The following is a 45,567-nucleotide window of genomic DNA, read 5'->3' as shown; positions in this document are numbered from 1 at the left end:
CTCGACGCCATCCCCCTATGCTCCTGGCACCACCACCGCGCCCACGACCCCCGATGGCACCTCACCCAGCACCCCCTCCGCGGCTGGGAGCTGCGCGCCCGTCGACGTACCCGCCGCTGACCCCTCCCGGGGGTCAGGCGGGTGCGGGCGCGCCGAGAAGGGCGGCGGCGTTGTGCCAGCAGACGGCGCGCAGCCAGTCGTCGCCCAGTCCGAGCCCGGCCAGGCCCTCGAGCTGGTGGCCGTAGGGGTAGGGGATCGTCGGGAAGTCGGTGCCGAGCAGGATCCGGTCGCCCTGGTCGGCCAGGCGCACCAGCAGCTCGTCGGGGTAGGTGGTCGGCCAGAAGTCCGTGAAGATCATCGTGGTGTCGAGGTGCACCCGGTCGTACCGCTCGGCCAGGGCCAGGAAGTCCAGGTAGTCCGGCGCCCCCATGTGCGCCACGACCAGGCAGAGCCGGGGGTGCGCGGCCAGGACCCGGGCCATCGGCGCCGGCCCGGTGAAGTCGTTGCCCACCGGCGCGTGGCCGGCGTGCACGACGACCGGGGTGCCGGCCTCGGCGAGCAGCCCCCAGACCGGGTCGAGCAGCGGGTCGTCGAGGTCGAACTCCCCCACCTGCACGTGCACCTTGAAGATCTCGACACCGGCCTCGATGCCGGCCGAGACGTAGGCCCCGGCCTCGGGCTCGGGGTAGAAGGTCGCCGACCACAACGACTCGGGCACCTGCTGCTTGAACTGCGCGGCCCAGTCGTTCAGGTAGTCGGCGATGCCGGGCCGGTGGGCGTAGGGCAGCGTCGAGAAGCGGCGTACGCCGAGCTCGCGCAGCTGCTCGACGCGCTCCTCGACCGTGCCGCGGTAGCGGATCGGCCAGGGCCGGCCGATCTTGGGGCCGGCCTCGTCGAACTGGGCCCACACCCGGCGCTGGATGTTGTCGGGCAGGAAGTGGGTGTGCACGTCGAGCAGGCCGGGCAGGCCCAGCCGGCGCCAGAAGCCGGTGACGTCCTCGACCTCCTGGGCCCAGCTCACCTCGGACCCGGTCCCGGCAGCCGCTCCAGCCCCGGGCTCAGTCACGCATGCCCTTGAGACGACGGCCCACTGCCTGCTCGACCTCGCGCTTGGCGGTGCGCTCGGCGATCGAGTGGCGCTTGTCCCAGTGCTTCTTGCCCTTGGCCAGGCCGATCTCGACCTTGGCCCGGCCGTTGACGAAGTAGAGCGACAGCGGGATGACCGTCAGGCCCTTCTCGCTGACGCGACGCTCGATCTTGTCGATCTCGACCCGGTTGAGCAGCAGCTTGCGCTTGCGGCGGGCGGCGTGGTTGGTCCAGGTGCCCTGCGAGTACTCCGGGATGTGCACCCCGTGCAGCCAGGCCTCGTTGCGGTCGATGTCGACGAACCCGTCGACCAGGCTCGCGCGGCCCATCCGCAGCGACTTCACCTCGGTGCCCTGCAGCACCAGGCCGGCCTCGAAGGTGTCCTCGATCGCGTAGTCGTGGCGCGCCTTCTTGTTCTGCGCCACCATCTTCTGTCCCTGCTCCCTGGCCATCCGTCCATTCTCCCAGGTCAGGTCAACGCCAATGTCGGGCGGGACCGGTCAGAGCCAGTTCATCGGGTCGACGGGGTTGCCGCCCACGAGCACGCTGTAGTGCAGGTGGCACCCGGTCGACCAGCCCGTGTCGCCGACGTACCCGATCGTCTGGCCGCGGCTGACCCGCGCGCCGACGCCGTAGCGGTAGCTGCGCGCGTGGTTGTAGACGACCGTCAGCGACCGGCCGTTGACCTGCCCGAGGTTGAGGAAGAGCCGGTTGCCGTAGACCGCGGAGTAGTACTTAGCGATCACCGTGCCGGTGCCGGAGGCGACCATCGGCTGGCCGCACGCGACACCGAAGTCGGTGCCGTCGTGCATGCTGCGGTAGCCGTAGATGGGGTGCGTGCGGTAGCCGAAGGGCGAGGTCACCACTCCCCCGACCGGTGGCAGCAGGTAGCCGGTCGGCTTCGCCGAGACCGACGTGCCACGCGCGCGCCGGGCGGCGGCGGCGATGCGGTCCTTGATCCTCGACTCCTGGCGGCGCAGCGCGGCCAGCGCGGCCTGGTCGGCCTGCTTGGCGGCGGTCGCCTTCTTGCGTGCCGAGAGGCGCTTGGAGACCAGGCCCCGCACCTCGTCGCGCACCTGGAGCGCCTGCGCGGTCAGCGACTTCACCTTCGACAGGTGCGCCGCGGCGGCGGCGCGCTCGTCGGCGACCCGGTCCTTGGCGGTCTCGACCTCGTCCTCGCGGACCTGCAGCAGGACCTCGGCGGCGTCGAGGTCGTCGTACATCGACGTCTCGCGCCCCACGATGGCGCTGCTGGCCGCCTGCTGGCGGGTCAGGTCGCTGGTGGAGCTGGAGTTGAGCAGGCTGCCCAGGACCAGCATGTCAGGGCTGCCCTGCATGTAGGTGTCGGCGATGCGGTCCTTGACCACGTCGCGCTGCTCGTCGAGGGCCTCCTGGCCGGCCACGAGGTCGTCACGGGCGGTCTCGAGACGCAGCTGGGCCGCCGCGAGGCGCTCCTCCATACGGGCGTCCTCGAGCTTGGCCTCGTCGAGCTTGCTGCGCACGGTGCCGAGCTCGGCCTTCGCCGAGTCGAGCTCGGCGCGGGCCTGGGCCGCGGCCGCGAACGCCTTCTGGGTCGCCTTGCTGGACTGCTCGAGGTCGTCTGCGGCGCCCTCGATCTGCTTCTGGACCTTCTTCTGCTGGTCCTTGAGGTCGTCATCGGCATGAGCGAGCGGGATGGCCAGAGCACCCAGGACCAGCGCACCGGCCGTGGCGGCCGATGCGAGGCGGTGGCGCGAGGCGCTGGGGAAGGAGCGCACCGTATTGCCTTCGACGTCGGGGAAGAGTCGTGTGGAACGGTACGGCGCGCGGCTCAGACTTTGACGTATTTGCGGGTCAGCGCGAGTGTCGGCAGCAGCGTCAGCACCGGCCCCAGGACCGCCACGACGCCCAGCGCGACCACGTAGTCGTCCCAGCCGACCCACGGGATGAACTCCAGGTAGTCGCTGAACCGCTGCTGCACCCCGAAGTACTGGAAGCCGGCCAGCGCACCGCCCGCGAGCACCACGCTGACGACGGCGGTGACCAGCGCCTCGAGCAGGAACGGCAGCGCGATGTAGAGCGTGGAGGCGCCCACCAGCCGCATGATGCCGATCTCCTTGCGGCGCGCGAAGGCGGCCAGGCGGATCGTGTTGGCCACCAGCAGCAGCGCCGACACGACCAGCAGCAGGGCGATGCCGAGGGCGGCGCGCTGCATCGCCTCCATCGTGTTGATGATCTTGCCCGCGGTCTCGCGCTGGTCGACCAGCTTGGCCACGCCGTCGAGGCCGACGATCGCCGAGGTGATCCCCTCGAACTCGGAGGGGTCCTCGAGGGTGATCCACACCGACTCGGGCAGGTCCTCGGCGCCCAGGATGGCGTTGGGCCCCTCGAAGCGGTCGGCCTCCTCGGGGCCGTAGAGCTCCTTGACCTTCTCGAAGGCGGTCTCCTTGGACTCGACCCGGTAGGAGGCGACCTCGGGGTTGTCCTCGATCGTGGCCAGGACCCGCTGCTTCTCCTCCTTGGTCACCTCGCCCTGGCAGCTCTGGTTGGGGTCGTCGTCGCGGCACAGGTAGGCCGTGATCTCGAGCTCGCTGCCGAGCTGGTCGCTGGTCTTCTCGGCCTGACGGTTGAGCAGCGCACCGGCGCCCACGAGCGTGAGCGAGACGAAGAGGGTCAGGATCACCGCCAGGTGCATCGAGAGGTTGCGACGCAGCCCCTGGCCGAGGTTGGAGAGGACGTAGCGCATGGAGGAGGGGACTCTCTGCCTGTAGAGGAACTGCCTGTGGAGGGAGTGCGGGGTGAGCGGTGGGCGCCGCTCAGTGCTGGAAGCCGTAGGCGCCCTGCGCCTGGTCGCGGACCACCTTGCCGTGGTCGAGCTCGATGACGCGCTTGCGCATCTGGTCGACGATGCCGTGGTCGTGGGTGGCCATCACCACCGTGGTGCCGGTGCGGTTGATGCGGTCGAGCAGCTTCATGATGCCCACCGACGTGGTGGGGTCGAGGTTGCCGGTGGGCTCGTCGGCGATCAGGATCATCGGCCGGTTGACGAAGGCCCGGGCCACCGCGACGCGCTGCTGCTCACCGCCGGAGAGCTCGTCGGGCAGCCGGTCGGCCTTGGTGTCGAGGCCCACCAGCTCGAGGGTCTCGGGCACCAGGGCGCGGACCTCCTTGGGCGAGTGCCCGGTGACCTGCATCGCGAACGCGACGTTCTCGGCCACCGTCTTCGACTGCAGCAGCCGGAAGTCCTGGAAGACCGTGCCGATCTGGCGCCGCAGCCGCGGCACCTTCCAGCCCGCGAGCCGGTTGATCTCCTTGCCGGCGACGTAGACGCGGCCCGACGTGGGCCGGGCCTCGCGCAGGATCAGGCGCAGGGCCGTGGACTTGCCGGAGCCGGAGCTGCCGACCAGGAAGACGAACTCGCCCTTCTCGACGTCGACCGACACGTCGTCGAGGGCGGGGCCTCCGGTGCCGGGGTAGGTCTTGGTGACCTTCTCGAAGCGAATCACCCGGACGAGATTACGCCAGGGGGCCAGGAGTGCCCGCCTCCTGGCCGCAGGCCCCGTCCGTAGGGTGTGCGCGTGTCGTCCCCGTCCTCTCGTGCAGCCGCGCTCGCGGCGCCCGTGTGGGCGCTGGCGCTGGTGCTGGTGCTGGTGCTGGGCGCCTGCAGCTCGCAGCCGTCCTCCCCCGCGCCCGACGCCGCACCGACCGCCCCGGCGCCCGCCGCCGAGCCGGCCTCGCTCGACGAGCTCGACCCCGCGACGATGACGGTTCCGCACACCGACCTGTGCGCAGGACTGACGGCCGCGGCCGTCGAGGCCGCGCTGCAGGGCGAGCCGCGCCGCGTCGAGACCTGGGCCGACGGCCAGCAGGCGCGGCTCTCGACCCAGGTGCGCGACGTCGCCCACGAGGACGGTTGCCGCTTCGACGGCCCGGGCCGCACCAGCGCGGCGGCGTGGGTCTTCACCCCGCCGGTCTCGCCCGAGCGCGCCGACGAGCTGGCCCGGGCCGCCGGCGCGGGCAGCAGGTGTCGCGACGTACCCGACGCGGCGGCGTACGGCGACCCGTCGGCGGCGCGCACCTGCCGCTCCGGGCCGCTGCGCGAGACCAGGTACGCCGGCCTGGTCGGTGACGCGTGGCTGACCTGCAGCCTCAGCGCGCCCCGGTCGGTCGACCGCGCCGACCTCGAGGCGCGTGCCGACGCGTGGTGCGCCGCGGTGCTGCTCGGGGCCGCGCCGGACCGGACCTCGGCGAACGGTTGAGGATCAGGCGTCGGTCTTCTCGGCGCCCATCCGCCAGCGGATGCCGGCCTCGAGGAAGCCGTCGAGGTCGCCGTCGAAGACCGCCTGGGGGTTGCCGACCTCGTAGGAGGTCCGCAGGTCCTTGACCACCTGGTAGGGGTTCAGCACGTAGTTGCGCATCTGGTCACCCCACGAGGCCTGCACGTCACCGCGCATCTCGTCGAGGTGGGCCTTCTCCTCGGCCTTCTTGCGCGCGAGCAGCTTGGCCTTGAGCACCACCATCGCGCTGGCCTTGTTCTGCAGCTGCGACTTCTCGTTCTGGCACGAGACGACCACCCCGGTGGGGATGTGGGTCAGGCGCACCGCGGAGTCGGTGGTGTTGACCGACTGGCCGCCGGGGCCGCCCGAGCGGTAGACGTCGGTGCGGATCTCCTCATCGGGGACGTCGATCTCGTCGGTCTGCTCCAGCACCGGCACCACCTCGACGGCGGCGAAGGAGGTCTGGCGGCGGCCCTGGTTGTCGAAGGGGCTGATCCGCACCAGGCGGTGGGTGCCGGCCTCGACCGAGAGCGTGCCGTAGGCGTAGGGCGCGTGGATGGCGAAGGTGGCCGACTTCAGGCCCGCCTCCTCGGCGTAGGAGGTGTCGAAGACCTCCACGGGGTACTTGTGCTGCTCGGCCCAGCGCGTGTACATCCGCATCAGCGTCTCGGCGAAGTCGGCGGCGTCGACGCCACCGGCGCCGGCGCGGATCGTCACCAGCGCCTCGCGGGCGTCGTACTCGCCGGAGAGCAGGGTGCGCACCTCGAGCTGCTCGACGGCCTTCTTGACCCGGACGAGCTCGCGCTCGGCCTCGGCCATCGAGTCGGCGTCACCCTCCTCGACCCCGAGCTCGACGAGGACCTCGAGGTCCTCGATGCGGCCCGACAGCTCGGCGAAGCGGTCGACCTGGCCCTGCAGCAGGGAGAGGCGACCGGTCACGCGGGTGGCGTTCGCCTGGTCGTCCCACAGGTCGGCAGCACCGACCTGCTCGCCGAGCTCGGCGATCTCGCGACGCATCGCGTCGATGTCGAGCACCTGCTCGACGGTGCGCATGGTCGCCTGGAGCTGCTTGATCTCGAGGTCGTAGTCGATGCCTGCCACAAGGAGCAAGACTACGCACCTCGCGGGGCGGTTCCTACTTGCGGCCGAAGACCTGGGCCGCGTACCACCGGCCGTCGTCGTCGCGCGCGGCGCCGACGCCGAGGAGTCGGTACTGCCCGGTCAAGATGTTGGCGCGGTGGCCCGACGAGCCCATCCACCCCTTCACCACGGCCTTGCCGCTCGGGTAGCCGTAGGCGACGTTCTCGGCGACGCGGCTCAGGTCGCACTTCTTCAGCACCGGACCCAGGTCCTGGTGGTACATCCGCTCCTGCCTGGCCATCCGGCGGGCCTGGCGGTCGGCGAAGCGCTGCACGCACTTCTGCTTGCGCAGCGCCACCAGGTCGCGCTTGGTGCGCTGGGCGTTGGTCTTCTTGTGCGCCGCCCTCTCGTACGCCGCCGCGCCGGCGGCGTGCGCGGGGGTGGGCGCCACGACCGTGGCGGCGCTGAGGAGCAGGGTGAGCAGGAGGGTCAGGGGGACGAGCGGGGCGAACGGGGTCGCGAGGGGGGATCGCATACCCGGCAGGGTACGGGCGACTACCCCGTCGTGACCCGTTCGCGACGATCGAGCAGGCCCATCACCGGGCCCACCAGCACGCCGTGCACCAGCACCGAGGCCACGACGGTGAACCCGACCGTCGACCACAGCCACGGCTGCCCGAAGGCCTCGACCTCGCCGGCGGCGTAGGCCAGGTAGAACAGCGACCCGACGCCGCGGACCCCGAAGAACGCGGCCGTCCCGCGCTCGGTGCGGGTCAGGCCGCCCCGCTCCCCCGGCGGGACCGGACGCACGCTGAGGGCCAGGAACCCGGCGACCGGCCGCACGACCAGGATCAGCCCGAGGCCGATGGCCACCCCGCGCCAGTCGAGGTTCTCCAGCAGGCCGCGGGTCAGGGCGATGCCCAGGACCAGCAGCACGAAGAGGGTCAGCAGCCGCTCGAGCCGCTCGACCACCTCGTGCATGGCCCGGTGGTAGTCGTGGCGGCGCTCGGAGGCCCGGAAGGTCATCGCGCAGGCGAAGACGGCCAGGAACCCGTAGCCGCCCAGCGCCTCGGCGGCGCCGTACGACGCCGCCAGCGCCGCCACGGCCAGCAGCGGCTCGCCCCGCTCGGCGATGCGCAGCGCCGGGCTGACCGCGCGGAAGGCGACGCGGGCCAGCACGTGGCCGACCGCGACGCCGACGAGCACGCCGATGACGGTCTTGCCCAGCAGGTACCAGCCGACCCACTCCAGGGCGCCCGCACCGAGGGCCCCGCCGCCGGCGACCAGCACCGCGAGGTAGACGAACGGGAAGGCCAGGCCGTCGTTGAGGCCGGCCTCGGCGGTCAGGGCGAAGCGGACCTCGTCGTCCTCGTCGATCGGGGCGCAGTCGTCGACGTCCTCGCCGATGACGGTGGTGGTCGCCGGCCCGGCGACCTGCACGTCGGAGGCGAGCACCGGATCGGTGGGGGCCAGCACCGCGCCCAGCAGGATCGCGACCGCGGGCGCCAGGCCGGCCCACCAGCCCAGCAGGGCGACCCCGGCGATCGAGAGCGGCATGGCGATGCCCAGCAGGCGCCAGGTCGGCGACCAGGCCCGGCGCGAGGACTTCTGGCGCGGGTCGAGCGGCCGGTCGAGCGCCAGGCCCACGCCCATCAGCGCGATCAGGACCGTCAGCTCGGTGATGTGCTCGATGGCGGCCCGGTTGTCCTGCGGGCTCAGCGGCAGGTCGTCGGGCAGCGGGGTCAGGCCCAGGAGCATGCCCAGGCCCACCAGCACCATCGGGGAGGTCAGCGGCAGCCGGCCCAGGATGCTGGGCAGCACGATCGCCAGCAGCAGGCTGGCTCCGGCCACGAGGTAGACGAGGTCGGCGGTCACAGCCTCGAAACTACCGGGACCGGCCGGGTGGGGAGCCCGGCCGGTCCGAGGTGTGGCGGGTGGCTCAGAAGCCGCCGAAGAGGGTGCCGAGGGTGATCACGACGACCAGCGCGGCCAGCGGGATCGCGACGGCCACCACGAAGATGTCCTTGTAGGACTGGCGGTGGGTCAGCCCGCAGATCGCCAGGACCGTGACGACGGCGCCGTTGTGGGGCAGGGCGTCGAAGCCGCCGGCGGCCAGCACGGTGACGCGGTGCATCAGCTCGAGGCTGATGCCCTGGGCGTCGGCCAGGCCGCGGAACTGCTCGCCGAGGGTCTGCAGCGCGATGCTCATGCCGCCCGAGGCGGAGCCGGTGATGCCGGCGAGCACGTTGACGGCCACGGCCAGCGAGATGACCGGGTTGCCGGAGATGCCCAGCACCGAGTCGCGCACGGTGCGGAAGGCGGGCAGCGAGGCGATGACGGCGCCGTACCCGACCTCGCTGGCGGTGTTGAAGATCGGCAGGAAGGAGCCCATGGTGCCGGTGTTGACCGACTCCTTGACGTCACCGAACCGCTTGAGGTTGGTCAGCACGACCACGAGGGTGGCCACGACCAGGGCGACCACGATCGCCCAGATCCCGCCGACGGTGTCGATGTCGGTGTTGCCGTAGGCGTCGTCGGCCAGGTAGTCGGTCTGCATGGCCGGGAAGACCCAGGTGACCAGCACGTAGTTGAGCGCGATGACCACGAAGATCGGCAGGAAGGCGATCAGCACGCTGGGGCGCGGCAGCGTCGACTGGTCGGTCGCGACCGGCTGTCCGGTCGTGGCCGTGGCGGTGGCGGTGCCGGCACCCTCGGGCGCGGCGCCGGTCGCGGTGCTGCCCCGCTCGTCGCGGTCGGTGCCCTTGCCGCTCACGCGGGCCAGGAGGCCCGGGCCCTTCGGCGTGTCCGCGGGCAGGTAGGTCTCGCCCGCGGCGGTGAGCTTCTTCGAGCGGTACATCAGCCAGGCGGTGCCGCCGCCGAACATGATGACGGCGGCGATGACGCCCAGGCCGGGGGCGGCGAAGGCGTTGGTGCCGAAGAACGGTGCCGGGATCGCGTTCTGGATCTGCGGGGTGCCGGGCAGGGCGGTCATGGTGAAGGTGAAGGAGCCCAGCGCGATGGTGGCCGGGATCAGCCGCTTGGGCACGCCCGCCTCGCGGAAGAGCGCCGCGGCGATCGGGAAGACCGCGAAGGCGACCACGAAGAGCGAGACACCGCCGTACGTGAGGATGCCGCAGGCCAGGACGATCGCCAGGATCGCCTTGGTGTCGCCGAGCTTCTCGACGATGAAGTAGGCGATCGCCCGCGCCGCTCCGCTGTCGTCCATCATCTTGCCGAAGAGGGCGCCGAGCAGGAACAGCGGGAAGTAGGTGATGAGGTAGTTGCCCAGCGCCGGCATGAACACCTGGGTGTAGGTGGCCAGCATGGGCAGTCCGCCTGCGAAGGCGGTCGCGAGGAGCGCCATCAGCGGGGCCAGGATGATCACGTTGACGCCGCGGTAGGCGAAGAAGATCAGCAGGACCAGGGACAGGATGATTCCGACGAGCCCGATCATGGGCGGGGTTCCTTCCGTTCAGGGCGACCGCGCCCACGGGTGCGTGTGACAGCGGTCTCGTGCATTCGGGTGACGCTACGCACACAGCGACCCGACGGGTATGTGCGCGCGACACACAGAACGGCGGCACCGTTGTGAACCGTCTAGACAGGTGGGTTTAACCGCTGGGCGCCCTCACCGCTCGACGTCGGAGACGGCCGAGCCCTCGGCCGAGATCATCGGCGCCTCGGGGGCGCCGGGGACGCCCAGTGGGAGGTCGAGCGGGGCGCTGACCCGCACCTGCACCAAGGAGCGGGCCTCGTCGACGACCACGACGAAGCGCAGCCCGGGGTACTCCTGGTGGGCGCCGACGCTGCGCAGGTAGTCCTCGACCCCGGCGCGGGCGACCCCGGCGTCGAGGGCGAGCTGGTCCTGCGGCACGCCCTCGGTGTACGTCGACGCGCCGGTCGCGCCCGCGTCGGCGCCGTACAGCGCGGCCCCGTCGGCCAGGGTGCTCAGCCCGGAGCGCTGCAGGTAGGCGGCGCTGACGTCGACCACCACCGCCACCCCCAGGGAAAGCACGAAGGCGAACCCGATGATCAGCACGCTGACCTGACCGGCGTCGTCGCGGCGCCGTGGCTGCCCGCGGCTCACCGGGTGATCTCCTGGTACTGACCGATCGGGACGGTGTGGCTGGAGGCGAGCGCGAAGCTCGGCGCTCCCCCGCCGAGCACGTCGGGCATCAGCGGCAGCTCGACGCGCGAGTCGACGCGCACCGTGATGACCGCGGTGCCGGAGTGGCAGTCGGCGAACCCGCCGCAGTCGACGGCGACATCGACCGGGGCGTCCTCGAGACCCTGGTCGGCCAACGCCTGGCGGGCCGCGGCCCGGGCCCGCTCGCGACCGCTGGCGTCGTCGGGTGCGAGCGCATACGCCCGGGCGGCCGAGCGGGCCGCGGACTCGACCCCGAAGGCGCCGCGCTGGACGTCGAAGACGCTGACCACGATCCACAGCAGCGGCACCAGCAGCAGGATGCCGAGCCAGACCAGCTCGACCAGCGCACTGCCCGCCTCGTCGCGGCGGCGCCCGCCGTTGGGGCTCACTGCTCCTCCTCCACGGCGTGCCCGGCGACCTCGATCCCGACACCCGGTCCGCCCAGACCCAGGGCGGGCACGGTGGCACGCACCGTGACCACGACGGTGGGCGCGCCGTCGACGAGGACCGTGCGGGCCGAGACGTCCTGGGCGAAGCGCCCCGAGACCGCGCCGTCGATCTGGCTGCGGGTGCGGGCCACCCCGTCGGCCTCGCCGCGCCCCGCGGTGGCGGCGTACCGGGCGCCCTCGGAGGCCGCCGAGGCCAACGTGTTGCGCACCAGCAGCACCAGCGAGACCTGCAGGATGCCCAGCACCAGCGGCACGAGCACCACCAGCACCAGGACGAAGTCGACGATCGCCGCACCGCCGCAGCCGCGCCGACGCAGCAGCGGCACTACTTCACCTTGTTGAGCGCGTTGCGCAGCATCTGCCCGAGCTCGTCCTGGGCGATCGAGCCGATGGCCACCACGATGCCGGCCGACATCACCGTGACTGCCACCAGAAGACTCGTCAGGCCTCCCAGACCCCGATCACGTCGACCACCGCGCGCGGCCGACCCGTGGTCACCCGCACCTGCGCGATGAGTCGCCGCAGCGCCTCCCGTCGGTGCTCGACCGGCCGGGTGTCCCAGGTCGCCAGCAGGTCCGTCGCGGCGCGCTTCGGATCGAGTGCCAGCGCACGGGTGTGGCGCTGCGCATCAGCCAGCGCGGCCGCCAGCTGCTCCAGCTGCTCCTCCAGCTCAGCGCGAGCCCGGCGGTAGACGACCGGCGGCAGCGGCGCCTTCGCGTCCTGCAGCGCCAGGCGCCCCAGGCTGTCCTCCACGCGTGCCGCCTCCCGGGCCAGGCGTTGCTCGTCCGAGCGCGCAGCCGTGCGTCGGGCTCGTAGCGCCGCGCGGTCTCGACGAACGACGTCGAGCTCGCCTGCACACTCGACCAGCCACTCGTGCACTGCGCGCTCGAGGACCGGCGCCATCACGTACCCGCCCGAGCACTTCACCGGGCCCTGCTCCTTCGCGGCCTTGCACCGGTACTTCGGCACCCGCCCGGCGCCGAACTGACCGGCGACCATCGCACCGTCGCAGCGCGCGCACCGCACCAGCCCGGAGAGTAGGTAGCGCGACCGCTCGCGCCGCGCAGGCAGCGCGCGCCGAGTCTCGCGTGCGTCGAGGTATGCCTGCCACAGCTTGGCGTCGATCAGCGGCTCGTGCGCGCCGGGCTGCAGCTGGCCGTCGACCATGAACTGCCCGGAGGCGAACCCGGTGTCAAGGACCCGGCGCAGGGTCCGGTCCGACCAGGAGCCCCCGGAGAGGGTGGACCATCCGTGGCCGTTGAGCCACCGCACCAGCGAGTACACCGACTCGCCGGCCACGTAGCGGCGGTACAGGTCGGCCAGCACCGGCCCGGTCTCCGGGTCCGGCACGTGCAGCTTCCGCTCGGTGTCGTAGCGGTAGCCCCACTTCGGCTTCCCGTTCGGGGGCCGCCCGGCGGCGACACGTCGGGCGTGCACCTCTTTCCACACCTCCCCGATCCGCTCGGCCTCGAACGCCTGCAGCTCCGCGAGCATCCCCCGGGTGAACCGGCCGGTGCTGGTGGTGGTGTCGATCTGCTCGGTGGCGGACTCGAGCCGGCCGCCGGCTTCCTCGACGCGGTCGATCGCGACCGCCCACCGCAGACGCTGGCGGGCGACGCGACTGTACTTCCACACGAGGATGACGTCGTACTCCCCCGCTTCGACCGAGGCGACGGCCTGGTCGAGACGCGGCCACCACGCTGATCGGGCCCTCGATCCGGACTCGTCAAGTCCCTCGAGCCACCCGTCGATCTGGTAGCCGCGAGCGGCGGCGTAGTCCGAGATCGCCGAGCGTTGCACCTCGGGCGAGACCATCCCATCGCGCTCCTTCGAGACGCGCACGAGCCCGAGCGCGCGCGGCGTGCTCTCGGGGACTATGCGCAGACGCGACACCATCGGCTACTCAGGCACCTCGACGCCGGCGTCCTCGCAGGCGGCGCGCAGTGCGTCCTCATCGACGAGCGCGAACCCTTCCAATTCCTCGACGCCATCAGCCAACGGCTCCGCGGCCGCACGAATCTCCTCACTTCGAGACTTCGCTGCTGCTTCGCCGGCAGCCAGGAGCGAGCCCATTCTGACCTCCATGTCGCCGTCGTACTCGATCGACTGCACCAACTGGTCACAGGCTTCCCGCCCCCGGGGGTCGTCGCTCAGGTCGATGCCGCTTCCGCCATTCAGCAGAATGGCGGCGACCGTCACCAGGGCCACGATGGCGGCGCCCAGGGCGCCGATCACCAACTTGATTTTCACGCGATCTCCTCGGCCCACAGGCCCTCTTGTAGTAGACGCAGCTCGCGCCGCTCCCGTGCGGTCGCAGTGTCGAGCCGGTACTGGATCCAGTCCTCGGGCAGCTTGAGCATCTCGGCGACCATGTGCCGCTCGAGCTCCTGGCCCAGCGCCCAGCGCAGCGACTGCATCGGTAGCGCTCGACGTACCGCTTCTTGCTCGACGATGGTCTCGACGGCGGCGTCGGTGTGGAAGGCGGCGTCACCGCGCTCGGCGTGCACCAGCTCGTGCCACAGGTAGCGGCGTTCCTTCTCCAGCGGCATCCCGTTGCGGAGCACGATGCTGCGCTCCCCGTGGTAGTACCGGCCAGGCTCGGAGATCGCCGCGCGCATCATCGCGAGGTCGTCCCCCCAGCTGGCCAGCACCACCCATGGATTAGGCACCAGGCTCGCGGATGTCCGCCAGCCTCTCGATCGCCTCGCGCAGTGCGCGCATGTCCTCGCGCATCGCCCGTATGCCCTCGAGCACTTCGTCATCCGTTGCTCCACCCTCGACCGTCTCACCCGGCGCCTTCACGTAGCCGGCATCCTGCGCTGTCCCACCGACACCCTTGGAGGGCTGGGAGTTGGGGCTGGTCTCGATGAGGCCATCGGGGACGACTCCGGTGTGGGCGATCTGGCGGATGGTGCCGGCCGGCCAGCCAAGCGCCTTCTCGAGCTTGCCCTGGTTCCCGACCTTGGGCCAGGTCGAGCCGCCCAGGAAGGTGCCGATCGTGCCGGCGTCCATCCCTGTTGCGGTCACCAACCAGGCGTTGTTCTTCTCGTGGTGCGCCAGCCACGACGCCACTGCGTCGGAGGCTCGTCGCTGATCTTGGGTCTGGGGCATCGGCGCCTCGCTGTGTCATGGCCGCACTGTTTCCGGAAAACCTAGGGAACATCAACAGGGGTTAATCCGTACACCAAGGCAGATCGTCGGGAATACAAGGGCGTAACTACGAAGATGTGAGACGGTCTGACCTGCACAGACAGGATCTTCCGTATGAACTTCGGGTTTCCTCTTGCGATGTTCCCTGAAGTTCCTTATGGTCTTCCCATGACCCCACCGAAGAATCTCACCGCCGACGAGTCGGCCGAGCGAGTGCGGGTCGGCGCGACGCTACGTGAGCTCCGCGAGCGAGACGGTTGGAAGCTCGGCGACTTCGCCGGGGAGCTGAACATCTCCTACGCGTACCTCTCCAACATCGAGGCCGGCCGCAAGCCGCTCCCCAACCACCTGCTGCACAAGGTCTGCAAGCTGCTCGGCTGCCGGCCCATCGCCATCAAGCACCCCACGGTCGCGCTCAAGGACGCGGGCTGATGCCCACGCGACGCGAGTGCATCGAGGCGGCCGGCGAGGTGCTGGCGGCCTCCGACGAGGCCATCGAGCAGATGACGCCTCGCGAGCAGGCCGAGGCGGCGTGGACGCCGACCTGCCGCCGCAGCGTCGACGAGCTCGAGGACCTGATCCGCGTCCAGCGCGGTCTCGCGCCGCTGCACAGCGTCGCTTCCTGATCCAGACCCAAGACATGCCGGAGCCCCCGGCCACGCCTGCACAGCACCGACCAGGGGCCCACAACGAGAGGAATCGTCCCATGACGAACCCCAGCAACACCATCCAGGCCCAGGGCCCGACCGCCCTGCTCGCCCTGGTGCAGCACATCCACGAGCACGGGCTCGGCACCCCGATGTCGATCGCCGCCCCGACGGTGGCGTCCCCGTACTTCATGGTCTCCGTGGCCAACCACTCCCTCGACGCCTGGACCTCGGCCGGGTTCGTCGTCGACCGGACCGAGACGATCCGCCTGTCGGCGATGATCGGCGGCCGCCACTGGGAGCGGGTCGAGATCACCGGCCGTCTCGAGGCGCTGGGCATCCGGGTGCGGGTCACCGCGGCTCGCCCCTCCGCGCAGCTGCACCTCGTCCCGGGGGCGTCGTCATGAGCGCCCGTCCTGTCGTCGGGGGGATTTACCAGCACCCCGGCCCGTTCCGGTTCCCGGTGCTGGTGCGCGTGATCACCGCCAACGACACCGCTGTGATCGTGCGGCCCACGTTCGGGCGCAGCCGGCTCCCGTTCGAGGTCACCCGTGCTCACTTCGACCGGTGCTTCCGCAAGGTCGACGACGGCGACAAGGCGCAGGTGGCCGGTCAGCAGCCGGTCTCGGAGTTCACCGCGGCGCCCACGACCGGGACGGCGGCGACGTGGGACGACTCCCGGTTGCACGCCGAGCTTGACCGCCTCGAGGGACGTGGTCCGCGATGAGCGCCGAGGCCCCCCGCCAGGACGCCGAGAAGGCGCGGCTGCTGACCGTGCCGGACGAGCAGGCGATGCAGCACCTGCTCGACGCGCTCAACGTGTCCGGGCTGCACCCGGAACTGGCGTGTTCGGCAGGTTCCGGTGCACCGTTCCTCGCGGGCCTGACGGACCCGGACGCCGACCACGTGCACTACACCGTCACCGACCATGACCGGGGCGTTGTCCACTGCTGCGAGTGCTCCCACCCTGGCGTCCGCGCCAACGAGTGGGACCCGAACTCGTGGCGTCCGACCTACCCCGTGACTGCTCTCGTGACCGAGTGGCCGGACATGGAGCGCGTGGCTGACGAGGACTTCATCGACCCCTGGTGGGCTCCGGCCCTTCCACCCGGATGTGACAAGCGCGGACCCGGCGGCGAGTGCGTCCGGGACCACGAGCCATGCCCGGACTTTCCGGCCGAGATGGACCGATGAGCACCATGACCACGGTCCGCGCCGAAACCGCCATCCTCGCCCTCACCGCCGAACAAGGCCGCCTCCTCGACCGCCTCGCCGCCATCTGCCCCGACCACACCCGATGCGCCGCCTGCGGCGACACCATGTGCGAGCCCTGCGACCTCGGCGGCGGTGAGTCCCAGTGCCCCCACGGCGATCCCATCTGCCGCGACTGCGACCCCACCGACCGATGCGGCGACTGCTACGTCGAGTACCGCGAGTCGCTGCCCGACCGTGCACGGCCCGGGGTGTGGTTCTGATGGGCGCGCCGCGCAGCGCGGTTCCTGACCTGGTCGGAGCCCTGGCCGAAGCCCTCGGGGTCTCCCGGCACGAACTCCGGCCCGCAACTCCCGAATCGCGCGCTCTGAGTGACGGCCGTGACCTCGACCCGGGGTCGGAGCACTCGGCCAGTGACCAGCGTCGCGCGGACGCCTGGACCACCGAGGTCCTGGGAGGTGGGCGCTCATGAGGAAGGACTCCCCCAACAGCAGCCGCTACCTCGACCGGGTCACCAACACCTACCGCACCCCCTGCGAGCGCTGCGGCGTCGTCCAGAGCGCCCAGTTCTGTCGTGACTGCCGGGCGGTCGACCCCGACTTCACCGCGGGGGGCCGCGCGGCTCGCGCGCACCAGAAATTCATGGCCGCCCGGCAGCGCGTGATCGACCAGATCGACTTCCACGCCTGGATCTACGCCCAGTACGACGGCGGCTCGCGTCACCGCACCGCCCAGCAGCGCCTGCGCCTGGCCGCAGCCCGCGACACAAGCCCCGCCGGCGCCGCACCCTGCGCCCCCACTGCCCAGTACCGAGAGGACATCGCGTCATGACCCACCAGATCCTGTCCCAGGCCCCCGAGCCCCAGCCGGTGCTCGTGCAGCCCGACCCGGAGAGCCGCCTGGCCCAGCTGCACGCCGCGTACCCCGAGGCCAAGGCCGCCGCCGACGAGGCGAACGCCCGGCTCAAGGACATCACCGACGGCATCAAGACCGAGCTGTTCAACGCCGCGCCCGAGGGCGAGCGCAAGATCGAGCTGCACAGCGACGGCGGCCGACCTCTGCGCCTGGTGCACAGCGAGTCGTGGCGCGTCGATACCGCGCGGCTCAAGAAGGAGAGCCCGGAGACCTACGTCCGGTACGCCAAGAAGTCCGAGTCGTGGTCGCTCAAGGCCGTCGGGAGCACGCAGTGAGCGCCGACGTGCTCGAGCGTCCCGCCGAGGCCGCACTCGTCACCGACATCCAGGAGCCCGACGAGCCCTCGGTCGTGCACTGGGTCTGCCACTGCACGGACCAGCGCGTCTCCGCGTGCGGGCGCGACGTCAGCGGACGGCCCTTCGAGCCCGCCGGCACCGACACCCCGGACTGCCCGGCATGCGCCGAGGCTTGGCCCGCGGAGTGGACCTGCCCGAGTGGCTGCGCCTGCGAGGAGTGCTGGCGAGGTGCGGAGCTGTGAAGGGCCCCGAGCACTACACCGTGGACGCCGAGCACCAGCGGCTTGCAACCTTCGTGCACGAACGCCGCTCGACCTTGGGGATGACGCAGACCGGCCTCGCCGCACAGATGAAGGCGCGCGGCCACGAAAGCTGGCGCCAATCGACCGTCTTCAAGATCGAGAACGGGCAGCGTCGTTTGCTGCTGGTTGAAGGAGACGCGCTAGCTCGCGCGCTGGGTTTAAACCTTGCCGAGCTGCTGACTCAGCAGGGTCCGAAGTGGGGTGTGAAGAACGCCTACGTGTGTGCGACGTGCACGTTCGCCTCGCGCGACCTGACGGAGATTGCGGCCCACGCTGGTTCCCACAGCGGTGCGGCATGACTAGGCAGCTCGTGCCGACCGTTGGCGAGGTCGTCTCCGTGTACCGCGCGAGTCGAGACGTCGCGCCGCACCGCGCGCTCGCGGCCACCGCCCGCGCGCTGGGCGTCTCACGCGCGACGGTGGTGCGCAGACTGGCAGTCGCGCGTGAGACCGGGCTTCTCAGCCTCACGCAGCACGCTCCGGCTCGGGCGCGCTGGTCACGCGGCGGCGGCTCCTGGCTGGCCTGCCGTGAGTGCCGAGCACCGTGGCCTTGCGCTGCGGAAGCGACGCGCGGAGGTGCCGCGTGAGCGTCTCGCCCGAGGAGTTCATGTCGGCCGCGCCGAAGGCAGCGACCGGGTCTAGCGCGTGGGCCGCGAGGTACGCCTCCGACATCCGCCGCGCCTGGCTCGAGCACGCCGCCCAGGCGCCGCGCACCCTGCAGCAGCACCTCGGACCCTCCGAGCTCGGTGTCGAGTGCGACCGCCAGGTGGCCGGGAAGATGGCCGCGCTGCCGGAGACCAACCACGTCGTCGACCCCTGGCCCTCGATCCGCGGCCGCGCGCTGCACAGCGAGGCCGAGGACGTCTTCGACGCCGACAACGCCAGGACCGGCGTGCTGCGCTGGCTGACCGAGCACCGCGTCACCCCGCACCCCGAGCACCCCGGCACCGCCGACCTGTACGACGCCGTCGAGCAGGCCGTGGTCGACCACAAGTTCCTCGGCACGTCCTCGATGGCCAAGGTCCGCAAGACGCCCCCGCGCAAGTACCGCGGCCAGCTGCTGCTCTACGGCCTCGGCTACTACCTCGAGGGGCTGCCGGTGAAGCGGGTGGCGATCGCCGCCTACCCGGCCACCGCCGGCAGCCTCGACGGGCTCTACGTGTGGGACCAGCGCTTCACCGGCCCCGACGGCGAGATCGCACCCGAGGTCGTCGAGCTGCTCACCGAGATCTTCACCGACACCGAGCGCCGCAAGCGCCAGGCCGAGGAGATCACCTCCGGCCGCGCGCGGCTCAACGACATCCCGGCCAGCCCCGACAACGACGAGTGCTACTTCTGCCCCTTCTACCGCCCCCAGGCGGCCAAGGACGGCGGCACCGGCTGCCCGGGCCCCGGGAAGGTCGCGGCCGTCTCATGAGCATCGCGACCCACCCCGACCACGCCATCACCGTCACCGGCGGCGGCCCCTTCGGCCGCGCCTGGTTCGACTGCAGCTGCGGCGAGAGCGCCGTGCGGGCCACCAAGCGCGCCGCGAACATCGCCGCCTTGGTGCACCACCACGAGACCGCGGGCTGCAACTGCCCGCCCGACGTCGTCGCGAGCGACGTCCACCCGATCCCCGGCCCGGGACACCCCGCGCCGGTCGTCGTGCACACCTCCGGGTGAGCGCGACCCATCTGAGAAGCACCCATCACCAGCAGCACCTATCTAGGTCAGGAGAAGACCGTGAACTACCCCAACCAGCAGTACCCGGCCCAGCCGCAGCAGCAGTACCCGCCGCAGTTCCCCCAGGCGCCCGCCCCGCAGTACCCGCAGGCACCCGGGGGCTACCCGCAGCAGCCGTACGCGCAGCCGCAGTACCCGGCCCAGCAGTACCCGCCCCAGGCTCAGCAGCAGCCGGCCGCCCCGCCCCTGGCGACGGGCACCCTGGACGACTACTACTCCCAGCCCTCGGCAGCCTCCGGGCCGTCGCTCAGCTGGGCGAACGCCGCCCCGGGCACCACCGTCGTCGGGATCGTGGCGCGCGACGTCACCAACTCCGACATCCAGCAGCAGACGAACCCCCAGGGCATCCCGCAGACCTTCCGCGACGGCCGGCCGAAGTACGTCATGAAGGTTCCGCTCAAGGTCCCCGCCAGCCAGTCCCACCCCGAGGGTGAGGCCACCTGGTACGTCAAGGGCCAGGCCCGCGACGAGCTGGTGCGGGCGATGGCCGAGGCCGGAGCCACCGAGAAGGCCCCCAAGGCCGGGGCCCAGGTCGCGGTCACGCTGGTCGGGAAGCGCCCCAGCGGCGCTGGCTACAACCCGTCCAACGTGTTCCAGGTCGTCTACACGCCGTCGGGCGGTGGTGCGGGGGCCCAGGCTCCCGCGCCGCAGCAGCCGGCCCAGCAGTACCAGCAGCAGGCCCCCGACCAGGGCCAGCAGTACCAGCAGCCGGTGCAGCAGGCCGCTCCGCAGGGTCAGGCTCCGGCCTACCAGCCCTCGGTCGACCAGACGATCCAGCAGCAGGGGGCCACCGGTCAGCCGGCCCCCGCGTGGGCGCAGGACCAGCAGCAGCCCCAGGGTCAGGCTCCGGCCCAGGCCCAGGCGCAGCCGCAGTTCCAGCAGCCCTCGCAGGGCCAGCCCGGCCAGCAGCTGCAGGCGCCGCCTGACTTCAACAGCGAGCAGGCGGCGCTGCTGGCGCGGATCTCCGGTCAGAACGCTCAGCCCGGCGGGGCTCCCGCCGCCTGAGCATGACCACGATCCTCGCGGAGATCACCCCCGGCCACCAGCAGATCGCGCTGGTGGCCGGGGGCTCCGACCCCGAAGTGACGGCTGTCGCGGCCAAGAAACTGCAGACGCTCACTCCCCTCTTCTCGAAGTCCGACCCTCCCGGCGGGCTCGTCGTGCCCGCCACCTGGCCCGCCGTCGTGCAGCTCGCCGAGACCTTCGGCGCCGCCTGGCACCCGGGCCCCGTCCTGCAGGAGTGGATCCGCGAGCAGGTCACCGCGCGCACCGCCGCGCCCCCGACCCTCTACACCCCGCCCGACGGCCTGACCCCGTTCCCCTGGCAGAGCACCGGCGCCGCCATGATTGCGGCCACCGGCGCCGCGCTGATCACCGACGAGCCCGGCACCGGCAAGACCATCACCGCCATCCTCGGGCTGGTCGAGCGCGCCAGCATCACCGCCCAGGACGGCCCGGCGCTGGTGATCTGCCCCGCCTCGGTCATCGACTCCTGGGTCGATGCCTGGCGTACCTGGGCGCCGCACGTGCGCACCGTCGCCTGGCGCGGGACCCCGAAGGTCCGCCACGCCCTGGCCGGCACCGCGGACGTGTACGTCACCAGCTACGAGACCGCGCGCACCGACTCCCCCAGCGGGAAGAAGGGCGTGCTCACGCAGCTCGGCGCGCAGTACGTCGTCGTCGACGAGTGCCACCTGATCAAGAACCCGACGTCAGCGCGGTCCCAGGCCGTGCGCCGGCTGACAAAGAAGGCCACCGGCGCGGTGGTCGCGCTGTCCGGCACGCCGATCACCCACCACCCGGGCGACCTGTGGGCCAGCCTCGACGCGATCAGCCACGACGCCTGGCCCAGCCGCGAGCGGTGGGTGAAGCGCTACTGCACCACCCTCGAGACCGACTACCGCCAGGAGATCCTCGGCCTGGCGCCGCACGCCGAGGAGGAGTTCCGGCTCACGCTGCTCGGCCAGCAGCGCCGCGTGGCCAAGGCCGACGTGCTCACCCAGCTGCCGCCGAAGGTCTACAGCGTCCGCACCGTTGACCTGACGCCCACGTGGCGCAAGGCCTACGACGAGTTCGAGGGCCAGATGCTCGCCACACTGCCCGAGGGCGCGGGCGAGCTGTCAGTCATGGACGTCCTGGCCAAGGTCAACCACCTGTTCGCACTCGCCAGCGCGCCGGCCGACGTCGAGATCACCTTCGGCCCCGACGTCAGCGAGGTGACCGGGCAGCCGAAAGAGCACGTGCACCTCGAGCTCAAGGCCCCATCGTGGAAGGTCGACGCGCTGCTCGAGATCCTCGAGGAGCACCGCACCGACGAAGGCCGCAGCCCGATCGTGGCGTTCGCGCCTTCGCGCCAATTGATGATGCTGGCAGGCAAGGCGGCTACCGCAGCCGGCTACACGGTCGGGTACGTCGTCGGCGAGCAGACGCCGAAGGCCCGCACCGAGGCCGTGCGCGCGTTTCAGGCCGGCGAGCTCGACCTGATCTGCGTCACCACCGGCGCCGGCGGCGTCGGCATCACGCTCACCGCCGCGCGCACCTGCGTCTTCCTGCAGCGGCCCTGGTCGCTGGTCGAGGCCATGCAGGCCGAGGACCGCTGCCACCGCATCGGCTCCGAGCGCCACGACTCCATCGAGGTCATCGACATCGTCGCGCGCAACACCATCGACACCCGCGTGCGCGCCGTGCTCCGCGAGCGCGCCGGGCAGCTCTCCGACCTCGTCCAAGACCCCCGCGTCGCCGCCGAGCTCCTCGGCGGATCCACGAACACCGACAACCTCGAGAGGCAGGCCTCATGAAGATCCCCAGCTGGAACGGCCCAGGCACGAAGCGACCAGGCGAGTTCAAGGCCCGGTGCCGCAAGGAGCGCTGGGTGCCGCTCAACTGGCTCCTCGAGCAGCCCCACGAGCAGCAGCCCGACACCACGACCACACAGTGGGACCGGGACCTCAAGGTCGAGGTCGCGCTCGTGCAGTGCGACTTCGATGCCACCGACGCGGCGAGCTATCTGGCCCACATGGCCGAGGTGCACAACAAGAAGCCCCGCGGTCCGCGGCAGCTGAAGCGCGGCACGGGCCACTGGCGCGCGCCGCAGCTGAAGGACGAGGGGCAGCCGCTCAAGCCGAGCACCAAGGCGATCGCCGCGCGCATCGAGACCTGCGAGGGCTGCGGCCTGGTCGCCGAGGTCGACGAGACCGCCGCGAGCGTCCTGTGGTGGGACCAGCACCTGCAGATGTGCGTCGAGCGCGAGCGGGCCGCGTCATGAGCGGCGCCGAGCAGCTGATCGACCTGCGCGTCATCGGCATCGACCCCGGACCGACGCCCGGCATCGTCGTCCTCGAGTACGCCGGCGGCCAGGCCGTCGGGCGCGACGTCGTGCAGTGCACCTCGGGCATCGCGCCGTACCTGCTCGGCTCGATCCTCGACGACGCCGTCGTGCGCACCCTCGTCCAGGTCGAGAAGTTCGTGGTCTCCGCACGGTCGGCCCGCAGTTCCAGCGCCGGCGCTGGTGCCGTGACCCGCGACCTGGTCGGGCGCCTGGCCGGCGAGGTCACCGACTACGGCCGACGACACCCCGAAGTCGTAGTCGAGTACGCCCAGCGCCCCGCCGTGGGTGTGAAGGCCTGGGCCACCGATGACCGGCTCACCGCAGCCGGGCTCGTCGACGTGTGCAAGGGGATGCGCCACGCCAAGGACGCCGCCCGCCACGCGCTGTACGCCGCCACGGCGGACGGCGGCATCCGGGACCCCCTGAGCCCTCACGCAACGAGTCAATCGCCCACGAAGGACGTGACCCGATGAGCGCCACTGTCTGCGTAGACCTATGCGCCAGTTGTAGTTCGGCGGTTAAGACCTTCGCCAACCTACAAGTCGTGGGCGACGAGAAGCACCTCACCGACCGCTGGACGCCGCCTGGCGGCTGCACCTGCCTCTCCACTGCCGTGGACCCGTCTTGCCCGCTCTGCTTCGCCGACGAGCTGATCTGCAAGCCCTGCGGAAGCCGCGCTTTCGGTCCCCAAGGCGGTGCGTCGTGAGCCGCCGCAGCAGGCGTCTGGACCGCGAGTGGGACCTCGGGGTCCTGGGCCTGGACAAGCGCCAGGCCCGGCGCTTCCGCCGTCGCCTCGCTCGTCGAGGCGGTGCCTCGTGAGCGCCAGCAGCGTCCGCGCCTGGCCCTGTCCCGCGCGTGGCTGCGGCGCCGAGGCAGGCCAGCCCTGCCGTACCGCGAAGACGCGACGGATCACCGACACCCATGCCGACCGACTAGAGAACCCGGCTCACGCGCCCGTGCAGCAGGTCGAGTGCCTCTGGTGTGGCGCCAAGCCTGGCGAGGACTGCCGCGGAGACGGCTCCGGCTGGCACCTGAGCCGCTTCGACAGCCTCGAGCGCCTGACCACCCCCACCAACACCAGCCCCAGCGACGGGGCACGAGAGGACCGATCATGACCGGCCCCGCCATCGACATCGACCACATCGAGAACCAGCGCGCGTGGAGCATCCGCACCTTCGGACCACGCCACAAGCGCGGCCCCCTCGGACCCCTCGCCCACATCCGCAAGGAGCTGGACGAGGTAGCCGCCGAGCCGCACGACCTGGAGGAGTGGGTAGACGTGATGATCCTGGCCCTCGACGGCGCCTGGCGTGCCGGTCACGAGCCCGAGCAGATCATCGCCGCCATCAAGGCCAAGCAGGCGAAGAGCGAGGCCCGCATCTGGCCGGACTGGCGGGGCGTTCCCGCCGATCAGGCCATCGAGCACGTGCGGGTCGACCAGTGACCGCCGCCGAGACCCCGCGCACCGACGAGCGGGCGACGCTGAGCGAGGTGGTCGAGGCTGCCCACGCCGAGATCCACCGCATCTGCCAGGGCGGCGACGAGCGGTGGCGCATGAGCATCCCGGCCAACCCGACCCGAGACAGCGACCTGATCCTGACCGCCGCGCTCGACGGACTCACCGACCGCCTCGCTGCTGCCGTGGCGCGGGCTGAGGCCGCAGAGGCGAAGGTTGCCGCCGTCAAGGCGCTGTGCGGTGACCACGCGATCTTCGCTGACTTCGGCGAGCCGCCCGAGGAGGACGTGGTTCCGGGAGTGCGGGAGTCCGACTTGCTCGCCGCGCTGGGCTCCGCGACCACCGAGGAGGCGCCGGGCGTGGGCGCAGCGTGGGGCGTCGTGCTCGACGACGCCGGCTCCACCGACCAGTACGACACCCGCGACGAGGCCGAGCGCGCCATGCAGCTGCACGGCGGCCTCTACGTCACACGGATCACCGCCGTGCGGGTCACGCCCACCACCGAGGAGGACCGATGAGCGACCACCGATCCGCCGAGAAAGAGCAGGTTAGGCGGCCCGAGCCACTGCGCGATGAGTGGCGCGACGGGGAGGCGGTGTGGACTATCGAGGCCCACGATGACCAGCCCATCGCGGAGGGTCAGAAGTACGCCGCTGACCTGCGCGTCCTGGTGCTGCTGGACGGCGAGCGAGTCCGCGAGTTCACCTACCCCGCGTACCGCATCTGGACGTTGCTCGCGCACTGGACCGAGGGGATCGAAGTCCTCGCCGCCGAACTCGGCTTACCGGCCGGTAACACCACACCCGCCGAGGGTGGTGAGCCGTCGTGAGCTTCCCCCAACGAGCGGTCCCCGACGAGCAGGCGCGAGCCTTCGACCGCGCGGTCTGCAAGCGCCTCGGCATCGACTCCGCCATCGTCGCCGAGCACACCTTCTCCGCAGGGTTCGAGGTGACGAGCGGCGAGAGGCTGGGCAAGCTCATCGTCTCGCTCGACGCTTACCTGCCCGCCGACGAGATCGTGGCGGTGTTCAACGCAGCCACCGTCGCACCCGAGGACGGTGAGCCGCGTGGATGACCTGATGACCGCGATCGGGGTCCTGATCCTGGCCGCCGGCATCTGGGCTGCGCTGCTGCACGGCGTGCGTCAGCTCGGCCGAGCGTGGAGGGGCGAACGATGATCGCTCCAGACGGCGTCGTCGAGACCCTGATGGGCGCCTGCCGTGACCACACCCTTGGCCCCGACGCCATGCGCTGGGCGCCTCCTCCGCTGAGCCCTGCCGAGCAGTACGCCGTCGAGCTCGACGCGGCTCTCGCACCCACAGCCGCGGTCTACGCCGTCGTGGCCCCAATCTTCTCCGAGGCGTTCAACGCCGCCCTGAACCGAATGGAGTCCTCGCCGTGACCTACAAGTTCGCAGCCCGCTACCCCGGCCGGTGCCCGTCGTGTCGGGAGTCGATCGACATCGGCGACGACCTGGCCATGGACGACGAGCAGGCCGTGCACTTCGACTGCGCCAGCTCTCGTCCGGCCGCGGCAACGCCTCGCGAGGTCTGCCCCCGGTGCTTCATCGAGCGCTCGGTGAACGGTACGTGCGGGTGCGACCTATGAGTGGTGTCCGCAACGTCTCGCGTCTCGAGGCTCTAGAGACCGTCCAGCGACGCACGCAGCACGAGGTCTCTGCGGCCGTACGAAGGGGAGACCGCGCCGAGCTGCGCCGCCTGCTGCCGCTGGGGCAGGCCTTGGCCCGCGAGATCGCCGCCCTGCGGCCGCCGGAGCCTGTGAAGCTGCAGCGCGCCGACCTCGTCGGCGAGCGCCTGGCCGAGCTCGGCGTCACCTCGCACGAGGTGAAGGTGTGGGCCTGCGAGCGCGGTCTGATCGAAGCCGTGAAGCGCGGCCGGATCTCGCGCGAGCTGGTGGAGACCTACGCCGCCGCCCGCCCCGTGGTGGAGCCCGCGTCATGAACCGCAAGGTCAAGCGCGGCAGCTACCGCCGGTCGTGTCCTCGGTGCGGGTGGCAGGGCACCTACGACACCGCGGCGAAGGGCGACTACGCCAAGCGCCGGCACTCCTGCGCTCGACACCAGGCGAAGGCCGCGGGAGCCGAGCGTTACGCCTCACGTATGGCCGCCGTTGACCGAACGCCGAAGCCCTGCCTGCACAAGCAAGCCGACCACCAGCACGGCACCTACGCCTGCTACACCCTCGACGCCTGCAGGTGCGCGCCATGCGTCAGCGCACAGCGCGCCTACGAGGTCGACCGGGTCCGGCAGAAGGCCTACGGCCGGTGGAACGGCCTCATTGACGCCGAGCCAGCACGCCAGCACGTGCAACGCCTGATGGCCGCCGGGATGGGCCTCAAGCGCATCGTCGTCGTCTCAGGGGTCTCCCAGGGCGTGATGTGGAAACTGCTCTACGGCGTACCGCGCACCGACGGCACACGGCGCCCACCACAGCAGCGGATCAAGCCCACGACCGCCGAACGGCTGCTGGGCCTCGAGCTCGACCTGGCCGACGGCGCGCTGGTCGCCAACACCGACACCGCACGCCGGCTGCAGGCGCTGGTCACCAAGGGCTGGTCCATGAGCAAGCTCGGGGCCCTACTCGACGTCTCCCCGGGCAACTTCAACCCGGTGGTCCTCGGCCGACGCTCGCAGGTGACGGCCGGCACCGCCCGACGCGTACACGCCCTCTACCTCGAGCTCGCCGAGCAGGCACCGCCTGAGGAGACCCACCACGACAAGGTCGCGGCCTCCCGCTCTCGGAACTACGCCGCCGCGCGCGGATGGTCCGGTCCCCTGCGCATCGGCGGGCGTCTGCACGTCGGGCCGGCGCTGCCGTTGCCCGAACTGGAGGATGCCGAGGTACTCGCGCTCGACGAGACGGCGTACGACGAGGCCGCCGTTGCTCGGCGCCTCGACGGTGACCGCACGGCACGCATCGGCAAGGCCGAACGCGTCGAGATCGTGCGCCGCGCGCGAGCCCTCGGGTGGTCGCTGCTGACCATCGAGCGCCGCACAGGGGTCACCAAGCCCGAGCGCTACCTCGAGCCGAGTTCACGCCCTCATGACGAACCGGGCCAGAACGTCCGTGCGTGCGGTGAGGCTGGTCATCAGCACCAGTGCACCGACTGCGCCGGGGTTCTCCCCCCCGCCACCACCCAGCCGGACCGATCAGCAGGGAGCAGCCGCAGCGCATGACCGACGCACCCCCACCATCGCAGCCGGGCTTCGACCCAGCGCAGGGATCAGACCAGCCCTACAAGCACGCCGTGGCCGACTACGCCCAGGCCGGCTGGCCGGGCATCATCCCGGTGCCGCCCGCCACGAAGTCCCCACCACCGAGCGGCTACACCGGCGCCGAGGGGCGCGACACCGACCCGCTGCAGCTGGTGCGCTTCGCCACCGAGTACCCGCACTACGCCGTCGCGCTGCGGATGCCAATGTTCACCGACGCGCCGGGCTCCGGCTGGGCCGTCATCGGCATCGACGTCGACCAGTACGCCAAGACCAGCACCCTGCCCGACGGCACCGTCAAGACCGTGCACAAGCGCGGCGCCGAGACCCTTGCCGTGCACGAGCAGCAGTGGGGCCCGCTGCCGCCGACCTGGACCTCGACGGCTCGCGGCTCGGCCGAGGGCCCGGGCGTCTCGGCCATCCGGTTCTACCGGGTGCCCGCGCAGCGCTACGCCACCGTGCTGGCCACCCCCGAGACCTCCGACGTCGAGATCATCCAGCACCACCACCGCTACGCCGTGGTGTGGCCGAGCCGGCACAAGGACGCCGGCGTCTACTGCTGGTACGACCCCCAGGGCCGGCCCAGCCCGGCACCGCCCAAGCCGGTCGAGCTGCCCGAGCTCCCGGCCGCGTGGGTCACCGGCCTGGCCGAGGGCGCCAGCGCCGCCGGGCCGCCCTCGGCCGCGCACGCCGACGGGCGCCAGCTGCTCGACCAGCTGCTCGAGGACTGGCAGCCCGAGTGCGCAGACATCACCTCGGCCCGGATGACCGCGTCCGCCGACCTGCAGGGCGCCGAGTCCGGCTCGCGCCACGACGTCATGACCGCGCGGATCCACCACCTGGTCCAGATCGCAGCCCAGGGTCACACCGGCGTCGCCTGGGCCCTCAACGAGCTGCGCGAGATCTGGTCACAGATCACCGCCGGGGAGGACCGGCTCGAAGAGTTCGAGCGGATGCTGCTCTCCTCGGCGCGCAAGGCGGTCTCGGTCGTTGGGCTGCAGCAGGTCCCCCGGGACCCCTGCCTGCTCGTGGCCGGCTTCGCAGCCCCACCCGACTCCCCTCCCGGCAGCGAGCCGGACCCCGACCTGGCGCTGGCCGAGCCGCCGCGGTGGCTGTCCACTCGCGAGGTCATCGGCGTGGCCGCGTTCGACCCCAACGCCGGCACCGACCAGTCGCTGGCCGAGAAGGTGCTCGAGCGGACCTACCCCGCGCTGCGCCACGCCTACGATTCCAAGGGCTGGCTGCTGCGCGCGCCGGACCGCTGGGAGTTGTTCGGCGACCTGTCCTCGTGGGCCGTGGCCCAGGTCGCGCCGCTGATGCCGGTCGGCGACCCCACCGCGGAGAAAGGCAGCGAGCAGCTCGCCCGCCACCAGCGCCGCTCCCGGCTGATGTCGAACGCCGGCGCCCGCGCGGTGGCCGGCAAGATGGCCTCGCTCGTCGCCGGCGGCATGCACCCCGCGGCCATCGCGCTGTCCAAGCTCGACGCGGAGCCCGAGATCCTGTGGGCCGGCGGCATCGCCTGGGACCTGCGCGCCAGCGGCGAGGAGCCGACCCCCGCGCAGATCGACCCGGCCACCCCGCACCTGCGCACCGCGGCCGTCGTGCCCCAGGCCGTGCCGACGCCGCTGTGGGACGCCTTCCTCGAGGCGGTGTGGCCCGAGCCCGACGTACGGGCCTGGGCCATGCGGGTGCTGTCGATCTCGGTCTCCGGCTACGCCGACCGCGCGCTGCCGATCCTGCTCGGCGAGACCGGGCGCGGCAAGACGCAGGTGCTGGCGCTGATGATGAGCGTCCTCGGCTCCTACGCCCACGCCGCCAACCCCAAGCTGCTCAGCGCGAACACCAACGAGCACGACACAATCGTCTTCGACCTCAAGGGCCGGCGGCTCTCCTTCATCGACGAGGCCCCCAGCGAGGCGAAGGCCGGCCAGGAGCGTCTCAAGCAGCTGACCGGTGGCGGCGAGCTGACCGGGCGGCAGATGAACCAGGACCCGATCACGTTCGTGCCCAGCCACACCTTCGTGCTGACCTCGAACGACGAGCCGGTCCTCACCGACCCGGCCGTGCGCTCGCGCACCCGGCTCATCCCCTGCGCCGGCGACCCCGAGGCGGTGCGGCTGACCAGAGCGGCCATCGGGCACTTCTCCGGGCCGGCGTGGAAGGCCGAGGCCCCCGGCGTGCTGGCCAAGCTCATGGCCGAGGTCGCAGGCTGGCTGGACGACCCCACGACCGGGCACACGGCGGCTGCTCCCGAGCACATCCGGTACCTGGCCGAGAACTTCGGCGCCGAGCAGGACCCGGTGACCGTGTGGGTGGCCGAGGAGACCGAGCCCTTCGAGCAGGGCACCCCGAGCCGCGAGCTCTACCAGGCGTTCACGGCCTCCTGCCTGCGCAACAACCTGCGCCGCGACGCCATCCCCAGCGAGACGAAGTGGGGCCGCAGCCTGACCCGCCTGGGCTACCCCAGTGCCTCCACCGGCCGGCACAAGGTGCGCCGCCTGCGTGTCCGGATGGGGGGCTTCCTGCCGGGTATGGAGCCACTGCCGGGTTTGGAGGGCGCAACCCGGCAGTCCGAGGGCCAGATCCAGCCGAGCACGCCGGCCGGGCCCGAAACGGCCGCTCCGACTGCCGGGTTGGACGGATCGACTGCCGGGTTTCTGCCGGGTTCAAACCCCCAACCCGGCAACGCATCGCCGCAGGTCAACCCCAGTGACTCCGTCGATACTGCCGGGTTTGCCGGGTTGTCAGAGGGACTACACACACATGCACACACACATGCACACGTGAACAGCGATCTGGACATGCCCGCGAACCCGGCAGTCAGTCCGTCAGCGGAACCGCCGGCGTACGACCCGGCGCGTGCCACGGGGCTCGACAACATCGACGATCGACCGAACCGCGACGGATACGTACCCGACCCCAACTGGCGAGAGGCCCACGCTGCCGAGCTTGAAGCCGGGCGCTACTCCGGGGGGCTGCAGGACCCGCTTCCCGAGCCGAAGCGGAAGACCAAGCCGCGCTCGGCCGAGGCGACGGCCAAGGCGGCCGCGCTGCGCGAGGAGAAGCGGCAGGCCGCGATCGCCGAGGCGGCCGGCGAGCAGGTGACCCTGCCGGCCGTGCTGCTGCGCGACGGCACCCTGCGCCACGCCAGCACCAGCGACGCCGACGCGCTGCTGGCCACCATCACCACCGGCGAGCACGGCGAGCTCACCGTCGACGTCGAGCACACCGGGTATCCGCTGGGCCACGAGCACTTCACCCTGCGCACCGTGCAGCTCGGCGGCGAGAGCTTCGCCGTGGTGCTCGACCCCAGCGACCCCGAGCAGGCCGCAGTCGTACGACGCCACATGGCCGCCGCGCCGATCCTGCACGCCCACTCCGCCACCGCCGACCTGGTGCCCCTGGCCGACGCCGACCTGCTCGGCCCCGACGGGCTCGACGGTGCCTGGGAGCGGATGCACGACACCGTGGTGCTGGCCAAGCTCGCCGACCCCGCCTCCACCGGCTCCGACCCCGGGCTCAAGGAGATCTCGGCGGCCATGCTCGGCACCTACGGGCTCTCCGCCGAGGCCGAGGACGCCCGCAAGGTGCTGTTCAAGGCCGGCAAGTGGCTCACCGACACCGAGGCGACCACGCCGATCGAGCGCTCCGGGTGGGCGCAGGTCGACCCCACCTGCTCGACGATGGTGCGCTACGCCGCCAGCGACGTGCTCGACGACGCCGCCATCGCCGCCCGCCTGCCCCAGCCCGAGCCCGCCCTGCTCGAGCGCGAGCGCACCGTGCAGCGGATGACCGCGCGCGTGGCCCACCGCGGCCTGCGCATCGACGGCGAGCACGTGCAGCGGCTGCTGGGCGAGCACACCGCGGCGCGCAGCGCCTGCGCGGAGAGGGTCCGGGAGATCTCCGCCGGCGCCATCGAGAACCCCGGCAGCAACCCGCAGGTCGGCCAGGCCCTCGCCGACCTCGGCGCCCCGCTGCCGCGCACCGCGACCGGCAAGCCCTCGGTGGCCAAGACCGTGCTCGAGCCGCTGCGCTCGGCCGAGGGCACCGTGGGCGACCTGGCTCGCGCGGTGCTCGACTACCGCCACCACGACACCGCCATCGGGACCTTCCTCGAGCCCTACCACCAGCTGGTGCACAACGGCGACGGCCGAGCCCGCCCGACCGTCTACACCCTCGGCGCCGACACCGGGCGCATGTCCTGCGTGCGGCCCAACCTGCAGCAGGTGCCGCGCGAGGGTGGCTTCCGCTCCTGCATCACCGCCGACCCCGGCCACCTGCTGATCTCGGCTGACTTCGCCAACGTCGAGCTGCGCGTGGCCGCCGCGCTGTCCCAGGACACCGGGCTCATGGCGATGCTGGGCGACGGCGTCGACTTCCACTGGATGGTCGCGCGCCAGGCCTGGGGCCCCAACGCCACCAAGGCCGACCGGTACACCGCCAAGCGCGGCGTCTTCGGCCGGATCTACGGCGGCGGCGTGCCGACCCTGGCCGCGCAGATGGCCGTCTCCGAGCCGGTGGCCCAGCAGGTGGTCGACGCCCTTGACGCCCTGACCCCCGGCCTGAGCGAGTGGTCGCGGATGGTGCGCGAGAACGTCAAGCACGGGCTGACGAAGTTCCCGACGTACTCCGGGCGCACCGTGCACCTGCCGCCGGAGTTCCCGCACAAGGCGCCCAACTACTGCATCCAGGGCACCGCCCGCGAGCTGCTGGTCGACGCCCTGATCGGCTGGTCGAAGACCCGGTGGAGCAACGCCACGCTGCTACCCGTGCACGACGAGGTGGTGGTCACGGTTCCCGAGGACGAGGCCGAGCAGGCCACCGCCGCGCTGGTCGAGGTGATGGGCGCCGAGCTGCACGGGGTGCGCATCGTGGCCGAGGCCAGCGAACCTTCCTACGCCTGGAGTGATGCCGCATGAGCGAGTCCGAGCCCATGCCCTGCGAGCGCTGCGGGAAACCCCATGCCCGGTGCTCGGCGCACCGCCGAGACGGCGAGCCCTGCGGCCAGCCGGCCATGCGCGGCCAGGCGGTCTGCAAGATGCACGGCGGCAAGAGCCGAGGCGCGGTCGAGAAGGCCGAGCAACGCCAGGTCGAGGCCAAGGCCCAGGCGGCGATCGACAAGCTGTGGGTGGGCCTGGCCAACGCCACCCCGGTCAAAGACCCCGTCGAGCTCCTGGCGCGCATCGCCGGGTCGCTCGAGCACATGGCCGACCAGGTCGGCACCAAGGTCAACGAGCTGCGCGGCGTCGGCGGCGGCGAGCACCTGACGCAGCTGCGCGCCGAGGTGGTGCTGCTCGAGAAGCTGCTCGGCCACCTGCGCGCGGTGGCCAAGGACATGGCCCAGCTGGGCATCGACGAGAAGGCCGTGCGCGTCGACCAGCAGATCGCCGACCTGATGGTGGCCGCGTTCATGGCCAGCCTCGGCGTGCTCGAGCTGCTGCCCGCCGACCGGTCCCGGGCGATCGAGGTCTACCTCGAGCACCTCGGCTCGGCTATCGGCGCCCCGCCCGAGACCCCCGATCCACCAGCGACACCCGACACCGAGGAGACCCAGCGATGAAGGCCACGATCACCGTCACCCAGACCATCGACATCGACCTCGACACCTTCCACCCGACCGTCGCCGTCGACATCGAGGCCGAGGAGGGACTGCCGCACAGCCTCGTCATGGCCGCTGTGAAGAACGGCTGCAAGGCGACCATCAAGTCGATCGAGGAGCAGCAGCGATGAGCGCCGAGGACTACGCCATCGTCACGGATCTGGAGCGGGCAGAGGTGGTGCTCGACCAGGTCGCTGCGCTGGTCAACACCTGGCGCGATCGTGCACGTCAGCCCACCTTCGACCACCTTGACCGCCTGGTGTGCGATGCCTACGCCGCCCGGGCCGACGAGGTCAGCCGCGTCCTCATGGGCAGGCTCGCCCCCGCGTCGCCACCGCGCGATCGGGCCATGTGCGAGCCCCGCCCCGAGGCCACGGCCACCATCGCGCCGCTCGGCCAGGTCATGGTCCATTGGGACCCGCCGGAGGAGGCGGTCTGCGAGCGCTGGCTGCAGCTCCGCGCAGTCGACGAGTTCGTCGTCGACTGTGATGCCGACGGCAACCCGGTCACGGTCCGGGCGGTCTACCGGATGCCGCAGCTCTGGGAGGGCGACCAGGCGTGATCAACGACGAGTACCAGTGCCGCTGGGCCGGCGACGACCGACCACGGATGCTGCGCAGCCACCTGCGCGACTGCAACGCCTCGGGCTGCCCGGGCTGCCAGCCCTGCCCCGAGCGGCACTGCCGGGTCTGTGCCCGCGAGCACGTCACCGTCGACGGCCGCGGCTACGACCAGACCTGCGGCGCCTGCCTGGCCGCGACCCGCTCGACCATCAAGCGCGTGCGCAGCGTCACCGCGCTGATGACCACCGCCGCCCTCGAGCGCGGCACCAACAGCCTCGCCGCCCTGCACGCCGGACCGACCGCCAACGTCGAGGCCTGGGGCCACGTCTACGCCTCGCTCAAGGCCGGGCGCCTGTGCCGCTGCCGCACCGTGCGCGGCCAGCGCTGCCCCGCCACCTTGCCCGAGGCCGCCGGCCCCCTGTGCGCCAAGCCGCTGTGCGCGCACGCCTCCTGCATGCGCATCCGCGGACTGTGCCCCGACCTCATCGCCTGGACCCTCGACTGCCGCGACGAGCTTCACCCGCTGTGGGTGCTCGGCATCTGGGACTTCAACGTCCGCGACCACTACGGCCACCTCGTGCCCGAGGACGGCGACCACGACGAGCGCCGCCTGACCCTCGACGACATCGCGGCCTACCTCGACACGCAGCTGACCGCGCTGGCCCACGACGAGGACTTCGCCTTCGAGGACATGGCCGCCGAGATCCGCCGCTGCGCCGCCCACCTCGACCAGGTCCTCGAGATCGCGCCCTTCACCGAGACCGGCGCACCCTGCCCGGTGTGCGGACGGGCCGACCTCGAGAAGTCCTACGGCACCGACGAGGGTGACGACCGCTGGACCTGCCCGAAGTGCGCGGCCTGGTGGACCGAGAAGGACTACCGCGCCAAGGTCACCGGCACCTACGTCGCCTTCGCCCCCGCGCTGACCGCCAGCCAGATCAGCCAGCAGTACCGGGTGCCCGAGTCCACCGTGCGCCGGTGGGCCTCCGGCTGGCGCGACCGGCACGGCGCCCAGCATGACGCCGTCGTGCGCCGCCACGGCTTCGACGGCAGCCGCCGCCAGCTCTACGACGTCGCCGACGTGCTCGCCCAGCGCGACCGCGACGCGGCCGACGACACCGCCGACGCCGGCTGAACGGCGCCACTGCCGGGCGGCTCGCGCGGTGCGTGTCGCCTCGGCCCACGCTCGCGTGTATGGTGAGCGCTCAGGGCACTGCCCCTGCCCAAAAGATGACCCCCGCGAAGTTGCACCTTCGACGGGGGTCTTGCCATTCCCGCTGGAGGGGAACGACGTGACGAGACTACGACACGCGGGGCGTAGCGCCTACGCGACCACAGCCACAGGCGCCATCGGCAGCCTGCCCCGCATCCGGGCCGTCGACCGTGCGTCGGCCATCCGGGCGCTGACCATGGGCGAGCCGACGGTGTACGCCGTGCAGCTGCCGGACGGCACGATCAAGATCGGCTGCTCGGAGCACCTCGACAAGCGCCGCCGGTGCATCGACCCGGACGCCGAGGTGCTCGGCTTCATGCCGGGCGACTTCGACGACGAGGCCGCGATTCACGCGCAGCTGGTCGAGTACCGCGACCACGGCCGCGAGTACTACCGGCCTACCTCGGCTGTGCTGGCGGTCGTCAACCGGATGCGCCAGCGCTTCAACCTGCCGCCGATCGAGTAGCGCCAGCCCGGCGGGAGGTGCGAGCCCGTGACCATCGCACCCCAGCGGCCCGCCTCCAGCAGCTACGACCTGACCCGCGTGCTGCGCTTCGTCGAGACCCGCCTCGCCCCCGAGCGGCGCGAGCAGCCCTGGGCTACCCCGGGCGAGATGGCCGCCGCACTGGACCGCACCAACGTGCAGACCCCCGCGCTGCGGCTCATCGACGACGCCCTGGCCCGCGTCGCCTCCGGTGAGACCGAGCGGCAGATGCTGTCCATGCCGCCGCAGGAGGGCAAGTCCCAGCGGATCTCGATCTGGTTCCCGCTCTGGCTGCTGCACCGCAACCCGAACCTGCGCATCGCCATCGTCTCCAACGGCTTCGACCTGGCGCGCACCTTCGGCGAGCAGATCCGCGACAAGCTCAAGGCCAACCCGCAGCTGGGCCTCACGCTCTCGTCCTCGACCGCGGCCAAGCACGAGTTCAAGCTGCTGGGCTACACCGGCGGCGTGGTCTGCGTCGGCATCGAGGGCTCGCTGACCGGCCGGCCCGTCGACGTCTTGATCATCGACGACCCGTACAAGGACGACAAGCAGGCCGACTCCAAGGCCTGGCGCGAGACGGTCCAGAACTTCTGGCGCTCGGTGGCCCTAACCCGGCTGGCCCCGGGCGCCCCGGCCGTCATCGTGCAGACCCGGTGGCGCCAGGACGACCTGTCCGGCTGGCTGCAGACCGAATACGCCGGCGAGTGGTCGGTGCTCAACATCCCCGCCCAGGCCGACCACGACCCCGAGAAGGGCGAGAGCGACGTGCTCGGCCGCGCCCCCGGCGAGTACATGGAGTCCGCCCGGAAGCGCACCGTGACCGACTGGGTCAAGAAAGCCCGCGAGGTCGGGTCGCGGTCGTGGAACGCGATGTACCAGGGCCGGCCCTCCCCGGCCGAGGGCGGGATCATCAAGCGCACCTGGTGGAAGTACTACGACACCCCGTTGTGGCTCGAGCAGCCCGACGGCTCGCGCTGGGTGCCCTCGGAGTACGACCAGATGCTGCAGTCCTGGGACATGACGTTCAAGGACACCGACAGCTCCGACTACGTCGTGGGCCAGGTCTGGATGCGCCGCGGTCCGCGGGTCTACCTGCTCGACCAGGTCCGCGGACGGTGGTCCTTCACCGAGACCCGGCGCCAGTTCGTGGCCCTGTCGTACCGCTGGCCGCAGGCACAGGCCAAGCTCATCGAGGACAAGGCCAACGGCCCGGCGGTGATGTCTTCGCTCGAGAACAGCCCGGTCGGCATCGGCGTCATCCCCGAGGAGCCCTACGGATCCAAGACGGCCCGGCTCAGCGCCGTCGCCCCGTTCGTCGAGGCCGCCAACGTGTACCTGCCCGACCCCGAGCACATCGAGGGTGCAGCCTGGGTCGGCGGCTTCGTCGACGAGATCGCCGGCTTCCCCACCGCCGCGCACGACGACCAGGCGGACGGCGCGTCCCAGGCCATCAACCGCCTGATGCTGCAGCCGGCGCTGTCCGGGGAGCTCTACACCGAGGACGACCTCGACGACGAGCTCGCCGCGTTCCAGATCACCCCGTACTGACCATGACCGGCGACACGACACGAGGGCGGTGACCGACGATGACCCTTGAGATCACCGAGACCACCGAGACCACCGAGACCACCACCTCGGCCCCCGCGCTGTCCATCGAGGAGCAGCTCGCCGCCTCCGAGCAGGACAACGAGATCCTCGAGGAAGCCCTCTCCGAGCTCGAGCTCGCCGCCGAGGACCGCGGCTGGCGCACCGCCCAGATGGACCTCGACCGCGAGTTCTCCCGCGAGGGCCTGACCAACGTCATCCGCAACTGCTCGGTCATGGCCATCGCCTCTCCCATGATCAAGCGCGGCCTGCAGCTGCGCCTCGGCTACGTGTGGGGCCAGGGCCTCACCGTCGCCGCTCGTGCCGGCGCTGGTGCCGCCCAGGACGTCAACGCCGTGGTCCAGGCGTTCTGGGACGACCCGTCCAACCAGGTCGCCCTCACCTCTCCCGAGGCGCAGGAGAACCTCGAGCGGCGCCTCGGCAAGCAGGGCAACATCATCTTCACGTTCTTCCCCGACCCGCTGACCGGGCGGGTGCAGCTGCGGGTCACCCCGTTCGAGGAGATCGGCGACAAGCTCGCCAACCCCGAGGACCGCGACGAGACCTGGTTCTTCTTCCGCACCTACACCGCGACCGTCATCGAGGCCGGCTACGGCGGCGGCACCCGTCGGCGCACCGAGACCCGCCGGGTCCTGCACCCCGCGCTCGGGTACTGGCCGGCGTCGCGGCCCAAGAGCATCGACGGGCTGCCCGTGCTGTGGGACCAGCCGATGCTCCACGTCACGGTCAACAGGCCCGAGGGCGGCAAGTGGGGCATCCCCGACGTGTACGCCGCCCTGCCGTGGGCCCGCGCCTATGAGGGGTTCCTGACCGACTGGGCTCGCCTGGTCAAGGCGCTGTCGAAGTTCGCGTGGCGCCTCTCGGGTGACAAGTCCTCGAAGGTTCGCGCCGCGGCGTCGAAGCTGATGTCTGCGATGCCGCGACCCGGCGACATGAACCCCGCCGACCCGACGAGCGGTCCCGTCGGGCAGGTCGCGGCCGGCGGCCCCGGTGTGGGCCTGGAGGCGATCCCGAAGTCGGGCGCCACCGTGGACTCCGACTCCGGGCGGCCGCTGGCCTCCATGGTCGCCGCCGCCCTGGGGGTCTCCGTGGTCGACCTGCTCGCCGACCCCGGTGTCACCGGTGCCCGCGCGGTCGCGGAGACCATGGACAAGCCGGTGGTGCTGGAGATGAACGGCCGCCGCCGGCTGTGGGGCTCGGTGCTGCAGACCATCCTCGGGTACGTCATCGACCAGGCCATCCGCGCACCCCGCGGCCCGCTCAAGGGCACGGTCATCCGCGACGCTCGCACTGGCCGGGAGACAGTCACCCTGACCGGCGACGTCGAGCGCAGCGTGGCGATCGACTGGCCCGACCTGACCGAGCTGGACACGGTCAAGCTGGTCGAGGCGATCGTGGCCGCCGACGGCACCGGGAAGATGCCGCCGGTCGAGACCGCCCGCCTCCTCATGACCGCCCTCGACGTCAAGGACGTCGACGAGGTCCTCGAGGAGATGACCGACGAGGACGGGAACTGGATCGACCCGCTGATGAGCGCCGGCCAGGCCGCGGCCGACCGGTTCCGCCGCGGCGAGGACCCGGCGGGCCTGTGATGGCCCACCGCGGGATCATCGTCGTCCACGTCGAACACGTGGCCACCGACCTGGGGCTGTGGTGCACCGACTGCGCGACCTCCGGCGGCGCCCGGGTGTGGTTCACCCGCCGGTCCGGGAACACGCTGCGGCTGTGCTCCGCGGTCGGGTGCACCGACTGCGGCGGCAGCAACGTCGAGGCCGGCGCCTGATGGCCGCCACCCGGCGCACGTTGCGCCTGCAGCGTCAGATCAACGCCGACCTCGCACGCATCACCGACACCCAGACCCGCGACCTCGTCGCCGCCTGGGTCGACGCCTGGGACGAAGTCGCCCCCGACCTCACCGCCGCTCTCCTCGAGCAAATGGTGGCAGGCGAACGCGTCACCCGCACCCAGCTACTGCGGTCGCTGCGCCTGCGCAACGCGCTTGGGGCGATCCGCGACCAGCTGCAGACCCTTGCTGGCGCCGCCGGGGTACGGATCATCGACGACCTGCAGGACGTAATCGACGCCGCCGGCGGCGCCCAAGCATCCGTCGTCGACTCCCAGCTCCCTCCTGGTTCCCTGCTCGTTCCTGCCGACTCTTGGACCCGCGTCGACGCCGACCAGGTCGCCGCGATCGTGCGCCGCACCACCGAGCAGATCACCTCCACGCTGCGCCCCATGCCGGCCGAGCAGTACCAGATCCTGCGCCGCGAGCTGATCCGAGGCGTCGCGGCCGGCGCGAACCCACGCGCTACCGCCGCCCGCATCGTGGCCCGCGCCGAGGGCCGGTTCAACGGTGGCCTGACCCGGGCGCTGAACATCGCCCGCACCGAGACCCTCGACGCGCACCGTACCGCTACCCAGCTCGCCCAGGCCCAGCACACGGATGTGCTCGCCGGGTGGCAGTGGGTCTCAGCGCTCGACACCCGCACCTGCCCCTCCTGCTGGGCGCAGCACGGCACCATCCACGACCTCACCGCCCCCGGTCCGCTGGATCACCAGCAGGGCCGCTGCGCCCGGGTCCCCGTCGTCAAGCCCTGGTCCGACCTCGGCTTCGACATCGAAGAGCCCCCGTCGCTGGTCCCCGACGCAGCGACGCGGTTCGAGACGCTGCCCTCCGAGGAGCAGCTCGCCATCCTCGGTCCTACCCGGTACGAGGCTTGGGTCCGCGGGGACTACCCGATCAGCTCGTGGTCCAAGCGCCGCAGCACCCCCGGGTGGCGCGACTCCTACGGGGTCGCGCCCGCCCCTGGTCGCCGTCAGAGCGGTGGCCGCGTGTCCCGCACCGCCGCCTGAGCCGGCCGGAACCACACCGCCCCGCAGCGGGCGCACTCCTCGCCCCGCTCCATCCCGCGCAGGGTCGGGCGTACCTCACCCAGCACCCACACGTGCTCGACGCAGTCCGTGTCGTCGTCCATGCCCACGCCCGGCACCGTACCCCGCACTCACCGATGACCGGGAGGTCTCCATGCCCAAGCAGCTCGCCGAGAGCGTCAAGCTCAACGAGGCCGCCACCGCCTCGGACCGCAAGTCCGGGCGCATGACCATCCAGGTCCTGACTCCCGGGTGGGGCAGCTCCGGCTACTACTCCAAGGACGTCTGCGAGGCCGCGGCCGACCTGGTCGCCGTCGGCACCCAGATGTACCTCGACCACCCCCACCAGGACGGTTCCGGCCTCGACGTGCACGGCAACCGGTCCATCCGCGACCTCGCCGCCGTCATCACCGAGGCCGGCCACTGGGACGACACAGCCCAGGCCGTCATCGCCGAGGCCACCGTCACCGCCCCGTACCGCGACTTCCTCGCCGACGAGAACCTCGCCCCCCACATCGGGCTCTCGATCCGCGGGTCCGCCTCCGACGTCATCGAGGGCGAGGCCGAGGGCCGAACCGGGCAGCTCATCGAGTCTGTCGCCGCGATCACCTCGGTCGACTTCGTGTCCCGCGCCGGCCGCGGCGGGAAGGTGCTCCAGGTCTTGGAGTCCGCGCCGCCGTCGGTGGTCGTGGACCGGGCCCTCGCGCACGGCGTCGAGGAGGCCACCGTCGACGAGCGCCGCGAGCAGCTCTCCGACGCGATCCGCACCCAGTACGGCAGCGAGCGCCGCTGGGCGTGGGTCCGCGACTTCGACGAGACGACCGTCTGGTTCGAGGCCTCTGCCGAGGACGAGCCGTCGAAGACCTGGCAGCAGGCCTACACCGTCGCCGACGACGACCTGTCGGTGTCCCTGACCGGCGAGCGCGCCCACGTGCGCCCGGTCACCAAGTACGTCACGGTCACCCGACCGGGCAGCACCACCCCCACCACCGAGGCTGACCTGGAGGTCACCATGGGCAAGATCCAGATCGAGGAGTCGGAGCACACCCGGCTCACCGAGACGGCCGGTCGGGTGGACGCTCTCATCACCGAGAGCGCCACCAAGGACGCACGCATCGCCGAGCTCGAGGAGGCGGCCGCGCAGCGCACGCGCACCGACCGCGCCACCGAGATCGTCGAGGCGCGCGCCAAGGACGCCGGCGTCGTCTTCACCCCGCGTGAGGTCAAGGGCCTGCTGGCCGACATCACGCTCACCGAGAGCGGCGACCTCGACGAGGCGGCGTTCACCACCCTCGTCGACACCGACGCCGCCGAGAAGAAGGCCGCGTCCGGCTCCGGGCGCATCACCGGCCACGGCGGCACCACCGTCACCGAGTCCGGCTCCGGCGCGATCAGCTGGGGCGACATCGACAACGAGCTCGGGCTGTCCGAGTCGAAGGGAGCCTGATCATGTCGAAGAACCTCGTGTTCCGCGGGGAGTCCCCCGCTCTGTCCCTGCCGGTCCCGGCCGGCACCCGCTCCGGCGACCCCGTCAAGGTCGGCGGCCACATCGGCGTCTGCGACACCGACCGCACCGAGGTCGTCGACGGCAAGCAGTACGGCGGCGTCGGCAACCCGGCCGGCTACGCCTCCGTGGCCCCCGACGGCGTCTACGCCCTCGAGGTCCCCGAGGAGATCACCACCGTCGGCACCGCGGTCTACATCGTCGCCGCCGACAACAGCCTCACCACCACGGCCACCAGCAACACGCTGTTCGGCCACACCACCCCCGTCATCGACAAGGGCGTGGCCAGCGGGGCGACCAAGGCCGCCGGCGCCGGCACCGTCAACGTCAAGCTCGTCCGGATCTGAGGAGACCGATCATGACCAACACGCTTCTCGAGATCGCGGAGAGCATCTCCGCGGAGACCTCGGGCACCTCGCCGGAGGCCTACCGCCGCCGGCTCGCCGCACGGCCCGGCCTCATGGAGGCCGCCCTCGGCATGGCCCGCCTGATGACCCACGCCCGCGAGGGCTCCAAGCGCGCCATGTTCGAGCTGAACGAGGCGCTGACCACCAGCGACCTCGCCCAGTTCGCCTCCGGCGCCGTCATCGAGCGGGAGATGCTGCAGAACTACGACGCGCTGCCCACGCAGTGGCCGAAGTTCCTCACCCCCACCACGCTCGCGAACTTCAAGCCGAAGTACATGAGCCAGCTCGAGCTCGGCTCGCAGGTCTTCAAGGACGTGCCCGAGCGCACCGGCTACCCGATGGCCCAGGGCCCGGAGCTGGAGGAGTACCCGATCCGGGGCAAGAAGACCGGTCTGCTGTGGGGCTTCTCCTTCGAGGCCCAGGTCAACGACGACCTCGAGCAGCTGATGCTCGTGCCGAACCAGATGCCGCAGATGGCCATCGACACCGAGGACGACCGCGGCCTGCGGCTGCTCATCAACCTCGAGACCGGTGCCCTGAACACGGCGTTCTTCAACGTCGGCAACGGCAACATCGGCACGCTCGAGCTGAACGCGACCAACCTCGAGGCGGTCCTGACCAGCTTGCGCACCAAGCGCGACCCGAAGACCGGGACGATCATCCCGGCCGGGCGGCTGCAGCTGGTCGTGGGCTACGCCCTGGAGGCGCAGGCCGAGCGGCTGCTCAACGTCGACCGGGTGCAGGTCTCCGACGGCAACGGCGGGTTCACCTTCGAGCCCAACCCGCTGCGCGGGAAGGTCGACCTGGTCGTCAACGAGAAGCAGCTCGGCGAGTCCTGGATCGTGATGCCCAAGCCGGGCACCGCGCGCCGCTCGCCGTTCTGGTTCGGCCGGGTCCGGGGCTTCGAGCGCCCCGACTTCCGGTACAAGGCCGACCAGGGCCGCGCCATCGGTGGCGGCGACATCGTGGTCAACCAGGGGTCGTTCGACGACGACACCATCTGGTACCGCGGCCGCCACATCATGGGCGTCGCCCACGGCGACCCGACCCTGACCTACGGCTCCGACAACAGCGGCGCCTGAGGAGGGCGAGGACATGGCTGAGACCAAGAACGGCCGGCACCTGCTGGCCAGCAAGGACTTCGTCGACGTCGTCGACGCGGACGGCAACGACCTGGGCTACCAGGTCCCGAAGCACTGGGGTGCCGACCAGCTCGCCCCCGGCGCGAAGAAGAAGGCGGGCCGCTCCTCGAGCAGCTCGACCAGCGGCACCTCGAGCACGCCCACTCCCCCCGCCGACCCGGGCACCGAGCCGGCCGGCAACGCCTCCCGCGAGGCGTGGGCGAAGTACGCCACCACGGTGAAGGGCGCCACCGAGCAGGACCTCGTCGACGACAAGGGCGAGCCCCTGGGCCGCGACGAGATCCGCACGAAGTACGGGACGCCCCCCGCGTCCTGACACCCCACCCGGTGGGCGGGCCGGCGACCCCAGCCCGCCCACCGGTCACCACCTGAACGAGGGAGCTGCCGTGAGCGAGACCCAGGCGTACGACGTCACGACTGACATCGGCAAGGTACGGCTGCTGCTCTCCGACATCGCGACCCCGTGGGTGTTCACCGACACCGAACTGCAGGCGTTCCTCGACATGGAAGGCGGGGTGAAGCGCGCGGCGGCGCAGGCGATCGACACGAACGCCACCAACCACGCTCTCGCGTCCCGGGTCCTGCGCTCCCAGGACGTCAGCACCGACGGCGCCAAGCTCGCCGACGCGATGCGGGCTCACGCCGACCGGCTCCGCGCGCAGGCTGATCAGGCTGATGACGACGGCGACGGGTTCTTCTTCGACGTCATCGACCTCGAGCCCGACACCGGCCGCCCCGAGCGCACCGGTTGGCCGGTCTGATGCGCAACGTCGGCTACGGCCGCCCCGGCACCGAGGTAATCCCTGCCGGCTGGGCCACCAACCACCGCCCCGTCCTCGCCGGCACCCGCCGCGGCGACCTGGCCCTCCGCAAGCCCGGCACCACCCAGGCCTGGTCCGACGACGCCGAGGCCATGGTCTCCCTGCCGCTGCCCGTGCACTTCACCGGCACCTGCCGCGTCCAGGCCATCGACACCCAGGCCCGCGAACGCGTCGTCGCCGGCGACCCCGAGACCACCGTCGACTACCTCATCACCACCGACATCGACCCCGCCGCCACCCTGGACACTTCCCCGGCCCAGGGCGACCTCGCCACCGTCACCGACACCGGCGACCCCCTCCTCGACGGCCGCGTCTTCCGCGTCACCCGCGTCGGCACCGGCACCGAGCTCTTCGAGCGCTACCTCTTCTGCACCCTCAACGACTGAGACCAGGGAGGCACACCCATGGGCGTCACCATCGACACCTCCCAGGCCCGGGCCCTCGGCGCCCGCGTCGCCGGCAACGGCGCCCGCCTCGGCGCCCAAGGGTCCGCGGTGCTGCGCCGCACCGCCCTCGCCATCGAAGCCGACGCCAAGGTCCTCGCCCCCGTCGACACCGGCGACCTCGAGGCCTCCATCTCCACCACCTTCACCGGCGACGGCCGCTCCACCGGCGTCACCGCCGAGATCGGCCCCACCGTCGAGTACGGCATCTACCAGGAGTACGGCACCAGTACCCAGCCCGGGAAGCCGTTCATGGGCCCCGCCTTCGACCGGCAGGCCCCCGGGTTCACCGCCGCTCTCGCCGCGATGGCCGAGAAGATCATCTGATGCCGGCCACCATCAGCCGGCGCCTCCTCGGCCGAGCGGTCGCTGCTCGCCTCACCGGCGTCACCAACGCCACCGGCTACTACGGCCAGATCGGCGCCCGCAACGGCCTCGACCCCACTGTCGCTGCCCCCGCCGACCCGCCCGCGAAGTCGCCCACCGACCCCCGGGCCGCCGCCTACTTCATCGTCTCCCCCGGCGCCGGCGCCCCCGGCGGCGAGGACTCCCTCGACGAGACCGTCGTCGACCTCGACTGGCCCGTCCAGATCACCGCCGCCGGCGGCGACACCGACGACGTCCTCGCCCTCGTCGACCGCATCGACGCCCTCCTGTACCGGTGGGCGCCCGCCACCACCAACGGCGTCATCTGCGGGCCCCTGCGCACCCCGCCCGGCTACTCCCCGCTCCTCATCCCCGACGACGGCCAGAACCCCCGCCGGTTCTTCGTGCCGCTGCAGTACCAGCTCACCGCCCACACCTGAGCCGCCCCACCCTCGGGGCCCTCTCCCTCACCTGGAGGACCCCATGTTCATCGACGTCTACAGCAAGGCCACCGGACGCAAGCACCGCGTCCCCGAGCACTACCTCACCAACCCCGTGCTCGCGAAGCCGTTCCGCAAGACCCCCAAGACCCGGGCCGCCGAGACCAGCTCGGCAACACCCGAGACCGACGTCGTGACCGCGACGACGGACACCACCGAGACCCCGGCCGCCCGGGGACAGGAGTAACGACATGCCCAAGTCGCTGGCCGACGGCCACATCAAGCTCACCATCCTCACCACCGAGCCCGAAGACCCCGCCAACCCCACCGTCACCGAGCTCAACGCCGGCATCGACGTCTCGTGCAACGTCCTCGCCTCCGACTTCACCTGGTCGGCCGGGGACTCCGACAAGTTCGCCGAGGCCGCCCTGTGCGAGTCCAGCAACGCGAACTCGATGGGCCGCGACAACTTCACGGCCGGCATCACCCTCTTCCGCTACTTCGACGTCACCACCGGTGAGGTCGACGAGACCGAGGACGCCGCCTACCAGGCGCTCAAGGTCAAGGGCACCACCGCCTGGGGCTACTCGCGGGAGAACGGCAAGGAGGCCACCGAGCCCTGGGCCGAGGGCGACGAGTACGACCTCGGGCTGCGGGTCCTCACCGACCGCCCCCAGCGCCCCGGCAGCGGCGGCGGCTACATCAAGCGCCGCATCCCCCTCGAGCCGCAGGCCGGCTGGCAGGAGGGCACGGTCGCCGCGGCCGGCGTCTGACCCCTGGGCGCCCCCTGACTGGGGTGGCGGGTGCAGAGGACCACCCGCCACCCC

General features: G+C 71.7%; 60 protein-coding genes. 44 read left to right on the top strand and 16 right to left on the bottom strand.

All coding sequences use genetic code 11. The features are described from left to right. Positions 1-133: 133 nt before the first annotated feature. The 5 genes from ABKW28_RS13090 to ftsE form a co-directional block, all read right to left on the bottom strand. Positions 134-1,021 (bottom strand): amidohydrolase family protein, encoded by an 888-nt coding sequence (locus ABKW28_RS13090; protein ID WP_348610268.1) that lies wholly within the window; start codon positions 1,019-1,021, stop codon positions 134-136. A gap of 37 nt (positions 1,022-1,058) precedes the next feature. Beyond that, complete coding sequence (gene smpB, locus ABKW28_RS13085) at positions 1,059-1,538, bottom strand: SsrA-binding protein SmpB (protein WP_193669136.1); 480 nt, start codon at positions 1,536-1,538, stop codon at positions 1,059-1,061. Between the two features lie 48 nt (positions 1,539-1,586). Then, the gene (locus ABKW28_RS13080; protein WP_348610265.1) at positions 1,587-2,843 is read right to left on the bottom strand and encodes a peptidoglycan DD-metalloendopeptidase family protein; all 1,257 of its coding nucleotides are present in this window, start codon (positions 2,841-2,843) and stop codon (positions 1,587-1,589) included. Positions 2,844-2,896: 53 nt separating this feature from the next. Beyond that, the gene (gene ftsX, locus ABKW28_RS13075) at positions 2,897-3,811 is read right to left on the bottom strand and encodes a permease-like cell division protein FtsX (RefSeq protein WP_348610262.1); all 915 of its coding nucleotides are present in this window, start codon (positions 3,809-3,811) and stop codon (positions 2,897-2,899) included. Between the two features lie 70 nt (positions 3,812-3,881). Beyond that, on the bottom strand, positions 3,882-4,571 hold the full coding sequence (gene ftsE, locus ABKW28_RS13070) for a cell division ATP-binding protein FtsE (RefSeq protein ID WP_193669133.1): 690 nt from the start codon (positions 4,569-4,571) through the stop codon (positions 3,882-3,884). Between the two features lie 72 nt (positions 4,572-4,643). Between ftsE and ABKW28_RS13065 the strand changes: the two genes are divergently transcribed. Next, positions 4,644-5,324: a hypothetical protein gene (locus tag ABKW28_RS13065; protein WP_348610259.1), complete on the top strand. Its 681-nt coding sequence runs from the start codon at positions 4,644-4,646 to the stop codon at positions 5,322-5,324. A 3-nt stretch (positions 5,325-5,327) separates the two neighbouring features. Here ABKW28_RS13065 and prfB read toward each other — a convergent pair whose 3' ends face one another. The 11 genes from prfB to ABKW28_RS13010 all read right to left on the bottom strand — a co-directional run bounded on the left by prfB (position 5,328) and on the right by ABKW28_RS13010 (position 14,090). Further along, entirely contained in the window at positions 5,328-6,443 is a 1,116-nt protein-coding gene (gene prfB, locus ABKW28_RS13060; protein ID WP_193669131.1) for a peptide chain release factor 2, read from the bottom strand. A gap of 34 nt (positions 6,444-6,477) precedes the next feature. Then, positions 6,478-6,957, bottom strand: coding sequence for a CAP domain-containing protein (locus ABKW28_RS13055; RefSeq protein WP_341230709.1), 480 nt, complete (start codon positions 6,955-6,957; stop codon positions 6,478-6,480). A gap of 20 nt (positions 6,958-6,977) precedes the next feature. Next, positions 6,978-8,297 carry a cation:proton antiporter gene (locus tag ABKW28_RS13050; RefSeq protein WP_348610256.1) on the bottom strand — a complete coding sequence of 440 codons (1,320 nt, stop codon included), beginning with the start codon at positions 8,295-8,297 and terminating at the stop codon, positions 6,978-6,980. 64 nt (positions 8,298-8,361) lie between these two features. Continuing rightward, a complete protein-coding gene (locus ABKW28_RS13045; RefSeq protein ID WP_348610253.1) occupies positions 8,362-9,876 on the bottom strand; it encodes a GntP family permease in 1,515 nt (504 codons plus the stop codon). A gap of 174 nt (positions 9,877-10,050) precedes the next feature. Next, positions 10,051-10,509, bottom strand: coding sequence for a pilus assembly protein TadG-related protein (locus tag ABKW28_RS13040; protein ID WP_348610250.1), 459 nt, complete (start codon positions 10,507-10,509; stop codon positions 10,051-10,053). After that, complete coding sequence (locus ABKW28_RS13035; protein ID WP_348610247.1) at positions 10,506-10,958, bottom strand: hypothetical protein; 453 nt, start codon at positions 10,956-10,958, stop codon at positions 10,506-10,508. Before ABKW28_RS13035 ends, ABKW28_RS13040 begins: the two co-directional genes overlap by 4 nt. Further along, positions 10,955-11,344 (bottom strand): TadE/TadG family type IV pilus assembly protein, encoded by a 390-nt coding sequence (locus ABKW28_RS13030; protein WP_307822820.1) that lies wholly within the window; start codon positions 11,342-11,344, stop codon positions 10,955-10,957. The genes ABKW28_RS13035 and ABKW28_RS13030 overlap by 4 nt, the downstream gene beginning before the upstream one ends. 115 nt (positions 11,345-11,459) lie before the next feature. Continuing rightward, positions 11,460-12,911 carry a recombinase family protein gene (locus ABKW28_RS13025; RefSeq protein ID WP_348610244.1) on the bottom strand — a complete coding sequence of 484 codons (1,452 nt, stop codon included), beginning with the start codon at positions 12,909-12,911 and terminating at the stop codon, positions 11,460-11,462. A 6-nt stretch (positions 12,912-12,917) separates the two neighbouring features. Next, positions 12,918-13,268: a hypothetical protein gene (locus tag ABKW28_RS13020; RefSeq protein WP_348610241.1), complete on the bottom strand. Its 351-nt coding sequence runs from the start codon at positions 13,266-13,268 to the stop codon at positions 12,918-12,920. Beyond that, positions 13,265-13,669, bottom strand: coding sequence for a hypothetical protein (locus ABKW28_RS13015; RefSeq protein WP_348610238.1), 405 nt, complete (start codon positions 13,667-13,669; stop codon positions 13,265-13,267). The genes ABKW28_RS13020 and ABKW28_RS13015 overlap by 4 nt, the downstream gene beginning before the upstream one ends. A 10-nt stretch (positions 13,670-13,679) precedes the next feature. Further along, on the bottom strand, positions 13,680-14,090 hold the full coding sequence (locus ABKW28_RS13010) for a hypothetical protein (RefSeq protein ID WP_348610235.1): 411 nt from the start codon (positions 14,088-14,090) through the stop codon (positions 13,680-13,682). A gap of 246 nt (positions 14,091-14,336) precedes the next feature. Here ABKW28_RS13010 and ABKW28_RS13005 point away from each other — a divergent pair, with 246 nt between their 5' ends. From ABKW28_RS13005 to ABKW28_RS12795, 43 genes are all read left to right on the top strand, one after another. Further along, positions 14,337-14,600: a helix-turn-helix transcriptional regulator gene (locus ABKW28_RS13005; RefSeq protein ID WP_348610232.1), complete on the top strand. Its 264-nt coding sequence runs from the start codon at positions 14,337-14,339 to the stop codon at positions 14,598-14,600. After that, complete coding sequence (locus ABKW28_RS13000; protein ID WP_348610229.1) at positions 14,600-14,794, top strand: hypothetical protein; 195 nt, start codon at positions 14,600-14,602, stop codon at positions 14,792-14,794. Before ABKW28_RS13005 ends, ABKW28_RS13000 begins: the two co-directional genes overlap by 1 nt. A gap of 80 nt (positions 14,795-14,874) precedes the next feature. Then, complete coding sequence (locus ABKW28_RS12995; RefSeq protein WP_348610222.1) at positions 14,875-15,222, top strand: hypothetical protein; 348 nt, start codon at positions 14,875-14,877, stop codon at positions 15,220-15,222. Next, positions 15,219-15,542, top strand: coding sequence for a hypothetical protein (locus ABKW28_RS12990; RefSeq protein ID WP_348610221.1), 324 nt, complete (start codon positions 15,219-15,221; stop codon positions 15,540-15,542). The genes ABKW28_RS12995 and ABKW28_RS12990 overlap by 4 nt, the downstream gene beginning before the upstream one ends. Continuing rightward, a complete protein-coding gene (locus ABKW28_RS12985) occupies positions 15,539-16,009 on the top strand; it encodes a hypothetical protein (protein WP_348610218.1) in 471 nt (156 codons plus the stop codon). The genes ABKW28_RS12990 and ABKW28_RS12985 overlap by 4 nt, the downstream gene beginning before the upstream one ends. Continuing rightward, positions 16,006-16,290, top strand: coding sequence for a hypothetical protein (locus ABKW28_RS12980; protein ID WP_348610215.1), 285 nt, complete (start codon positions 16,006-16,008; stop codon positions 16,288-16,290). The genes ABKW28_RS12985 and ABKW28_RS12980 overlap by 4 nt, the downstream gene beginning before the upstream one ends. 205 nt (positions 16,291-16,495) lie before the next feature. Then, positions 16,496-16,858: a hypothetical protein gene (locus ABKW28_RS12975; protein WP_348610213.1), complete on the top strand. Its 363-nt coding sequence runs from the start codon at positions 16,496-16,498 to the stop codon at positions 16,856-16,858. Then, complete coding sequence (locus tag ABKW28_RS12970; protein WP_348610211.1) at positions 16,855-17,217, top strand: hypothetical protein; 363 nt, start codon at positions 16,855-16,857, stop codon at positions 17,215-17,217. Before ABKW28_RS12975 ends, ABKW28_RS12970 begins: the two co-directional genes overlap by 4 nt. Beyond that, on the top strand, positions 17,214-17,480 hold the full coding sequence (locus ABKW28_RS12965; protein ID WP_348610208.1) for a hypothetical protein: 267 nt from the start codon (positions 17,214-17,216) through the stop codon (positions 17,478-17,480). The genes ABKW28_RS12970 and ABKW28_RS12965 overlap by 4 nt, the downstream gene beginning before the upstream one ends. Continuing rightward, positions 17,477-17,839, top strand: coding sequence for a helix-turn-helix transcriptional regulator (locus ABKW28_RS12960; RefSeq protein WP_348610205.1), 363 nt, complete (start codon positions 17,477-17,479; stop codon positions 17,837-17,839). The genes ABKW28_RS12965 and ABKW28_RS12960 overlap by 4 nt, the downstream gene beginning before the upstream one ends. Before the next feature lie 283 nt (positions 17,840-18,122). Beyond that, positions 18,123-18,956, top strand: coding sequence for a hypothetical protein (locus ABKW28_RS12955; RefSeq protein WP_348610202.1), 834 nt, complete (start codon positions 18,123-18,125; stop codon positions 18,954-18,956). Next, entirely contained in the window at positions 18,953-19,204 is a 252-nt protein-coding gene (locus ABKW28_RS12950) for a hypothetical protein (protein WP_348610199.1), read from the top strand. The genes ABKW28_RS12955 and ABKW28_RS12950 overlap by 4 nt, the downstream gene beginning before the upstream one ends. Before the next feature lie 60 nt (positions 19,205-19,264). Next, positions 19,265-20,269, top strand: coding sequence for a hypothetical protein (locus ABKW28_RS12945; protein ID WP_348610196.1), 1,005 nt, complete (start codon positions 19,265-19,267; stop codon positions 20,267-20,269). A gap of 2 nt (positions 20,270-20,271) precedes the next feature. Further along, entirely contained in the window at positions 20,272-22,062 is a 1,791-nt protein-coding gene (locus tag ABKW28_RS12940; RefSeq protein ID WP_348610193.1) for a DEAD/DEAH box helicase, read from the top strand. Then, the gene (locus tag ABKW28_RS12935; protein ID WP_348610190.1) at positions 22,059-22,529 is read left to right on the top strand and encodes a hypothetical protein; all 471 of its coding nucleotides are present in this window, start codon (positions 22,059-22,061) and stop codon (positions 22,527-22,529) included. The genes ABKW28_RS12940 and ABKW28_RS12935 overlap by 4 nt, the downstream gene beginning before the upstream one ends. After that, positions 22,526-23,065, top strand: a complete 540-nt coding sequence (locus tag ABKW28_RS12930) for a hypothetical protein (RefSeq protein ID WP_348610187.1) — start codon at positions 22,526-22,528, stop codon at positions 23,063-23,065. Before ABKW28_RS12935 ends, ABKW28_RS12930 begins: the two co-directional genes overlap by 4 nt. A 638-nt stretch (positions 23,066-23,703) precedes the next feature. Next, on the top strand, positions 23,704-24,036 hold the full coding sequence (locus tag ABKW28_RS12925) for a dATP/dGTP pyrophosphohydrolase domain-containing protein (RefSeq protein ID WP_348610184.1): 333 nt from the start codon (positions 23,704-23,706) through the stop codon (positions 24,034-24,036). Next, positions 24,033-24,566 (top strand): hypothetical protein, encoded by a 534-nt coding sequence (locus ABKW28_RS12920; RefSeq protein WP_348610181.1) that lies wholly within the window; start codon positions 24,033-24,035, stop codon positions 24,564-24,566. The genes ABKW28_RS12925 and ABKW28_RS12920 overlap by 4 nt, the downstream gene beginning before the upstream one ends. Next, a complete protein-coding gene (locus tag ABKW28_RS12915; RefSeq protein ID WP_348610178.1) occupies positions 24,563-24,877 on the top strand; it encodes a hypothetical protein in 315 nt (104 codons plus the stop codon). The genes ABKW28_RS12920 and ABKW28_RS12915 overlap by 4 nt, the downstream gene beginning before the upstream one ends. Beyond that, positions 24,874-25,122 (top strand): hypothetical protein, encoded by a 249-nt coding sequence (locus tag ABKW28_RS12910; protein ID WP_348610175.1) that lies wholly within the window; start codon positions 24,874-24,876, stop codon positions 25,120-25,122. The genes ABKW28_RS12915 and ABKW28_RS12910 overlap by 4 nt, the downstream gene beginning before the upstream one ends. A gap of 99 nt (positions 25,123-25,221) precedes the next feature. After that, the gene (locus ABKW28_RS12905; RefSeq protein ID WP_348610173.1) at positions 25,222-25,449 is read left to right on the top strand and encodes a hypothetical protein; all 228 of its coding nucleotides are present in this window, start codon (positions 25,222-25,224) and stop codon (positions 25,447-25,449) included. A gap of 202 nt (positions 25,450-25,651) precedes the next feature. Continuing rightward, positions 25,652-26,008: a hypothetical protein gene (locus tag ABKW28_RS12900; protein ID WP_348610170.1), complete on the top strand. Its 357-nt coding sequence runs from the start codon at positions 25,652-25,654 to the stop codon at positions 26,006-26,008. Continuing rightward, positions 26,005-27,243, top strand: a complete 1,239-nt coding sequence (locus tag ABKW28_RS12895; RefSeq protein ID WP_348610167.1) for a hypothetical protein — start codon at positions 26,005-26,007, stop codon at positions 27,241-27,243. The genes ABKW28_RS12900 and ABKW28_RS12895 overlap by 4 nt, the downstream gene beginning before the upstream one ends. Beyond that, positions 27,240-32,198, top strand: a complete 4,959-nt coding sequence (locus tag ABKW28_RS12890) for a DNA polymerase (RefSeq protein WP_348610164.1) — start codon at positions 27,240-27,242, stop codon at positions 32,196-32,198. The genes ABKW28_RS12895 and ABKW28_RS12890 overlap by 4 nt, the downstream gene beginning before the upstream one ends. Next, positions 32,195-32,839 (top strand): HGGxSTG domain-containing protein, encoded by a 645-nt coding sequence (locus ABKW28_RS12885; protein ID WP_348610161.1) that lies wholly within the window; start codon positions 32,195-32,197, stop codon positions 32,837-32,839. The genes ABKW28_RS12890 and ABKW28_RS12885 overlap by 4 nt, the downstream gene beginning before the upstream one ends. Next, the gene (locus tag ABKW28_RS12880) at positions 32,836-33,009 is read left to right on the top strand and encodes a hypothetical protein (protein WP_348610158.1); all 174 of its coding nucleotides are present in this window, start codon (positions 32,836-32,838) and stop codon (positions 33,007-33,009) included. Before ABKW28_RS12885 ends, ABKW28_RS12880 begins: the two co-directional genes overlap by 4 nt. Next, positions 33,006-33,440 carry a hypothetical protein gene (locus tag ABKW28_RS12875; RefSeq protein WP_348610155.1) on the top strand — a complete coding sequence of 145 codons (435 nt, stop codon included), beginning with the start codon at positions 33,006-33,008 and terminating at the stop codon, positions 33,438-33,440. The genes ABKW28_RS12880 and ABKW28_RS12875 overlap by 4 nt, the downstream gene beginning before the upstream one ends. Beyond that, positions 33,437-34,576 carry a hypothetical protein gene (locus tag ABKW28_RS12870; RefSeq protein ID WP_348610152.1) on the top strand — a complete coding sequence of 380 codons (1,140 nt, stop codon included), beginning with the start codon at positions 33,437-33,439 and terminating at the stop codon, positions 34,574-34,576. The genes ABKW28_RS12875 and ABKW28_RS12870 overlap by 4 nt, the downstream gene beginning before the upstream one ends. Before the next feature lie 157 nt (positions 34,577-34,733). Further along, positions 34,734-35,120 (top strand): hypothetical protein, encoded by a 387-nt coding sequence (locus tag ABKW28_RS12865; protein ID WP_348610149.1) that lies wholly within the window; start codon positions 34,734-34,736, stop codon positions 35,118-35,120. A gap of 27 nt (positions 35,121-35,147) precedes the next feature. Beyond that, the gene (gene terL / locus ABKW28_RS12860; RefSeq protein ID WP_348610143.1) at positions 35,148-36,689 is read left to right on the top strand and encodes a phage terminase large subunit; all 1,542 of its coding nucleotides are present in this window, start codon (positions 35,148-35,150) and stop codon (positions 36,687-36,689) included. Between the two features lie 38 nt (positions 36,690-36,727). Beyond that, positions 36,728-38,338, top strand: coding sequence for a hypothetical protein (locus ABKW28_RS12855; protein WP_348610140.1), 1,611 nt, complete (start codon positions 36,728-36,730; stop codon positions 38,336-38,338). Continuing rightward, entirely contained in the window at positions 38,338-38,529 is a 192-nt protein-coding gene (locus ABKW28_RS12850; protein WP_348610137.1) for a hypothetical protein, read from the top strand. Before ABKW28_RS12855 ends, ABKW28_RS12850 begins: the two co-directional genes overlap by 1 nt. Beyond that, positions 38,529-39,599 carry a phage minor head protein gene (locus ABKW28_RS12845; protein ID WP_348610134.1) on the top strand — a complete coding sequence of 357 codons (1,071 nt, stop codon included), beginning with the start codon at positions 38,529-38,531 and terminating at the stop codon, positions 39,597-39,599. Before ABKW28_RS12850 ends, ABKW28_RS12845 begins: the two co-directional genes overlap by 1 nt. Before the next feature lie 172 nt (positions 39,600-39,771). Continuing rightward, entirely contained in the window at positions 39,772-41,064 is a 1,293-nt protein-coding gene (locus tag ABKW28_RS12840; protein ID WP_348610131.1) for a hypothetical protein, read from the top strand. A 2-nt stretch (positions 41,065-41,066) separates the two neighbouring features. After that, positions 41,067-41,468 (top strand): DUF2190 family protein, encoded by a 402-nt coding sequence (locus tag ABKW28_RS12835; protein WP_348610128.1) that lies wholly within the window; start codon positions 41,067-41,069, stop codon positions 41,466-41,468. Positions 41,469-41,479: 11 nt separating this feature from the next. Beyond that, complete coding sequence (locus tag ABKW28_RS12830) at positions 41,480-42,610, top strand: hypothetical protein (protein ID WP_348610125.1); 1,131 nt, start codon at positions 41,480-41,482, stop codon at positions 42,608-42,610. Positions 42,611-42,623: 13 nt separating this feature from the next. Next, positions 42,624-42,986, top strand: a complete 363-nt coding sequence (locus ABKW28_RS12825; RefSeq protein WP_348610123.1) for a hypothetical protein — start codon at positions 42,624-42,626, stop codon at positions 42,984-42,986. 70 nt (positions 42,987-43,056) lie between these two features. Beyond that, positions 43,057-43,431, top strand: coding sequence for a hypothetical protein (locus tag ABKW28_RS12820; protein WP_348610120.1), 375 nt, complete (start codon positions 43,057-43,059; stop codon positions 43,429-43,431). Further along, complete coding sequence (locus ABKW28_RS12815) at positions 43,431-43,877, top strand: DUF6093 family protein (RefSeq protein ID WP_348610117.1); 447 nt, start codon at positions 43,431-43,433, stop codon at positions 43,875-43,877. The genes ABKW28_RS12820 and ABKW28_RS12815 overlap by 1 nt, the downstream gene beginning before the upstream one ends. Positions 43,878-43,895: 18 nt before the next feature. Continuing rightward, entirely contained in the window at positions 43,896-44,261 is a 366-nt protein-coding gene (locus ABKW28_RS12810) for an HK97-gp10 family putative phage morphogenesis protein (protein WP_348610115.1), read from the top strand. Continuing rightward, positions 44,261-44,740: a hypothetical protein gene (locus tag ABKW28_RS12805; RefSeq protein WP_348610112.1), complete on the top strand. Its 480-nt coding sequence runs from the start codon at positions 44,261-44,263 to the stop codon at positions 44,738-44,740. Before ABKW28_RS12810 ends, ABKW28_RS12805 begins: the two co-directional genes overlap by 1 nt. Before the next feature lie 43 nt (positions 44,741-44,783). Next, the gene (locus ABKW28_RS12800; protein WP_348610109.1) at positions 44,784-44,987 is read left to right on the top strand and encodes a hypothetical protein; all 204 of its coding nucleotides are present in this window, start codon (positions 44,784-44,786) and stop codon (positions 44,985-44,987) included. A 4-nt stretch (positions 44,988-44,991) separates the two neighbouring features. Continuing rightward, on the top strand, positions 44,992-45,513 hold the full coding sequence (locus tag ABKW28_RS12795) for a hypothetical protein (protein WP_348610106.1): 522 nt from the start codon (positions 44,992-44,994) through the stop codon (positions 45,511-45,513). Positions 45,514-45,567 lie beyond the last annotated feature (54 nt).

This window comes from Nocardioides sp. 31GB23, from assembly GCF_040012395.1.
Classification (GTDB): domain Bacteria; phylum Actinomycetota; class Actinomycetes; order Propionibacteriales; family Nocardioidaceae; genus Nocardioides; species Nocardioides salarius.
This window is presented reverse-complemented; position numbering and strand designations above follow the sequence as displayed.

Excerpts from the sequence above, each read along its gene's own strand:
- ABKW28_RS12800 (WP_348610109.1), top strand. The coding sequence starts at position 44,784 with ATGTTCATCGACGTCTACAGCAAGGCCACCGGACGCAAGCACCGCGTC.
- ABKW28_RS12975 (WP_348610213.1), top strand. The coding sequence starts at position 16,496 with ATGAGGAAGGACTCCCCCAACAGCAGCCGCTACCTCGACCGGGTCACC.
- ABKW28_RS12885 (WP_348610161.1), top strand. The coding sequence starts at position 32,195 with ATGAGCGAGTCCGAGCCCATGCCCTGCGAGCGCTGCGGGAAACCCCAT.
- ABKW28_RS12915 (WP_348610178.1), top strand. The coding sequence starts at position 24,563 with ATGAGCGACCACCGATCCGCCGAGAAAGAGCAGGTTAGGCGGCCCGAG.
- ABKW28_RS12850 (WP_348610137.1), top strand. The coding sequence starts at position 38,338 with ATGGCCCACCGCGGGATCATCGTCGTCCACGTCGAACACGTGGCCACC.
- ABKW28_RS12810 (WP_348610115.1), top strand. The coding sequence starts at position 43,896 with ATGGGCGTCACCATCGACACCTCCCAGGCCCGGGCCCTCGGCGCCCGC.
- ABKW28_RS12905 (WP_348610173.1), top strand. The coding sequence starts at position 25,222 with ATGATCGCTCCAGACGGCGTCGTCGAGACCCTGATGGGCGCCTGCCGT.
- ABKW28_RS12935 (WP_348610190.1), top strand. The coding sequence starts at position 22,059 with ATGAAGATCCCCAGCTGGAACGGCCCAGGCACGAAGCGACCAGGCGAG.
- ABKW28_RS12970 (WP_348610211.1), top strand. The coding sequence starts at position 16,855 with ATGACCCACCAGATCCTGTCCCAGGCCCCCGAGCCCCAGCCGGTGCTC.
- ftsX (WP_348610262.1), bottom strand. The coding sequence starts at position 3,811 with ATGCGCTACGTCCTCTCCAACCTCGGCCAGGGGCTGCGTCGCAACCTC.
- ABKW28_RS12840 (WP_348610131.1), top strand. The coding sequence starts at position 39,772 with ATGCCCAAGCAGCTCGCCGAGAGCGTCAAGCTCAACGAGGCCGCCACC.
- ABKW28_RS12900 (WP_348610170.1), top strand. The coding sequence starts at position 25,652 with ATGAGTGGTGTCCGCAACGTCTCGCGTCTCGAGGCTCTAGAGACCGTC.
- ABKW28_RS12890 (WP_348610164.1), top strand. The coding sequence starts at position 27,240 with ATGACCGACGCACCCCCACCATCGCAGCCGGGCTTCGACCCAGCGCAG.
- ABKW28_RS12950 (WP_348610199.1), top strand. The coding sequence starts at position 18,953 with ATGAGCATCGCGACCCACCCCGACCACGCCATCACCGTCACCGGCGGC.
- ABKW28_RS13045 (WP_348610253.1), bottom strand. The coding sequence starts at position 9,876 with ATGATCGGGCTCGTCGGAATCATCCTGTCCCTGGTCCTGCTGATCTTC.
- ABKW28_RS12980 (WP_348610215.1), top strand. The coding sequence starts at position 16,006 with ATGAGCACCATGACCACGGTCCGCGCCGAAACCGCCATCCTCGCCCTC.
- ABKW28_RS12925 (WP_348610184.1), top strand. The coding sequence starts at position 23,704 with ATGACCGGCCCCGCCATCGACATCGACCACATCGAGAACCAGCGCGCG.
- ABKW28_RS12880 (WP_348610158.1), top strand. The coding sequence starts at position 32,836 with ATGAAGGCCACGATCACCGTCACCCAGACCATCGACATCGACCTCGAC.
- ABKW28_RS12930 (WP_348610187.1), top strand. The coding sequence starts at position 22,526 with ATGAGCGGCGCCGAGCAGCTGATCGACCTGCGCGTCATCGGCATCGAC.
- ABKW28_RS12995 (WP_348610222.1), top strand. The coding sequence starts at position 14,875 with ATGACGAACCCCAGCAACACCATCCAGGCCCAGGGCCCGACCGCCCTG.
- ABKW28_RS12815 (WP_348610117.1), top strand. The coding sequence starts at position 43,431 with ATGCGCAACGTCGGCTACGGCCGCCCCGGCACCGAGGTAATCCCTGCC.
- ABKW28_RS13005 (WP_348610232.1), top strand. The coding sequence starts at position 14,337 with ATGACCCCACCGAAGAATCTCACCGCCGACGAGTCGGCCGAGCGAGTG.
- smpB (WP_193669136.1), bottom strand. The coding sequence starts at position 1,538 with ATGGCCAGGGAGCAGGGACAGAAGATGGTGGCGCAGAACAAGAAGGCG.
- ABKW28_RS12805 (WP_348610112.1), top strand. The coding sequence starts at position 44,261 with ATGCCGGCCACCATCAGCCGGCGCCTCCTCGGCCGAGCGGTCGCTGCT.
- ABKW28_RS12855 (WP_348610140.1), top strand. The coding sequence starts at position 36,728 with ATGACCCTTGAGATCACCGAGACCACCGAGACCACCGAGACCACCACC.
- ABKW28_RS13055 (WP_341230709.1), bottom strand. The coding sequence starts at position 6,957 with ATGCGATCCCCCCTCGCGACCCCGTTCGCCCCGCTCGTCCCCCTGACC.
- ABKW28_RS12845 (WP_348610134.1), top strand. The coding sequence starts at position 38,529 with ATGGCCGCCACCCGGCGCACGTTGCGCCTGCAGCGTCAGATCAACGCC.
- ABKW28_RS12875 (WP_348610155.1), top strand. The coding sequence starts at position 33,006 with ATGAGCGCCGAGGACTACGCCATCGTCACGGATCTGGAGCGGGCAGAG.
- ABKW28_RS12825 (WP_348610123.1), top strand. The coding sequence starts at position 42,624 with ATGGCTGAGACCAAGAACGGCCGGCACCTGCTGGCCAGCAAGGACTTC.
- ABKW28_RS12830 (WP_348610125.1), top strand. The coding sequence starts at position 41,480 with ATGACCAACACGCTTCTCGAGATCGCGGAGAGCATCTCCGCGGAGACC.
- ABKW28_RS12940 (WP_348610193.1), top strand. The coding sequence starts at position 20,272 with ATGACCACGATCCTCGCGGAGATCACCCCCGGCCACCAGCAGATCGCG.
- ABKW28_RS12835 (WP_348610128.1), top strand. The coding sequence starts at position 41,067 with ATGTCGAAGAACCTCGTGTTCCGCGGGGAGTCCCCCGCTCTGTCCCTG.
- ABKW28_RS13000 (WP_348610229.1), top strand. The coding sequence starts at position 14,600 with ATGCCCACGCGACGCGAGTGCATCGAGGCGGCCGGCGAGGTGCTGGCG.
- ABKW28_RS12985 (WP_348610218.1), top strand. The coding sequence starts at position 15,539 with ATGAGCGCCGAGGCCCCCCGCCAGGACGCCGAGAAGGCGCGGCTGCTG.
- ABKW28_RS12895 (WP_348610167.1), top strand. The coding sequence starts at position 26,005 with ATGAACCGCAAGGTCAAGCGCGGCAGCTACCGCCGGTCGTGTCCTCGG.
- ABKW28_RS12990 (WP_348610221.1), top strand. The coding sequence starts at position 15,219 with ATGAGCGCCCGTCCTGTCGTCGGGGGGATTTACCAGCACCCCGGCCCG.
- ABKW28_RS12795 (WP_348610106.1), top strand. The coding sequence starts at position 44,992 with ATGCCCAAGTCGCTGGCCGACGGCCACATCAAGCTCACCATCCTCACC.